Origin of the sequence: Nonlabens sp. SY33080, from assembly GCF_011784885.1 — a bacterium.
Taxonomy (GTDB): domain Bacteria; phylum Bacteroidota; class Bacteroidia; order Flavobacteriales; family Flavobacteriaceae; genus Nonlabens; species Nonlabens tegetincola.
In genome coordinates this window covers 403,700-461,370 of sequence record NZ_CP050461.1, presented here as the reverse complement: position 1 = coordinate 461,370, position 57,671 = coordinate 403,700, and the positions used below count along the sequence as shown (strand labels likewise).

General features: G+C 33.8%; 51 protein-coding genes (2 of these 51 running past the window's edge). 17 read left to right on the top strand and 34 right to left on the bottom strand.

The window, feature by feature from the left end; all coding sequences use genetic code 11:
• The 25 genes from HCN53_RS02055 to HCN53_RS01935 form a co-directional block, all read right to left on the bottom strand.
• Positions 1 to 627, bottom strand: partial view of a GumC family protein gene (locus HCN53_RS02055; protein ID WP_167341857.1) — the start only. 1,767 nt of this gene lie to the left of the window's left edge; only the first 627 of its 2,394 coding nucleotides appear in the window; its start codon is at positions 625 to 627; its stop codon lies beyond the left edge, outside the window.
• An 8-nt stretch (positions 628 to 635) separates the two neighbouring features.
• On the bottom strand, positions 636 to 1,418 hold the full coding sequence (locus HCN53_RS02050) for a polysaccharide biosynthesis/export family protein (protein WP_167341856.1): 783 nt from the start codon (positions 1,416 to 1,418) through the stop codon (positions 636 to 638).
• A 5-nt stretch (positions 1,419 to 1,423) separates the two neighbouring features.
• On the bottom strand, positions 1,424 to 3,361 hold the full coding sequence (locus HCN53_RS02045) for a polysaccharide biosynthesis protein (protein WP_167341855.1): 1,938 nt from the start codon (positions 3,359 to 3,361) through the stop codon (positions 1,424 to 1,426).
• 69 nt (positions 3,362 to 3,430) lie between these two features.
• The gene (locus tag HCN53_RS02040) at positions 3,431 to 6,715 is read right to left on the bottom strand and encodes a T9SS type A sorting domain-containing protein (protein WP_167341854.1); all 3,285 of its coding nucleotides are present in this window, start codon (positions 6,713 to 6,715) and stop codon (positions 3,431 to 3,433) included.
• Positions 6,716 to 7,215: 500 nt separating this feature from the next.
• Positions 7,216 to 8,355, bottom strand: coding sequence for a DegT/DnrJ/EryC1/StrS family aminotransferase (locus HCN53_RS02035; protein WP_167341853.1), 1,140 nt, complete (start codon positions 8,353 to 8,355; stop codon positions 7,216 to 7,218).
• Positions 8,356 to 8,381: 26 nt separating this feature from the next.
• Positions 8,382 to 8,912 (bottom strand): sugar transferase, encoded by a 531-nt coding sequence (locus HCN53_RS02030; RefSeq protein ID WP_167341852.1) that lies wholly within the window; start codon positions 8,910 to 8,912, stop codon positions 8,382 to 8,384.
• Positions 8,902 to 9,555 carry an acetyltransferase gene (locus HCN53_RS02025; RefSeq protein ID WP_167341851.1) on the bottom strand — a complete coding sequence of 218 codons (654 nt, stop codon included), beginning with the start codon at positions 9,553 to 9,555 and terminating at the stop codon, positions 8,902 to 8,904. Before HCN53_RS02025 ends, HCN53_RS02030 begins: the two co-directional genes overlap by 11 nt.
• Position 9,556: 1 nt before the next feature.
• Entirely contained in the window at positions 9,557 to 10,141 is a 585-nt protein-coding gene (locus tag HCN53_RS02020; RefSeq protein WP_167341850.1) for a sugar transferase, read from the bottom strand.
• Between the two features lie 7 nt (positions 10,142 to 10,148).
• Positions 10,149 to 11,285: a glycosyltransferase family 4 protein gene (locus HCN53_RS02015; protein ID WP_167341849.1), complete on the bottom strand. Its 1,137-nt coding sequence runs from the start codon at positions 11,283 to 11,285 to the stop codon at positions 10,149 to 10,151.
• A gap of 5 nt (positions 11,286 to 11,290) precedes the next feature.
• Positions 11,291 to 12,490: a glycosyltransferase gene (locus HCN53_RS02010; RefSeq protein ID WP_167341848.1), complete on the bottom strand. Its 1,200-nt coding sequence runs from the start codon at positions 12,488 to 12,490 to the stop codon at positions 11,291 to 11,293.
• On the bottom strand, positions 12,477 to 13,583 hold the full coding sequence (locus tag HCN53_RS02005; protein ID WP_167341847.1) for a glycosyltransferase family 4 protein: 1,107 nt from the start codon (positions 13,581 to 13,583) through the stop codon (positions 12,477 to 12,479). The genes HCN53_RS02010 and HCN53_RS02005 overlap by 14 nt, the downstream gene beginning before the upstream one ends.
• Positions 13,555 to 14,724, bottom strand: coding sequence for an O-antigen ligase family protein (locus tag HCN53_RS02000; RefSeq protein WP_167341846.1), 1,170 nt, complete (start codon positions 14,722 to 14,724; stop codon positions 13,555 to 13,557). The genes HCN53_RS02005 and HCN53_RS02000 overlap by 29 nt, the downstream gene beginning before the upstream one ends.
• Complete coding sequence (locus HCN53_RS01995; RefSeq protein ID WP_167341845.1) at positions 14,714 to 16,099, bottom strand: hypothetical protein; 1,386 nt, start codon at positions 16,097 to 16,099, stop codon at positions 14,714 to 14,716. Before HCN53_RS01995 ends, HCN53_RS02000 begins: the two co-directional genes overlap by 11 nt.
• 45 nt (positions 16,100 to 16,144) lie before the next feature.
• A complete protein-coding gene (pseI, locus tag HCN53_RS01990) occupies positions 16,145 to 17,191 on the bottom strand; it encodes a pseudaminic acid synthase (RefSeq protein ID WP_167341844.1) in 1,047 nt (348 codons plus the stop codon).
• Positions 17,188 to 18,060 carry a methionyl-tRNA formyltransferase gene (locus HCN53_RS01985; RefSeq protein ID WP_167341843.1) on the bottom strand — a complete coding sequence of 291 codons (873 nt, stop codon included), beginning with the start codon at positions 18,058 to 18,060 and terminating at the stop codon, positions 17,188 to 17,190. Before HCN53_RS01985 ends, pseI begins: the two co-directional genes overlap by 4 nt.
• Positions 18,057 to 18,614 (bottom strand): GNAT family N-acetyltransferase, encoded by a 558-nt coding sequence (locus tag HCN53_RS01980; RefSeq protein ID WP_167341842.1) that lies wholly within the window; start codon positions 18,612 to 18,614, stop codon positions 18,057 to 18,059. Before HCN53_RS01980 ends, HCN53_RS01985 begins: the two co-directional genes overlap by 4 nt.
• Positions 18,601 to 19,287: a pseudaminic acid cytidylyltransferase gene (gene pseF / locus HCN53_RS01975; RefSeq protein WP_167341841.1), complete on the bottom strand. Its 687-nt coding sequence runs from the start codon at positions 19,285 to 19,287 to the stop codon at positions 18,601 to 18,603. The genes HCN53_RS01980 and pseF overlap by 14 nt, the downstream gene beginning before the upstream one ends.
• Positions 19,280 to 20,473: a UDP-4-amino-4,6-dideoxy-N-acetyl-beta-L-altrosamine transaminase gene (gene pseC, locus HCN53_RS01970; RefSeq protein WP_167341840.1), complete on the bottom strand. Its 1,194-nt coding sequence runs from the start codon at positions 20,471 to 20,473 to the stop codon at positions 19,280 to 19,282. The genes pseF and pseC overlap by 8 nt, the downstream gene beginning before the upstream one ends.
• Position 20,474: 1 nt before the next feature.
• Positions 20,475 to 21,503 (bottom strand): UDP-N-acetylglucosamine 4,6-dehydratase (inverting), encoded by a 1,029-nt coding sequence (gene pseB / locus HCN53_RS01965; RefSeq protein WP_105018808.1) that lies wholly within the window; start codon positions 21,501 to 21,503, stop codon positions 20,475 to 20,477.
• Entirely contained in the window at positions 21,503 to 23,029 is a 1,527-nt protein-coding gene (locus HCN53_RS01960; protein WP_167341839.1) for an oligosaccharide flippase family protein, read from the bottom strand. Before HCN53_RS01960 ends, pseB begins: the two co-directional genes overlap by 1 nt.
• Positions 23,030 to 23,086: 57 nt before the next feature.
• Complete coding sequence (locus HCN53_RS01955) at positions 23,087 to 24,361, bottom strand: nucleotide sugar dehydrogenase (protein ID WP_167341838.1); 1,275 nt, start codon at positions 24,359 to 24,361, stop codon at positions 23,087 to 23,089.
• 45 nt (positions 24,362 to 24,406) lie between these two features.
• Positions 24,407 to 25,378, bottom strand: coding sequence for an SDR family oxidoreductase (locus HCN53_RS01950; RefSeq protein ID WP_317168786.1), 972 nt, complete (start codon positions 25,376 to 25,378; stop codon positions 24,407 to 24,409).
• Between the two features lie 50 nt (positions 25,379 to 25,428).
• A complete protein-coding gene (gene rfbA, locus HCN53_RS01945) occupies positions 25,429 to 26,301 on the bottom strand; it encodes a glucose-1-phosphate thymidylyltransferase RfbA (RefSeq protein WP_167341836.1) in 873 nt (290 codons plus the stop codon).
• Positions 26,302 to 27,351, bottom strand: a complete 1,050-nt coding sequence (gene rfbB / locus HCN53_RS01940; RefSeq protein ID WP_167341835.1) for a dTDP-glucose 4,6-dehydratase — start codon at positions 27,349 to 27,351, stop codon at positions 26,302 to 26,304. It abuts the gene before it with no gap.
• Between the two features lie 38 nt (positions 27,352 to 27,389).
• The gene (locus tag HCN53_RS01935) at positions 27,390 to 28,781 is read right to left on the bottom strand and encodes a UDP-glucose 6-dehydrogenase (RefSeq protein ID WP_167341834.1); all 1,392 of its coding nucleotides are present in this window, start codon (positions 28,779 to 28,781) and stop codon (positions 27,390 to 27,392) included.
• A 145-nt stretch (positions 28,782 to 28,926) separates the two neighbouring features.
• On the opposite strand from HCN53_RS01935, the gene HCN53_RS01930 reads away from it, so the two are divergent.
• On the top strand, positions 28,927 to 30,210 hold the full coding sequence (locus HCN53_RS01930; RefSeq protein WP_167341833.1) for an OmpA family protein: 1,284 nt from the start codon (positions 28,927 to 28,929) through the stop codon (positions 30,208 to 30,210).
• A gap of 528 nt (positions 30,211 to 30,738) precedes the next feature.
• On the opposite strand, the gene HCN53_RS01925 is transcribed toward HCN53_RS01930, so the two are convergent.
• The 4 genes from HCN53_RS01925 to lpdA form a co-directional block, all read right to left on the bottom strand.
• Entirely contained in the window at positions 30,739 to 32,814 is a 2,076-nt protein-coding gene (locus HCN53_RS01925; RefSeq protein WP_167341832.1) for a protein-disulfide reductase DsbD family protein, read from the bottom strand.
• On the bottom strand, positions 32,811 to 34,145 hold the full coding sequence (tilS, locus tag HCN53_RS01920) for a tRNA lysidine(34) synthetase TilS (RefSeq protein WP_167341831.1): 1,335 nt from the start codon (positions 34,143 to 34,145) through the stop codon (positions 32,811 to 32,813). The genes HCN53_RS01925 and tilS overlap by 4 nt, the downstream gene beginning before the upstream one ends.
• Before the next feature lie 2 nt (positions 34,146 to 34,147).
• Positions 34,148 to 35,461: an anthranilate synthase component I family protein gene (locus tag HCN53_RS01915; RefSeq protein ID WP_167341830.1), complete on the bottom strand. Its 1,314-nt coding sequence runs from the start codon at positions 35,459 to 35,461 to the stop codon at positions 34,148 to 34,150.
• Positions 35,462 to 35,532: 71 nt separating this feature from the next.
• Entirely contained in the window at positions 35,533 to 36,933 is a 1,401-nt protein-coding gene (gene lpdA / locus HCN53_RS01910; protein WP_167341829.1) for a dihydrolipoyl dehydrogenase, read from the bottom strand.
• Positions 36,934 to 37,134: 201 nt separating this feature from the next.
• Between lpdA and HCN53_RS01905 the strand changes: the two genes are divergently transcribed.
• The 4 genes from HCN53_RS01905 (at position 37,135) to HCN53_RS01890 (ending at position 40,229) form a co-directional block, all read left to right on the top strand.
• Entirely contained in the window at positions 37,135 to 37,629 is a 495-nt protein-coding gene (locus HCN53_RS01905; RefSeq protein ID WP_042278559.1) for an RNA polymerase sigma factor, read from the top strand.
• 3 nt (positions 37,630 to 37,632) lie between these two features.
• A complete protein-coding gene (locus tag HCN53_RS01900; RefSeq protein WP_105018799.1) occupies positions 37,633 to 38,274 on the top strand; it encodes a hypothetical protein in 642 nt (213 codons plus the stop codon).
• A 99-nt stretch (positions 38,275 to 38,373) separates the two neighbouring features.
• Positions 38,374 to 39,480, top strand: coding sequence for an acyloxyacyl hydrolase (locus HCN53_RS01895; protein WP_167341828.1), 1,107 nt, complete (start codon positions 38,374 to 38,376; stop codon positions 39,478 to 39,480).
• Between the two features lie 2 nt (positions 39,481 to 39,482).
• Positions 39,483 to 40,229, top strand: a complete 747-nt coding sequence (locus HCN53_RS01890) for a GIN domain-containing protein (protein WP_167341827.1) — start codon at positions 39,483 to 39,485, stop codon at positions 40,227 to 40,229.
• Between the two features lie 6 nt (positions 40,230 to 40,235).
• On the opposite strand, the gene HCN53_RS01885 is transcribed toward HCN53_RS01890, so the two are convergent.
• On the bottom strand, positions 40,236 to 41,030 hold the full coding sequence (locus tag HCN53_RS01885; protein WP_167341826.1) for a DUF547 domain-containing protein: 795 nt from the start codon (positions 41,028 to 41,030) through the stop codon (positions 40,236 to 40,238).
• Between the two features lie 132 nt (positions 41,031 to 41,162).
• Positions 41,163 to 42,680 carry a DEAD/DEAH box helicase gene (locus HCN53_RS01880; RefSeq protein ID WP_167341825.1) on the bottom strand — a complete coding sequence of 506 codons (1,518 nt, stop codon included), beginning with the start codon at positions 42,678 to 42,680 and terminating at the stop codon, positions 41,163 to 41,165.
• A 160-nt stretch (positions 42,681 to 42,840) separates the two neighbouring features.
• On the opposite strand from HCN53_RS01880, the gene HCN53_RS01875 reads away from it, so the two are divergent.
• Positions 42,841 to 43,461, top strand: a complete 621-nt coding sequence (locus HCN53_RS01875) for a YqaA family protein (protein WP_167341824.1) — start codon at positions 42,841 to 42,843, stop codon at positions 43,459 to 43,461.
• Positions 43,462 to 43,466: 5 nt separating this feature from the next.
• Here HCN53_RS01875 and HCN53_RS01870 read toward each other — a convergent pair whose 3' ends face one another.
• Positions 43,467 to 44,084, bottom strand: a complete 618-nt coding sequence (locus HCN53_RS01870; RefSeq protein ID WP_167341823.1) for a DNA-3-methyladenine glycosylase — start codon at positions 44,082 to 44,084, stop codon at positions 43,467 to 43,469.
• Positions 44,085 to 44,108: 24 nt separating this feature from the next.
• Entirely contained in the window at positions 44,109 to 47,414 is a 3,306-nt protein-coding gene (gene ccsA / locus HCN53_RS01865) for a cytochrome c biogenesis protein CcsA (RefSeq protein WP_167341822.1), read from the bottom strand.
• 111 nt (positions 47,415 to 47,525) lie between these two features.
• On the opposite strand from ccsA, the gene HCN53_RS01860 reads away from it, so the two are divergent.
• The 5 genes from HCN53_RS01860 (at position 47,526) to HCN53_RS01840 (ending at position 51,643) form a co-directional block, all read left to right on the top strand.
• Positions 47,526 to 48,293 (top strand): Rossmann-like and DUF2520 domain-containing protein, encoded by a 768-nt coding sequence (locus HCN53_RS01860; RefSeq protein ID WP_167341821.1) that lies wholly within the window; start codon positions 47,526 to 47,528, stop codon positions 48,291 to 48,293.
• Positions 48,280 to 48,810 carry a KdsC family phosphatase gene (locus HCN53_RS01855; RefSeq protein WP_167341820.1) on the top strand — a complete coding sequence of 177 codons (531 nt, stop codon included), beginning with the start codon at positions 48,280 to 48,282 and terminating at the stop codon, positions 48,808 to 48,810. Before HCN53_RS01860 ends, HCN53_RS01855 begins: the two co-directional genes overlap by 14 nt.
• Before the next feature lie 20 nt (positions 48,811 to 48,830).
• A complete protein-coding gene (locus tag HCN53_RS01850; RefSeq protein WP_167341819.1) occupies positions 48,831 to 49,739 on the top strand; it encodes a geranylgeranylglycerol-phosphate geranylgeranyltransferase in 909 nt (302 codons plus the stop codon).
• 3 nt (positions 49,740 to 49,742) lie between these two features.
• Positions 49,743 to 50,324: a Maf family nucleotide pyrophosphatase gene (locus HCN53_RS01845; protein WP_167341818.1), complete on the top strand. Its 582-nt coding sequence runs from the start codon at positions 49,743 to 49,745 to the stop codon at positions 50,322 to 50,324.
• A 320-nt stretch (positions 50,325 to 50,644) separates the two neighbouring features.
• Positions 50,645 to 51,643: a hypothetical protein gene (locus HCN53_RS01840; RefSeq protein WP_167341817.1), complete on the top strand. Its 999-nt coding sequence runs from the start codon at positions 50,645 to 50,647 to the stop codon at positions 51,641 to 51,643.
• A gap of 101 nt (positions 51,644 to 51,744) precedes the next feature.
• Here the strand turns inward: HCN53_RS01840 and HCN53_RS01835 are convergent, their stop codons facing one another.
• Positions 51,745 to 52,164: a nucleoside-diphosphate kinase gene (locus HCN53_RS01835; RefSeq protein ID WP_060522747.1), complete on the bottom strand. Its 420-nt coding sequence runs from the start codon at positions 52,162 to 52,164 to the stop codon at positions 51,745 to 51,747.
• A 122-nt stretch (positions 52,165 to 52,286) separates the two neighbouring features.
• On the opposite strand from HCN53_RS01835, the gene HCN53_RS01830 reads away from it, so the two are divergent.
• From HCN53_RS01830 to HCN53_RS01805, 6 genes are all read left to right on the top strand, one after another.
• A complete protein-coding gene (locus HCN53_RS01830) occupies positions 52,287 to 53,312 on the top strand; it encodes a DHH family phosphoesterase (RefSeq protein WP_167341816.1) in 1,026 nt (341 codons plus the stop codon).
• Positions 53,281 to 53,862, top strand: a complete 582-nt coding sequence (gene gldI / locus HCN53_RS01825) for a gliding motility-associated peptidyl-prolyl isomerase GldI (RefSeq protein ID WP_167341815.1) — start codon at positions 53,281 to 53,283, stop codon at positions 53,860 to 53,862. Before HCN53_RS01830 ends, gldI begins: the two co-directional genes overlap by 32 nt.
• A 15-nt stretch (positions 53,863 to 53,877) precedes the next feature.
• On the top strand, positions 53,878 to 55,044 hold the full coding sequence (locus tag HCN53_RS01820) for a peptidylprolyl isomerase (RefSeq protein WP_167341814.1): 1,167 nt from the start codon (positions 53,878 to 53,880) through the stop codon (positions 55,042 to 55,044).
• Between the two features lie 314 nt (positions 55,045 to 55,358).
• Positions 55,359 to 56,840 (top strand): S8 family peptidase, encoded by a 1,482-nt coding sequence (locus tag HCN53_RS13140; RefSeq protein WP_167341813.1) that lies wholly within the window; start codon positions 55,359 to 55,361, stop codon positions 56,838 to 56,840.
• A 104-nt stretch (positions 56,841 to 56,944) separates the two neighbouring features.
• On the top strand, positions 56,945 to 57,343 hold the full coding sequence (locus HCN53_RS01810; protein ID WP_105018785.1) for a Rid family detoxifying hydrolase: 399 nt from the start codon (positions 56,945 to 56,947) through the stop codon (positions 57,341 to 57,343).
• Positions 57,344 to 57,347: 4 nt separating this feature from the next.
• Positions 57,348 to 57,671: the 5' end (the start) of a nucleoside phosphorylase gene (locus HCN53_RS01805; RefSeq protein WP_167341812.1), read on the top strand. The gene runs 537 nt beyond the window's last position; only the first 324 of its 861 coding nucleotides appear in the window; its start codon is at positions 57,348 to 57,350; its stop codon lies beyond the right edge, outside the window.

Below are 57,671 nucleotides of genomic sequence, written 5' to 3'. Positions count from 1 at the left end.
AAACTCTAAATTATCTACATTTACATTATCACTTTTATTATGATGAGATTTAGAAATATTTGGTAATAACAATATTTCTATATCTTCAGCTATAGATAGTGGAGATCCAAATTTAATATTTTGCCAAGGATCTTTCTCCGATAATCTAAAATTTATGTTCTCATCATTAGAGTCCTTTAAAAAAATCTTTATTGGTTTTTCAATTTTATAATGTAAACTATCCGTTAGAGGTTTTATTATAATTGGAGATTCTTTGTATACATACGAATCTTTTATGTTGCCTAGGACTTGATAAGTAGTGGCAAGATCTAATTTATTAATAACATCTTCTATCAATCTTTTAGATTTCAAAATTTCCATTTCATTTTCTAAAGAATTGTAAGAAGCTCCAAAAGCATCAATATCTCCTAAAGCCAATTGTTCGGATATTCCACCTCCCATTTGAGTATCTTTTATAATTACAGAAGCATCAGCAGAATATTCGTTTACGGTATATCGTAAATAAATAAATGCAACTACCACACAGAATATTATAGAAAGAAGTATAAATGGACTGGCTTTTAGATAAGGTTTTAATTGATCAGCCAGGTTTATATTTTTTTGACTGGTGTTATGATTTGACTCCATCTTGATTTTTAATTATTGCGTGTAATTAAAATAATTACTGATAATACTAAACTCGCTATACTCACGAAGACACCCGCATATCGAGTATAACCACCTGAACTAGCTTTAGCACCGTTTGGTTGTACAATAACCGTATCATTTTGTTCTAAATAGTAAGCTTCGCTATTTATAAAGGCCGAACTAGTTAAATCAACTTTCAAGGTTTCCTGATTTCCTTCGTTGTCACGAATAATCAAAATTTCATCTCTTTTACCATCGATAGTTAAATCACCAGCATATCCCAGCGCTTGTATAAGCGAAATTCGATTATCCTTAAAATCATAAGTCCCTGGACGATTTACTTCTCCTACTACAGTAAACTTAAAATTCAGTAACCTCACTTCGACATCAGGTTGTTTAAGGTATTTGGAGAGCTTGGAGGTTAATAATTCCGAGACTTCCATTAAGGTTTTACCTTTAACCAAGATTTCCCCTAACTCTGGAAATGTGATTGTTCCATCAGGTTTTACTAAATAACCGTCTAGCATTTGTTGACTGACAATTTGGGTCGTATTTTGATTTATCGCAGGAACAAACTTATTATACTGTTGAGCCGTGGTCATATCATCTGTCGTCACAGTAATACGTAGTAAATCGTCGGGTTTAATCGTTACCTCATAATTGCTATTTTCGACAGGAAGATTTTCGTTAATATCCTGAACATATACAATCTGCTTTCTTGTCGTGCACGAAAAAGAAAGAGCTGAAAGGACAAGTAATAGTATTAAGCTTTTAAGCTTAGCAATTTTCATGTAATTTAATTTTTGTCTAAGGCCTCAAAGATACTGTTATTGCTCTTGAATTCAGGTACAATTTCCTTCAATTTGGAAACAATACTTTCATCATTGCAACCTAAAGTAAGCTTTTTTAAGTCCTTGATATTATTCTGTATGTCGGTATATGGGTATGAGTCCACCGTTGCTACCATGATTTTTTCATGGTGAGTAGGTAAAGTAGTCGATTCATCAGTTAACAATTCTTCGTAGAGTTTTTCACCAGGTCTTAAACCTATTACTTTTATTTCTATATCAACATTCGGTTCAAACCCAGAAAGCCTTATCATACGCTCTGCCAGACTCATAATTTTCACTGGTTTACCCATATCAAACACAAAAATCTCACCTCCTTTACCCATAGTCCCGGCTTGGAGTACCAATTGACAGGCTTCTGGTATAGTCATAAAGAAACGTATAATATCTTTATGAGTAACTGTTACAGGTCCACCTTCTTCAATTTGCTTTTTAAAGAAAGGTATCACCGATCCATTAGAACCAAGTACATTACCGAATCTGGTAGTTATAAAAGTAGTTTTATGATTTTCTTTTTGTAGAGACTGTACGTACATTTCGGCACAACGTTTGCTCGCACCCATCACATTAGTTGGATTAACAGCCTTATCAGTACTTACCATCACAAATTTAGACACTTCATACTTAACTGCTAAATTTGCAAGATGTGTAGTTCCCAAAACGTTTACATTGATAGCTTCCTTAGGATTGTGTTCAATTAATGGAACATGTTTGTAAGCAGCCGCGTGAAAAACAACTGAAATATCATTTTTCTGAAAAATAGACTCTAATCGATGATGCTCTCTAACATCGGCCAAAAGAAAATCGTATTCCTGCTCAGGAAATGCTTTTTTCACCTCTATTTCAACATGATATAGTGGTGACTCAGCCTGATCTAACACCAAAATTTTCTTGGGCTTGTAATTTGAAATTTGTCTGACAATCTCACTTCCAATAGATCCTGCTCCACCAGTAACGAGAATTGTTTTACCTCTTAAATATTCATTAATTTTATCGTCTGATAATCTTATCGGATTACGCTCTAGAAGATCTTCAATTTGTATTTTCTTAATACTTTCATTCACATTAGAGGATCCGTCTAGCTCATCAATTTTAGGAGCATTGAACACTTTAAGTCCTTTGGCTAGTAGATTATCGACAATTTTGTTCTTTTCTTTGCGAGAAATCGTATTATCAGCTATAATAACTCCGCCGATTTTCAAGGGAGCGATATTCTCATATAATTCATCATCGTTTTTAAAAACACTCTTACCTTGAATCTTAATTCGCCCCATCCTTTTAGAGGAGCTTATGAATCCTTTTAAGTTGTACTTTGCATTATCCGATATGGAAATTGCCTCAGCCAAAGCAATTGAATTATCATTTACGCCCCAAATTAGGACATTAATGGACTCCGTATTGATAGTAGAAAAGAGCTTATAGAAACCTTTTACGGTAAATCGAAAAGCAAATAATAAGGTAAAAGTCACCATAAGATCTACCAGTAAAAAAGGAACTAAATAAATCTTTGAATGAAAAGTGAAGTAATACAGATAATTAATTATTAAAAGTAAAAGAATGCTCGAACTACAAGCCACCGCTACTTTAAATAAATCTACAAACGTACTGTGACGAATTAAACCAGAATAGGTACTGAAAATAAAAAAGAACATCAAATAACTTAAACCAATAGTTAAGCCTTGTTGCTCTAGAGTAAGTACATGATAAAAATTAGGAGTGATGCGGTTTATAATGGCAAAACTCAATAAAAAGGAGATAAGAACTATGGTGAGATCTATGGTAAGGATCACCCATCTAGGTAGGTAATTCAAATTTTTAAAACTCAAAGAGCTTTTCTCACCCCACAAAACATTGGCTGATCGTTTTTTAAAGTAATTCCACTTCATGCCGCAAAAATAAAGAAAAAGGTAATCCGTACGGATTACCTTTCCTAATTATTCTTAAATTTTGTAAGATTACTCAACCACAATTTTTTGAGTTGCTAGGGAACCATTGGATTCCAATTGCACGAGATAAACACCCGACTTCAAATTCGTAATTAACAATCCATCATTCATAATCTCGCTACCTTTTTGGATATTAGCAGTTAAAACTCTTCCTCTTAGATCGGTTACACTCCAGGAGTATGATGATGATGGATTTAAACCATTCATTTTTAATACATCACCGTTACTAATAGGATTTGGATACATGGTTACTGCTTTCGCGAAATCGATATCACCTTGTCCTAATGTCACAGTAGTGAACTTGATGGTAAACCTGTTTGTGAAACTAGAGGTAGTAGCAGGATCTTGACTAAACACATACGTATTATCTGAAGCAGTTAATACCTTTTCAGTATTAGTATAAGCATCTTCTAAAACTACTTGTAGATTAGTACCTGTAAGCTGTAGGTCAAGTGAGAGCTCATATTGAGCATTTATTAATCCAGATAAATTCAACGGAATTTCCATCCCATCAAATGGTAAACCATAGGAGTTTATCGAGTAATTTTCATTATTATCTTCAATCCAAATGCTTTCATTAAGATTCATGAACTTGGTCATAGTAGAAGAAGTAGGATTAGAAAATTTAGCAATAGTCCCATCTACGGCGGCGATAGTTGCTCCGTTAGTTATTGGACTCAAATTAACTCTAAAGTAGTCCATACTACTAGATCTATAAACAGCATTAGTTTGGTTACTAGCAATCTTGTGAGACTCTTTAAATGTTATTTGTGGATCAAAAGGAGTTGTACTATCATCACTTACCTCAACAAATACTGCCTGAGTAGGCTGTAAATTTTCATCAACTTGTGAACCTGCTACCGTATTTATTCCCAAACCAAAGTCATAGGATACGTAAGCACCATTAGTTTGAACAGTTGGATCCCAAGCGTAGTAATTAGCTGCATTAATATCAGTTGTTCCACCATCTTGTAAAACCAAATTGAAATCAACCTGTGAAGGATATGGATTTCCTACAAATAAGAACTCTCCGTTAGATAAGGTATTTGAAAAAGATTTTACCACATCTCCTGTTTGTAAACTTCCTTTGGTTATTAATTTAGTGTCCGTTGCGGTTTGAGTGGCCGATGTTAAATCTACAGACCTGTCACCACGAATAAATAATCTTAAAGGGTCACCGGCATTTAAATTTAAATTATTTGTAGCTGCTTCTGCATTCCATGTTTGGGACGGCAAGTTGTCAAAGTTAAAAATCGATGGATTGTTTGTTGGCGACTGATCAAAACCGTTGGAAACCATTCCACCTGTAATTTGTGTTCCTACATTATCCTGATAACCAGCATCTCCTGGATTAAGACCCGATTGTTGCCATTGATCAAAAACCGAAGATGTCATGTTTACTGGTGAAGAAACGAATCTAAATACACGTCTAGCTGGAAAAAATTGCTCCACTATTAAATCACCGTTCAATGAACCATTTGTTACCTCTGCAACATAAGCGCTTGCTCCGTCTGAGCTGGATAAACTTAAGTTATCATTGGTCGATACCACACCATCTACTAGATTAACAAATTCCTTTACGCTACTGCTTGAACTAACAATTACATCTCCCAATACAGTTAAAGAATTAACGTCTCCAAAAAGCCTTGGACTTTCTGATGTTGGGTTGACTACAAGTTGTATATTATCAATAGCTAATTCATCGGAACTACCACTACCACTATCATTTGATTCCCAAGCAATAAGATAGGTTTCACCATCTAAAATAGAAAGACCTGTGATATCGGCTGTTACAAAGTTACGTTCCCACTCTTCTACGGCATCTTGTCCAATTCCCGTTTCTATAAAAGAATCAGTAACTGAAGTAAGATTCGTTTTTGATGGACCGTGAGCAAGTATCAGGCTGTTTGTTCTATTTTCATTATTTAAGAAATATGCATCATAAGCAACAGAAATATTAGTTATGGTTTCGCCTGTATCGTTTCTAAATTTAAAATAGACCGTACCTGGAGTAAAATCTGAACCTGTAGGCTGAATTCCAAGTGCTGTATTTCCTCCTCCTAGATCAAAGGCATACAAACCACCACCACTCACGCCACCTGTAGTTTGACCTCTGGCATAATCACCTGAAGTGTAGTCAGCATCAAAATCTGTATCTCCTTCACTAAATCCGTCAAAGGAGAAAGTATTTGAATCCAATTGACCTGCTGATGGAAGTTGAGCTAAACCGGATCCATCAAAACTACCGTTATTAACATTTGCCACGGTGTTACCAAAATCAATGGTATATCTAACATCTGTATTTGGAACGCCAAAACCTTGAGGTTCTGGATCAAAGACTTGATAAGAAGCTTCGATAGTAGTAGTAATCTCTGGACTAGCATTGTCGTCAGTAGCTACGATTTCAAAAAAAACTTCAGTACCATTAGCTTGAGCTGGAATATCAGCAGTATAAGTATCACCTGACAACACAGTCATGGCGATGGAGTTCCCTAAGCTTCCACTCGAAGTACCCCAATTTAATACAACGCTATCTATTCCATCGTCATCAGTAACATCAGCACTAATGGTAACATTATCACTTGATGTTGGCGTGTTTGGAGAAACGGATACATTAGCTATACCAGGAGCTGGGTTACCTCCGACTGGAGTACCTCTTACAATTATATTATCAACTCCAAATGCCTCGTAATTATTACCTGAATCACATATTATTCTAACATTTAAAATACTTCCCGTCGATCCCAAGGTAGCTTTAACTGTCTGTAGGTTAAAAGTTAAAACCAATCCAGTAGCCGAATCAGTTGTCCCTACACCATTATTAACTTGTAGAACCAGAGGATCGTTTGAACCATTTGAATGACTAAATTCAAGTAAAGGTTGCCACGGACCTCCATCAAAATTATATTCCATAAAAAGCCCATCAACATCGTCCCAGTCATTAGGAACTGCACCAAAATCAGCTAAGATCTCAACATCTGTCGCATTTGAAACTGAAATGGGATCTAGTAACAAAATTCCTGGATTTCCTGAATTAATTACATTGGGAGCACTTCCAACAAAAAGTGAGCTGTTGGTAACGTTCGTATATAACTGTGAACCACTCTCATATATTGATGTATTAGTAGCTACGGCATTGCTAAAATACTGATCACCAGGATCAGCATCTGGCGTTTGATTTGGTGTATTGGTATATCCTGTTTGAGAAACTTCAAAATCTTGAGTGTAGAAGACCGTTTGAGAGTTAGAATACAAACTAGTAAATAACACAACTAATAGTAAAATTCTTTTCATAAGTTGATTAATAGTTAATTAGATCTCAAAAATAGTCTGTTTTTAACTCTTTTTTAAGCTCTGAATATTAAGGTTATATTAAATAAAATGGCTTGGGTTGTTAATAGAAAAAACCGATCAGTTTGTCGGATAATTCGGATAAATTATAAAGAATAAACAACCACTTATCGAATAAGTTTTGAAATCACAAAACGGGACTTCGTATTAGTTACCTGCTTTGATTCCTTAAGTAAAAATTATAAACTATTAGTTTTAAATGAGATAACAATTGTATTAACTAACCAATATATAAATCTGCTTAGAATCAATTTAAAAAAATCAGATTTAGAATAATGTAATAGAATCATCTAGTATTCGAAACATTAAAAATCACTATCCTTTATTAAAATGAAATCACTATCACTATGTATACTGACTTTTTGGATGGTTTGAAACCAATAAAAACAAGACACTACGAAATATTGTAGTATAAGAATTTTTATTTGCAGTAATGAATTTTGTTACTTAAAAACCTTATGAACTACTTCCTCTATTCGACTTCTATCTGAATCGGTTAAGTTAGATCCTGAAGGTAAACACAATCCATTTTCAAATAGCCTTTCACAAACTCCAATTCCATAAAATGGGTATTCCTGATACAAAGGTTGCAGGTGCATAGGTTTCCATAAAGGTCGAGATTCTATATTCTCTACCTCAAACGCAAGTCGTAAATCCTCTCTTGTAATACCACCTGATTTTTTAGGATCAATTAAAATAGCACTTAACCAATGATTACTATAAAAATCAGAATTGGGTTCACTTAAAAGTGTAACCCCAGGTATTTGATTAAATAATTTGCTATAGAATTGATGCATATCCCTACGCAGGGAAATATGCTTGTCCAAAACCTGCATTTGACCACGCCCTATTCCTGCACTTATATTACTCATTCGATAATTATATCCTACTTCACTATGTTGATAATGCGGTGCATTGTCTCTAGCTTGCGTGGCTAGAAAAACTGTTTTTTCCTTTCTTTCTTTAGAAGGTACTACCATCGCACCACCACCACTAGTAGTAATGATTTTGTTCCCATTGAAACTCAAAATCCCATAGTCTCCAAAAGTTCCGCACTTTCTACCCTTATAGGTGCTTCCTAGAGCCTCGGCACTATCCTCAATGACTGTAAGCTGTTTCGCTTTCGCGAAAGCGTGAATCTCATCTATTTTATATGGCATTCCATACAAGTGAACAGAAAGCAAGGCTTTAGGCGTTTTTCCCTTTTTAACCCGATCCTCGTAAGCCTGCTTTAAGGATTCAGGACAAATGTTCCATGTCTCTGGTTCGCTATCCACCATAACAGGTATAGCTCCTAAATACAATATAGGGTTTGTGGTACCACAAAAAGTAAAACTTTGGCAAAGCACCTCGTCTCCTGGTCCTACGCCAGCCTGAATCAAGGCTAAATGTATGGCCGCAGTACCACTACTTAAGGCTGCAACGTGAACATTTTCTCCTTGGTAATTTTTCAAATCTTCTTCAAATCCATTAACATTAGGACCCAATGGTGCTACCCAGTTTGTATCAAAAGCTTCTTTTACAAAGTCTCGTTCAGTTCCTCCCATGTGTGGAGAAGACAACCAAATTTTATCCTGTGACATAGAAATTTATTTGTGGCAAAGATAGCCTAGTTAAAAAGAGATTTTATAGTTAGGATTATGATTTTTAAATCATATAAAAACGAGCGTTTGTCCAAATATTCTAAATTCATTCTTACCTTATCTGGAAATATGACAATATCGTTATATTCGAGCGGATTTACTTGTTGAGAAAGTAATAGCTCTTCATTTCTATATTTTATAGCGGCAAGGCTGGTTAATCCAGGTTTCAAAAGTAACACTTTGCGCTGCTCTCCTTTAAGATTATCGTAGTAGCCAGGGATATCTGGCCTAGGACCCACAAAACTCATTTCACCCTTGAGGATGTTCCATAATTGAGGTAGTTCATCAATTTTATACTTTCTTAACCACTTTCCGATTCGGGTTACTTTTCCATTCTGCATGGTTTTTAACTTGTAAATTAGAAAAGGTTCACCGTGTTTACCAATTCGATACTGAGTAAAAATCAAACTTGATGAAAATATAACTACAAAAAGTAGCGGTGGTAATAAAAGTTGTAATAACAAAAACGATAGTACAACGTCAAAACTACGCTTCATTATGAAATTTAATTGGCTTTGCAGGAATTCCAACTGCAGTACAGTTACTTGGAAGGGATTTGGCTACTACTGCACCTGCTCCTACAATAGTATTTTCACCTATTTCCAGTAAGTTAATAATCTTTGCGCCAGTTCCAACATATACCTTTTTATTGATTACCACTTCACCCGAAATATTAACGGATGGCATGAACGAAGAAAAGCTCTCGATAATAGTATCATGTCCTACTGTGCAAGATAAATTAAGTGTTATAAAATCTTTTAATTTGATATTACATGTAATTATAACACCTGCACATATAATGTTACCTATTCCCAAGGTTATATCATCATTTCCAATAATAGCGTTTGGATCTACTATATTCGGGAAATTTAATGTGTCATTAACTAATAGTCTTGATATAATTTTTTCTTTAACGGTAGGATCACCAATACCTAGCGCGACATCAATATTATTAGTATTATTAATTAACGAATTGAGATCACCTAAATATGGTATCCCATTAATATTTTCGTTTAAAGTTTGATTGTCATCATAAAACCCTAATAACCTGTAGGTTGGTTTTATAAGATTGATTCGATCAATGATAGATTTAACTTCTCTTCCAAAACCTCCAGCACCAATAATTACTATATCCTTCATATTAATTTCCTTTAAATTTTGTAGTCGTCGCCTCTCCTTTGGCAGAGATGCCTTCAGATTTAAATACCTTCCGTATGGTTAAAAACAATATTTTTAAATCTAGCCAAAATGACTGATTATCTACGTACCACACGTCTAATTCTAATTTCTCCTTCCAGCTAATGGCATTTCGTCCATTTACTTGTGCCCAACCTGTAATTCCAGGTTTTACTTCATGCCTACGCGACTGCTCTGCAGAATAAAGGGATAAGTATTCTGGTAACAAAGGTCTAGGACCTACAATGCTCATATCTCCTTTAATTACGTTCAACATCTGTGGTAATTCATCTAAAGAAGTTTTTCTTACAATTTTACCTACTGTAGTTAATCTAACATCGTCTGGATAAAGCTCACCATTCTCGTCTTTTTTATCGTTCATTGTTTTGAACTTGACGATATAGAATATTTTACCGTTTTTCCCTGGTCGCTTTTGTAAAAAGATTGGTTTACCAAAATTGATAGTTAACAGAATGAATATTAATATCATGATTGGACTAAAAACAATCAGAATAACGAGAGAAAATAAAAAATCTAAAACTCTTTTCATTTAATAATCAGTTAAAACAAACCGTATCATATATTCTTTTAGTATTCTCGACCATTTTGGAACTATTAAGGGTTTTAAGAACATGTTTAAATCCATTTTTAACAAATCGTTCTTTAACATCCGGATTCTTTAAAAGGTACGTTAAATTATCATTGATACCCTTGATATCATCATAGTCAGACGTCAAACCAGTAAATCCATGTATAATTAACTCTGGCAATCCTCCTGAGTTGGAGCTTACAGTTGGAATTTCACCAATAAGACTTTCAAAGACTCCGCCAAGATTTTCCATTTTTGATAAATAAATAAAAATATCAAATTTGCCAATTACCCTAAAAACATTTTTATAACCACCGGTAAAAAATATTTTACCTGGACACATTGTGTCAGCCATTTTTTTCAACTTGAGTAAATAATGACTATCATTAACAAAGCTCTCTCCAGCTATTACTAAAACGATATCATCTCTAGTTTTACTCAAAATTGAAAAGCCTTTTATAAGTTGTTCATGAGCTTTGATTCCATTTTTTTGATAAAATTTAGGAGGGTATATATAAGATGCTGTACCTAAAACAATTGTGTTTGAAGGTAAATTAAGGTCTTTATGATAATTGATAGGTTCAGTTTTATCCTTTAAAGCTAAAATTTTATCTATATTAATATAAGCATAATTGAGAAATATCTTTTTTTCATCAACCCCAGATTTTAAGTATTGTTTTTTAATAAATTTTGATGTTGCTATCCAAAAATCTTGTTTATTGGCAGAATATATATCAAAAAATTTAAAAAGTTTATTATCTAAATGAGCAGGGCCAACAACTTGAAAAACTCTCGGTATTTGAAAATCTCGCAAAAATATCCTTGCGTACAATGTCGTTTGAGTAAACCAACTATGAATTAAATCTGGTTCTATCAATCTAATGAATTTCCTTAGCTTAAATCCATTATTCAAAATTCTAGCATTTAGAGAATACTCTAATTCAAAAACTTGATCGCATATTTCCAGATATTCATTAAAGTGCTTTCCCCCTTTAGGTAAAGCTACTACTATTTTGATATTCGGATAAATTCTTTTTTGCTCCTTAAACATTTCTATGGCCCAAGTAGCACCTTTACTAGTTTTAATCAAATGAAAGACAGTCATAATTATTAACTATTTAGCATAGATTTATAAAAACCAATTCTTTTTTCATTTAGCACTTCAGGAATATATTTTTTTGATTTTTCTAAATTAATTTTAGACTGTTTTTCATAAAAGCTAGAATTATTTAATAAAAGTAGAATTTTGGAAGCAGTCATAGGAACATTATTTTTTTCAATCAAAACATTTTGATCTAGTAATTCTGGAATGCCACCCACATTAGTACCTATACAAGGCAAGGCTTGCGACATAGCCTCTATTATCGCTCTAGGTAAACCTTCAGTCTTAGTTGTCGAAACATATAAATCAGCTGTTTTTAAAAAATTTAAAACCTTAGCAGTTTGGACGTTTCCAATAAATTTAACATGTGTATCTATTTCCAGTTTTTTACTCAAGTCTATCATTTGATTTCGATATTTACCATCACCCAACCATATTAAGTTTATATCTGCACCACGCTTGATACAAATTGAAAGACTCTTTAGAAGAATATCTGGTCCTTTATAAAGCTGATCTAAAGAACCGATTGAGATAATGTTATACTTATTCTTTTTTATGATGGATTTACTATTAGTTGCTAAAGGAAAATCCAAGGAAACATTCGAAGCATTAGTTACATAGGCATCTTTATTCGCTGGATATCTTTTTTGTAAAATTTTCTCGGTAACATATAAGACCGATTTAGCATTTTTAACATTGTATTTTAATGTATTGGTGAACCAAATCCTCAATAAAATTCGAAATGGATGTTTTATAGATTCTTTAGCAAAAACCTCCCAAGGATCACCCACTACCTCCATTCCATAAGATACATTCAACTTAATTAAATTTGAACAAGCTATATTACCTATGTTTCCAGGCATTCTACATAAAAAAGATGTAGTATCATCAATGTTACTTAGTATTAATGATCGAATTAATTTTTTTGTTACCCTTTTTACTCTAAAATATTGTTGCATTCCTACATAAGAAGGTAAGGCGTAAATACTAATTTTAGCATTATTTATTCTACTTAAATCATTGCTTTTTACCTTTTCTTTATTTTCAACTCGGCAGACAAGAATAATCTTATCAAAAACTTGAAGATATCTATTTATAATTTTTGCCGAAAAACCAGATTGTCCATAGTAATTCTCGTCCTCCAAATTAAAACAAACTCTAGCCTCTGTAAAAAAAATCAGTTTATTTTCTTTATTACTTTCTATCATAATATACATTTACTAATTTCTCTGCCATATTTACATTTGAAAACTTATGAGAAAAAAGTTTTGCATCTTCAAGTAGTTGATCCGCATCTTTTTCGTGCAATCTTGCAATCAATTCTTCACATTTTTGAGTGGCTATATCAATTGAATTCAATGGAAAGAAATATCGATGATATTTGTCAAATACTGATTCATAATGAGGTTTAATATCAGAGCAACAAATGGCTACTTTCATGTATTGAGCCTCAATATGAACATTACCAAAACCTTCATGTTTACTAGGGAATAACAAAATATGAGCCTTGTTAAATAAAGAGCTTAAATCATTTACATTACCATGAAACCTGACTTTTAAACCTAAAGACTTTAGTTTTATTTCCTCTTGCAATTCTCCATCTCCACATAAATCGAGTGAAACTTTATAACCCTTCTTAACTAAATTTTTAAAAATATCAAGAAGCATTGTGTGATTTTTTTGATGCTTAAAAGAACCTACATGGATTAAGTTAATATTTTTATTCCGAATAGAGGTTTTTTCCAACGAAGCATCTAACATACTAAAATCAACACCATTGTAAATAATTAAGCTTTTACGTTTAATTTTATCTTTATAATTAGAAAAATAACCCAAATTAGCTTTAGAATGTCCGATTATTCTATCGCTGAATAAAACAATCAATTCTTTCTGCAGCAGCAAATAATAATTTCTTATTTTATTTAGAAATATATTTCTTTGCCATGTTTTTTTAAACATTGCACTTTCATTATGAATTGAGACAATTACAAACTTATTTAATAGTCTACCTATTAAACAATAAAGACCTGAGGTATGACCGTTTCGTAGATGAATAACATTAACTTCTGATCTCAAAATCACTTTATAGAAGCTATAAATTCGCATAAAACTCCATCTAGATTTCTTATAATTATGTAATATAGCTCCTCTTTCGACAAACTGATCATCAAGGATTCCACCGTGTGAACATAATATATGACTTTCTACACCGTTTTCATTAAAATGTTCTAAACAACCAAGAAGAGTTTTCTCAATACCTCCAAGATTAAGTTTATCTACTACCGTTAATACTTTTATCATATTTGCTTGTGAAGTTTGAAACTTGCACACTTAGAAGTAAAAATAAATGTGCATAAACGTTATAATACATTTTCTGAAACTGACTAATTAACAGAAGCATGATAACAGTGCAGAATAATATATTCTTTAAATTACTATAATTGTAAACTAAATTTTTAAGGATTTTTTTTAGACTCACCCAGTAAATTATTAAATATACTAAGGCCAAAAAGAAACCATAGCTCAACAATAATTCTACCCAAGTGTTATGTGAATATGTAGCCCTGCCAATATTTTTTAAATAAACTTGCCGGGAATTATTAAGCCCATATCCTATAAAGGGCTCTTCATAAAAAAACTCTAATCCTTTTTCAATTAGAAATGTTCTGTATCCAGAACCTAAAGCCGAACCTTCAACTTCTTCATTCGTTTGAATTTGTTCAATTGTAGCAGTTGTTCTCGAAATAGTATCGGAAAAAATATCATTACTTAACAAAACAGTTACCATTCCTGCCATTAAGGTAGTTAACAAAATAATTTTAACATTTTCAAATATTTTTTTAACTAAAAAGTTTATGAATAAGAACACAAATGCTCCAATTAAAAGAGACAAAATTATTTTTTGGGACTGTGTTAAGAATATTACATAAAGAATTAAAGGTAAAAAGATTAAAGTCCATCGTACTTTAAATTGTAATAATGCAAAAATACTGATGACAGCAAAAAACATCATTGTAGCGACTGGATTAACTCCGCCCCAAAACATTTCACGAATACCACTACTGGTAAAAATCGCGTTAGGAATAGCTAGTAGTGAAATAACCAAAACTGTCATAACAAGAAATTTCTTAATATTTCCTGAATGTTGTATATAATGCCAAAATATAAACATGGTTAAGAAATTGGAAATTACTTTAGTCAAATCGTGAAAAACTAATTCTGAACTATTTGCGTAAACTAATCCTAAGATGGAAAATAAAGTAATAATCCCATATAATTTAACTACTAAGTGAAGCTTAAACCAATTTTTATTATTTAGAAAAAAAACAACTAAACAAATTACAGATATCACTAGATAGTAGTTACCTCCGGTGACATTTATCAGGTTTATAAAGGTATTACCAAAAAGTAGAATTAAAATATTGAAGTCTTTAATATTCATTTTTACATTTTAAACTTTCAATATTTGTGAGAAAATATTTTAAAATTTCATTATGATATTTCAGTCGTACAGAAGATGAATGAATATCTTTATAAAAATCATTATTTCCCATAGAACGGTCCATCGAGTCACGTAGATCCATGATCGCTTCAGCTTTAACATTTTCTTTTAACGCCTTTGTCATTTCGAAAAGACTGAGTTTAATTTCATCCGTTTTAATGTTATATACGTTCTTAAAAAATCTGTAGCTAGCTATACCGAAAGTATAGACAGGTTTACCTCTAAGTAAAGATTCGATTCCCACAGTACCTGTTATGGTAATTACTCCTGTTGCATTATCAATAATATCAAAACTATTAGTATTCAAGGACAAGAATTTGACATTTCTAAGTTTTAAAATACTGTCATAGAAATCTCTATTCCTATATCTTGGATCGTACACTCCAGTAAAAGTGGAAGGATGTTCCTTAACCGCTAAAATATAATTCTCAGGTAAATTCATAGCAACCTCCCGTACTATGAATAATTGTTGGGAATAGCAATATGCTTCTGGAAGTGATGTTCGTTCTGGTTGATAATGAAGAAAAAAAACAAAGTACTTTTCTGATTTTTTAATTTCTTCAGAATTTTGCATATAATATTTGTACAAAAATCGTTTTTTATCAAGTACTAAAAATTTTCGAGGATCTCGTAAAGCTAATTTAAGCTCATGTTTCCAAGACCAAAACTTACCTTTCCGATCCATTAATCTTTTTCGTTCATAACTAGGTATAGCTTTGTCATAAGATCCTTCAATTTTAGCTATAAAACTTTTAAGGTAATTAAGTTGTGATTGATTCTCTGATTTTGTAAAGATTTTAATAGGAATTTGAATATCTAAGTCCTTTACTAAAAAATATCTACCTGGTATAGGTGAGCTTTGAATTATATAAACGGGCAATTTAAGAAAAGTAGCTGTTTGAGCTAGAATCCAAGAATTTATATGATGTGGAGTAGCCTGAAAAAAAAGGACATCTATATGTTGACTTTTTAATAACTCTAAACTATTGTAAACATAATTAGCGATAATGTATGATTTATTAAAAATACTTTCCTTTCTAAAATACTCACGTGTAACCCTTTCTAAAAGAAGCAGTAATCTAGAATCATTAAGTATATATTTCATTAAATCATTATACTCATTATAAAACACTAAATTACTTGGATTCTCACCTAGGTTATCATAAAAATGGAAATTTATCAACTTACTGGAATGCCATTCATTTTTGCGAAAAAGTTCGGTAATCAAATGAAGTTCATGTTTTTCACAAAAATTATCGATAGTTCGTTCTAAACCTGAATATGAAATGATTCCTTTATCTAGTAGTAAATTCATTTAAATATCTAGTTATGTATTCCTCTAGTAATACTAATTAAATGATTAATTATCCGTTAAATATTCAAAACTTAATGGAGTACCTTTTTTTAAATCTATTTTAGAAACTTTTCCTAAAACTTTTTCAAAATATTTAGGATGTAATCCATAGCCAGGCCTGATGGAACGAATATTTTTTGAAGTAAGAATTTCACCTTTTTGAACGTCCTCAACTACAAAAAGGGAACGAGCGAACTTTCTGTTTTTCTCAACTTTTTTTGTAACTGTGTAGTCAATGTTGCCTATTAATTTCTCTGCATTACGAACATCATTAACCATTTGGGTAAATTCGTTTTCATCTAAGGAAAAATCAGCATCAGGTCCTCCGATTGATTTATCTAAAATAAAATGTTTCTCAATAATTTTTGCTCCTAAGGTTACGGCTACCACAGGGGCAAGTGAGCCATAAGTATGATCACTAAAACCTACTTTAACATCAAACTTTTCCCCCATATCTGTAATTGTTTTCAAGTTTGCGATATCTAAAGGGGCTGGATATGAACTTGTACATTTTAATAAAGCTATATCATTATTTCCGACTGATCTACAGGCGTCAACAGCTAATTGAATATCATCTTCGTTAGCAATCCCTGTGGAAATTATGATAGGTTTTCCTTTACTAGCAGTATACTTAATGAGGGGAATATCTTGAATTTCAAAAGAGGCTATTTTATAAGCAGGAACACTCAAATTCTCTAAAAAATCAACCGCCGTAAAATCAAATGGTGACGAGAAACAAATGAGACCACACTCTTTTGCTTTATCAAATAGCTTTTGATGCCACTCCCACGGAGTGTAAGCTTCACTATAAAGCTCATATAAACTTTTGCCGTCCCAAAGAGTATCTCCATTAATTCTAAAATACTCATTATTCACATTAATAGTTAAAGTATCAGGAGTATAAGTTTGTAATTTAATGGCATCGGCTCCAGCACGTTTTGCCGCCTCAATTGTTTGTAAGGCAACCTCTAAATTACCGTTATGATTTGCGGACAGCTCTGCTATTATAAAACAAGAACCGTGATTTGTTATATTAAAATTTCCTATTCTCATGAATTAAAAACTGTTTTAACTTTTATTCTTTGATTAATCATCTCAATTTCTCTAACATCCCTTAACTCTAATGCTCCATTACAGCATTTAACCACAATAGGATCTAAACTCAATATCATGCCATTTGGCATATCATAAGTAAAACCTAAGTTACTAAAACTTACTTTATCAATAACAACTTTATGTCCGTTGAAGTATGTAAAAGCCCCAGGATAAGGCCTTGATTGCGCACGTACCCAATTAAAAATTCTTTCTCTACTCCAATCCCAATTAATTAATCCATCATCAGGTGTTCTTTTTCCAAAAAAAGTTGCGAAGGTTTCATTTTGAGTGATTAGTTGATAATCGTTATTCTCTATTTTGTTTAGCGTCTTTAATAGTAAAGGTAAATAGTTATTTCCATACGCAGCCAGAAGTTCTCCTCCAGTCATTTCAGAATGAATTGGAATTTTTAACTGCTCAATAATTTTACCTTCATCACAACCTTTACTAATTTCATGAATGGTAATACCTGCCACCGTTTCTCCATTAATAATGGACCAAACATGTGGGGTTCTTCCCCTGTATTTAGGTAATAAAGAACCATGAATGTTTATTGCGATTTTAGAAGGTAAAGAAATTAAATCTTCTTCGATCAAAAACAAGTAGTTAATTGATAATAAAACATTCACACGAATATCACCAATCACTCTTATCGCTTTTCCATTTCTTGGATTGCCTTTGTAATTTTTAATACCATTTGATTCAGCAAATTCTATAATACTGTTTGAATTTGAGTCGGTACAAATAAATTCAATTTGATGAATTTTGGTAAGCCCTTTAACTACTTCAAAACCTAAATTACCACTAGCTAATACACCAATTTTCATTTAGAATCAATTTTTGAATGAATTACTACATCTAAGTATCTATTATTAAAATAGCAATGCTCCTTGAGTATTGCGTCAAGATAATAATCATTTTTCTTTAACACCTTATATAAATGAGGTCTTAAATCAAACGCGTAAACATAAAGCTTATGAATTTTAAGTTCTTGAAAAGCTAATTTTTCAATTAGGTCTAAATAAATAGTCCAATACTTTTCAAAATAAATATCTTCTGATTTTGTATCCATAATAAAAGATATTTCTGCATTTTTATCAATCCAGTTGATATGTACTAAACCACCATAACCAACACAAACGTTATTTTTTAAAAATGAAAATAGAAATTGAGATGGCATTTCCTGATCAAATAATTTAGAAACCACATTTTCAAAATAATCGTCCTGATCTCTTTTAGTTAATGGCTTATTTTGTCTTAAATGATATATTTGTTCATTACGCCATCGCATAATATCATAACGATCTTCTATACGAATAGGAACTATTCTATACTTATCAGTTGAAAAAACTTGCGTGGTCAAAGCTTTATAAGAGTTCATATTTAATTTCAGCTAGTTTCCAATCTATTTCATTATCTATATCTTGACCTTCGGTTTCCTTTATTATTACGCTTCCACAGTTTTGAGTTATTAACGTTTTTGCTTCTAAACATCGAATCACATTAAACCAGTAGTATTGACCAGCATCATGAAATGTCGGCTCTAAATCCTGACTCCTTGTGTTTTGATGTTCTTTATTAAAGAACTCGATCTTACCAGATTCCGAAAGCTTTAATGCTCTTTGAATGGGGAATCCAAATTTTATTATTGGAAATACGGTATCAAAATCGTTTTTAACCAAAGTATCTAATGCCTCACTCAATCGCTTGGATGTGACAAAAGGTGCTGTGGGATAAATACAACAAGCATATTTAAATTCCTTTTTGTACCTAAGCTTGTATTCCTCTATGACCTCTTTTAGAACATCAAATGTTGTAGCATGATCGTTTGAGTTCTCTTCAGACCTATAGAAAGGTACAGTGGCTCCGTATTTCATGGCAATCTCAGCAATTTCCTCATCATCAGTGGAAACCATAACCTCATCAAATAATTTTGAATTTAATGCTGCGTCGATTGAATAGGCTATAATTGGTTTTCCTAAAAATGATTTTATATTTTTTCTAGGAATTCTTTTACTACCACCACGAGCCGGTATAATACAAAGTTTAGACATTGTAAAAATTATCTATTGTATCCAAAACAAATTGTTGTTCCTCATTTGTTAGAGTAGGAAACATCGGTAAGCTAATACATTTAGAATAGTAACTCTCCGCATGAGGTAAATCACCTTCTTTCCAGCCAAACTCTCTATAATAAGGCATTAAATGACAAGGTATATAATGAATTTGAGCAAAAATTCCATTTTGCCTTAAATAGTTATATAACCCTAATCTATCGTCAACCTCTATAACGTAAAGGTGATAAGCATGTCCTTCAATAAAACCTGATTGACCATGGATAAACGATTTATTGATAAAAGCCTCATTATAGGTTTTTGCGATTTTAATTCTTCTTTGTATTCCTTGATCAGCTCTTTTTAATTGACTACTTCCTAGCGCAGCTTGAAAATCAGTAATTCTATAATTATATCCTAAATCCTGCATTTCCATATACCATCCTGGGTATTCTTGTGTTTCCGCTTTTGCGGAAGCGAACTCCTTACTATTAATATATAAAGAATCGTCTTTTACAATACCGTGTGTTCTTAGACTGAGTAATTTTTTATATAACCTTTCATCATTAGTTGTTATCATTCCTCCTTCTCCACACGCAATATGTTTAACTGGATGAAATGAAAAGATTGCTAGGTCTGCAAATTGTCCGTTACCACAATGTTGTTTATTTCCAGAACTATCTATAAAATAACCTCCTGGAGAATGACAACTATCTTCAATAATCCAAAGACCATACTCATCGGCTAAAGCTCTGAATGCTTCTAAATCGACAGCTCTACCAGCAAAATCTACTGGAATGATACCTTTATACGTACCTTTAGGAGATGCTTCTAATAACTCACGAACTTTGTTTATATCAAGTAAATAGGTTTGGGGATCGATATCTGCAAAAACTACTTCACCACCGCAATATCGTATACAGTTTGCACTAGCGGCAAATGTAATAGGAGTAGTAATTACCTTGTCACCTGGGGAAACCCCTAATGCAAGAGCATTTAAATGAAGTGCTGCCGTACCGTTAGATACCGCCACAGCAAATCTAGCCCCAACGTAATTAGCAAATTCTTCTTCAAATTTATTTATCCTAGGACCTTGAGTCAAATAGTCTGCTTGTAAAGCTTCTACTACAGCATCAATATCTGATTGCTGAATATTTTGTCTACCATATGGAATACTTACTGACATATTACACTGAGAAATTAGGATCTACATGCTTTTTAACTAACGCTCTCAAGCTTTCAATTGACTCCCATTCTGTATTAGTACCAGAATCATAGGCAAATCCATCTTCAACATCAACTCCATTAAATGCCTTTTTATACTCCTCTTTGGTATATCTTGAATAGGGAGAAGGTTGTGGTAAAATAGCATAATATTTACCAATATCAACGGTATTGAATGAATCAGATGCTGTAATCATTTCTTCATGAAGTTTCTCACCAGGTCTTACACCGACTTCTTTTTGTTCCAAGTTTGGAGCAATCGCAGTTGCAACATCAGGAATTCGATAAGACGGTATTTTAGGAACAAATACTTCTCCACCCCATGCGTTTTCAATAGCATAGAAAACCATTTCACATCCATCCTCAAGCGAAATGTTAAACCTTGTCATCCTGTTATCTGTAATTGGTAGAAAAGACTCTCCGTCATTCTTCTTCTTTAAAAAGAATGGCATAACAGAACCGTTAGATCCCATAACATTACCATAACGGACCACAGAAAATTTAATATCTCTATTTCCTTTGATGTTGTTTGCAGCAATAAACAACTTATCTGAAGCCAATTTTGTCGCTCCATATAGATTAATAGGTGCTGCTGCTTTATCGGTAGAAAGTGCTACTACATTTTGAACATTTGATTCTAGAGCTGCGTCAATTACGTTTTCTGCACCGTTAATATTTGTTTTAACACATTCCATGGGATTATATTCTGCAAGATGTACGTGTTTCATTGCAGCAGCATGGATAACAATATCTATTCCTTCAAATGCTTTTTTAAGTCTATTTTTATCTCTTACATCTCCAATAAAATATCTAATTTGAGGATACTCCGACTCACTAAATTCTTGAGCCATTTGAAAGTGTTTTTGTTCATCTCTCGATAAAATCACTAAACGTTTTACTTTTGGACATCGTTCCAAAATAAGTTTAGTAAACATTTTACCAAAGGATCCTGTTCCACCTGTTATTAAAATTGATTTATTGTCTAAATTCATTATTTTTTATTTAACATTTTAATAGACCTTCTTAAAATTTTTCTTTCGCTAGAATCAAACCCTAAATACCAAGTTAATACACCTAATAATAAGGCAGTAAAAATAACAAGCACAACCAATTGTAACCAATTATTAATAAATATCCATTTAGTTGAGTAAAACGATATCGTTAAAAAAAGATATCCAACTAAGGCTAATCTAGAATAAAAAACTTTAAAAATTTTAAAGTCAGCACCCGTTTCTACTTTAACAAGATATGTGAGAGATAGTGCTAAAAAAATTATTCCAATTGATATTGCTATTAAAAGACCTAAAGTTTTGAATTGAGGTACTAATATGAATGAAAGTACAATACTTATAATTGAGGAAATGAAAGTTACTATAATCTTTCTTTTCAATTTGAGAGTTGAATTAATTATTCCTGAATCTACTTGATACATCATAGTAAAAATAGATATAATAATAATTAAAAGAGATTCTATTTGTCCAGAAAATAGACTCTCTTTAGTCCATAATTGTATAAATGATTGATTATATAAACAAACTATATTTCCTGTGATAATAATTAAAAACCATTGTACGTTTAGCAATTGTTCTCTAGCTTCCAGTAATTTATCGTATGAATTCTCACCTATAAATTTAGCAATACCTACTGTCGTGGCAGTTGAAACAGTTCTTACTAATCCGGAAGAAGCAATCATTAAATATTTTGTGATTGCATAAACTGCAACATATTCAGGTCCCGCAAGGTAACCTAGCAATATCATATCAATAGACTGACTTAACAAATCAGCTATTTTCAAGAACATATACCAACCACTTAATTTAATAAAAGAAAAAATTCGATTACGACTTACTCTTACAAATTCAAACCAAGGAATATATTTTTTAACAATTATCCAAAATGAAAAACCAATTAAAACAGCAGCAAATACTTGTACAATTGCGAGGCCTATAATACCATAATCCATATACAAGATTACAGCACTCGAGATACCTGCTAAAATTATTATAGCAGCTCTAACGCCAATTCTTTTGTAGGATAGATTCATTCCATGAAGAGTGGATTCGAACAGAAAAAAAAATTGAGTAACAACAAAGGATAAAACCAAAAAGGCTGAAGCGATTCTTACGGTCAAATAAAACTCATAATCAACACCCGATAAAATTGGAGAGAACCAAATAACGAATACTCCTAAACAAAGATAAACTGGAATAAAAAATAAATTAGAGTAAAGTGCTGAGGAAACTACTTTTTTAAGTTCAAGTTCACTACTTACACTTCTATCACGAGATAATATAAACTTTAATGAAGTAGCAGCTCTTATATCAGCAGTGGCCATATATGAATTAAGTTGACTTATAACTTGCCAAGCTCCAAAGTAAATTGGACCTAGCAAACTTATCATTAAAGGATTTAGAAAAAAACTAACACCTAGTTTAGCGGCAAAATCTACAATACCTGTAAGACTGTTTAAAACAGCACTCTTCCGCAAATTTTCAGGCCTTAAAGTGGATGGATGCATCGAAACATAATATTTTTTACTTTGTAGTAGTATTATTTGCTTTAAATATTGAAATAACTACAATCTCTTATCACTAAACTCTAAAACTCCCTTTACATCATATAACACACTATTACTATTTTTAAAATAGTTTAAATTCATTTTTTTGAATTCATCATGAGCAACTCCTAAAATTACGGCATCAAACTTTGAGTTTGGCATTTCATCGGTACTATTTAACTTATATTCATGCTTCACCTCATCTGGATTAGCCCATGGATCGTAGGTTGTGACATTAACTCCATAATCCTCTAACGCAGCTATTACATCTACTATTTTAGTATTCCTTACGTCTGGACAATTTTCTTTAAATGTGATTCCTAACATTAAGACTTGAGCTCCATTGACGTTTATTCCTTTCTGAATCATTGCTTTGACAACTTGTGAAGCTACATACTCACCCATTGAATCGTTAAGTCGTCTACCAGCCAGTATAATCTCTGGATGATAGCCTACTTCTTGAGCTTTTTGTGCTAAATAATAAGGATCTACCCCTATACAATGACCACCTACTAAACCTGGCTTGAACGGTAAGAAATTCCATTTAGTGCCAGCTGCTTCAAGAACTGCATGTGTGTCAATTTCTAACAGATTAAAAATTTTAGCTAGTTCATTGACAAAGGCAATATTGATATCTCTTTGTGAATTCTCGATGACTTTAGCCGCCTCAGCAACTTTAATAGTTGGTGCAAGATGAGTACCTGCGGTAATAACTGATTTATAAAGTTCATCAATTTCCTGACCAATTTCTGGAGTACTTCCTGAAGTAACTTTCAAAATTTTATCAACGGTATGTAACTTATCTCCTGGATTAATGCGTTCGGGTGAATAGCCCGCATAAAAGTCAGTATTAAACCTAAGACCACTAACTTGTTCCAGTACTGGTATACACTCTTCTTCAGTCGCTCCTGGGTAAACCGTAGATTCATAGATAACAATATCTCCTTTTTTAAGTACCTGCCCAACCGTTTCACTAGCTTTTTGGAGAGGTATTAATACTGGTCGATTATTTTTATCAACTGGTGTAGGAACAGTGATAATGTATATTTGAGCGTCCGCTATATCTTCTAATTGAGTAGTACAATACAATCCATAAGAATCATTTGACTCATTTTTAAGCACTTTCTGAAGTGTTTCTTCATCTACTTCAAGTGTATTATCTCTACCCTTATTAAGCTCATCTACCCTAGCTTGATTAATATCAAAGCCAACCACATCGTATTGGGTGGCAAAGAGCCTAGCTAAAGGAAGTCCTACATAACCCAAACCAATAACACAAATTTTTTTATTCATTCCTCATTTGTTTTGATCGCTTTCGCGAAAGCGTAGATTAACTAATTATAAATTATTCCAATACCATTCTACAGCCTCTTTGAGACCTCGATCAATATTAAACTTAGGCTCATACCCAAGGAGTCGTTTAGCTTTTTCAATAGAAGCCAGTGAATGAGGGATATCACCTGCACGATTAGGACCGTGCTTAATTACCACATCTTGAATATCAGAATCAAATTTACTTAAGTGCTTTTTCAAATACTCAATTAGTTCAAGTAATGTAGTTCGATCACCGTAGGCCACATTAAATACCTGATTTTCACTTTCTGGCGAATCAACCAACATCGCCTTTACGTTAGCTTGAATCACATTATCGATGTAAGTAAAATCACGACTGTATGTACCGTCACCGTTTATAATAGGTGATTCTTTCTTCATTAGGCTAGAAGTAAATTTTGGAATCACAGCTGCATAGGCTCCGTTTGGGTCTTGTTTACGTCCAAAAACATTAAAGTACCTAAGACCTATGGTGTTTAGCCCATAGGTTTTGTAGAACACATCCGCATACAGCTCATTAACAAATTTTGTAATAGCGTACGGAGATAAAGGACGACCTATTTTGTCTTCCACCTTTGGCAACGATTCAGAGTCTCCATAGGTAGAACTACTAGCCGCATATACCATTTTCTTTACTCCTGCATCTTTACATGCTACTAGCATATTCAGAAAACCGCTTACATTAACATCGTTTGAAGTGATCGGGTCTTTTATTGATCTAGGAACACTACCCAAAGCAGCTTGATGCAATACATAATTGCAACCAGCTACAGCACGATGACAAGTATCTAAATCCCTAATATCCCCTTCTATAAAAGTGAAATTAGGATGTTGAATAAAAGGCTCGATATTATGACGATGACCATTAGAAAAATTATCTAGCCCTGTAACGTTATAATTATTATTCAATAAGAACTCGCAAAGATTGCAACCTATAAAACCAGCAGCACCTGTAACTAAAACTTTGATTGATTTCACATTATAAATTTGAATCTGCAAAAGTACGAAAATAACTCACTGTTTACGAGTTAGGAGAAGGTTATCCTTTTTAAATATTCAAAATAAGAACCTTTGAAGGTTCTTATTCGTTCTGCAACTTTGTTTTTATCAACCCAACCCATTTTAATTGCAATTTCTTCTAAACATGAAATTTTTAATCCAGCCCTATTCTCTATGGCTTTTACAAATTCCGTTGCCTCAGAAAGTGCCTCGTGAGTACCTGTGTCCAACCAGGCAAAACCTCTACTCAAAATTTCTAAGCTCAATTCCCTTTTTTCTAAAAAATATTGATTCAAACTAGTGATTTCCAACTCTCCTCGAGCACTAGGCTTCAATCTTTTAGCTACATCAATAACAGAATTTGGATAGAAATACAAACCAACTACAGCAAAATTACTTTTAGGTTGTTTAGGTTTTTCTTCAATGCTGATTAATTGACCTTCTTTATCAAAAGAGGCAACTCCATAACGTTCTGGGTCTTTAACATAATTACCAAACACCACTGCTCGCTTTTCATTGGTTACAGTACGTACAGCACTTTGAAGTACTTGAGAGAATCCTGCTCCATAAAAGATATTATCTCCCAACACCATAGCTACATCATCATCTCCTATGAAATCCTCACCTATTATGAAAGCCTGTGCCAAACCATCAGGTGATGGTTGCTCTTTATATTGTAGACGTATCCCGTAATCTGAACCATCGCCTAAAAGTTCTTTAAAATTTGGTAAATCATGCGGAGTTGAAATAATTAAAATCTCTCTTATACCTGCCAGCATGAGTACAGATAAAGGGTAATAAATCATAGGTTTGTCATAAACAGGTAGCAATTGCTTACTCACTGCTATGGTTAAAGGATGCAATCTAGTTCCTGAGCCACCTGCTAATACAATACCTTTCATTTATTTATACTGTTGGTTATAATATTCTTTGTAAGCACCAGAAGTTACCCGTTGTAACCATAAAGGATTCTCTAGGTACCATGAGATTGTTTCTTTTAAACCTTGTTCAAATGTTACTGATGGCATCCATCCTAATTCGTTTGACATTTTGGACGCATCAATGGCATATCTAAAATCATGTCCTGGTCTATCGTTTACAAAAGTAATTAAAGACCTACTCGTTCCTACATCATTATGCAGCATCACATCCATTTCATCACACAATAACTGTACAAGATCAATATTTTTCCATTCATTATGACCGCCGATGTTATAGGTCTCTCCTAATTGCCCTTGCTCCATTATAGCTTTAATTGCCATTGCATGATCTTTAACATACAACCAATCCCGTGTGTAATTACCATCTCCATAAACAGGTAATGGCTTTCCATGTTTAATATTATTAATAAACAACGGTATTAATTTCTCAGGAAATTGATAAGGTCCATAGTTATTTGAACAGTTACTTATAACAATAGGCAAACCATAAGTTTCATGATAAGCGCGTACAAAATGATCACTACTAGCTTTACTGGCCGAGTAAGGCGAGTTAGGACTGTAAGGTGATTCTTCAGTAAAAAGACCTTTCTCACCTAAAGCCCCATAAACCTCATCAGTACTTATATGATAAAACAACTTATTGGTAAAATCCTTATTCCAAGTTGACCTACAAACTTCTAAAAGATTAAGAGTACCTAAAACATTAGTACGAGCAAAGGCTAATGGATCGCTTATAGATCGATCAACATGAGATTCTGCAGCTAGATGTATAACCACATCAATTTGATGATTTTTAAATACAGTTTCTACAGCCTGAGCATCATTGATATTTACCCGATAGAATGTATAATTCTCTTTATGCTCTATAGTTTTAAGGTTCTCTAAATTTCCTGCATAGGTAAGGGCATCAAGATTAATAATGTGAGCATCTGGATACTCGGTAACAAATAAGCGCACCACTTCCGAACCTATAAATCCAGCTCCTCCTGTTATAACAATTGTCCTTCTCATTGATGTTGTAATTACGCTTTCGCGAAAGCGAAATACTTCTAACCTTTACCTATAGTATACATTTTGAATCCTATATCTTCCATTTTATAATGATCCAAAATCATACGACCATCGAATAGGAACGCAGGTTTCAACATTTTGTTATAAATAGATTTCCAATCGTAATCTTTAAACTCATCCCACTCTGTCATAATAGCAATCGCATGAGCCTGATCGAAACTCTCCATAGGATCGTTAACAACAGTAACTCCTTTTCTATTTTCTTCGCTACTTCGAGTATTTAAATAATCTAAATCGGCATAAATCTGTTCAGCAGTTACTTTAGGATCGTAAACCACAATTTCTGCCTGTTCATTAAGTAGGTCATCTGCTACATATATACTTGCAGATTCTCGGGTGTCATTCGTATCTTTTTTAAATGCCCAACCAAGCATTGCTATTTTCTTGCCAGAAACAGTATTATAAAGTGTTTTAACAATATTAGATGCAAATCGCCTTTTTTGATGATCATTCATTATGATTACTTGCTCCCAATAGTCAGCTACCTCTTGCAAACCGTAAGACCTAGAAATGTATACAAGATTTAAAATGTCCTTTTGAAAACAACTACCTCCAAAACCAACGGACGCTTTCAAAAACTTAGATCCTATCCTAGAATCAGTTCCTATAGCTCTCGCTACCTCATTGACATCAGCTTCAGTTTTTTCACAAAGCTCACTAAGTGCATTTATACTACTAACTCGTTGTGCGAGAAATGCATTGGCAGTAAGTTTAGAAAGCTCTGAAGACCAAACGTTGGTCGTCAAAATTCTATCAGAAGGCACCCAATTAGCATAAACATCTACTAAAGCCTTTTGAGCCATACGTCCTTCCTCAGTTTGTTCACCACCAATAAGTACTCGGTCAGGATTTAACAAATCTTGAACAGCGGTTCCTTCTGCAAGAAATTCTGGATTGGATAAAATTTGAAACTTTACATCCTTGGAAGTATTGTCAAGAATATTTTTGAGTGCTTCGGCTGTACGAACCGGTAGTGTACTTTTTTCAACTATAATTTTATCATTCTCAGCAACATCTGCAATCTGTCTAGCACATAATTCAATGTATTTTAAATCGGCCGCCATTCCTTTTCCTACTCCATAGGTTTTTGTAGGAGTATTTACAGAAATAAAGATCATATCAGCTTCCTTGATCGCTTGATCGACTTCTGTCGAGAAAAATAGATTTCTTCCTCTAGCTTGTTGCACTAGGTCAGATAGACCTGGTTCATAAATAGGTATTTTGGAAACATCAGAATCGTTCCAAGCTTCAATTCTTTTGTTATTAACATCAACTACATTAACCTTAATATGAGGACATTTAGCAGCTATAACAGTCATTGTAGGGCCACCGACATATCCTGCTCCTATACAACAGATGTTTTTAATCATGTTCATTACATTTAATGCGGCAAAGGTAACTATTCATCACTAAAACGTTTAATTAAATTTTAAGACTAAAAAGTAAGAAAAGATTAGCCTATCTCTTAAAAACAAGTATCTTTGTCGCTTAATAGAAAGCAAAAAAACAAACTTCATGAAAAAAAGTATTTTTTTGGCAATGGCTTTAGTAGCTAGTATAGCCGTTGCCCAAAATGACGAAATGGAATCAGATGTTAAAGTTAACGACTTTAATAAGTGGTCGATCGATGTAGGTGCTGGTGTAACAAAACCTGTAAGACCTTTATCATCAGGAGCCTTTACTAACACACCATCCTTATGGCAGGCAGATTTAGGGATTCGTTACATGGTTAATAATAAATTTGGTTTTAATCTTGATTTAGGATATAATAGCTTCAATGCAGATGAAGAAAGCCGTGATTTTGAAAGCAGGTATGTAAGAGCAACACTTGAAGGTGTGCTTAACGCAGGACATATTATTGGATTGAATCAATTAGACGACCGATTAGGTCTTCTAGTTCACGGTGGTATGGGTGTATCTACTCTAAAACCAGTTGAACCTATTGAATTAGATGAAGAATACATGCTTAATTTCCAACTTGGTGTTACTCCTCAAGTTAGATTATCAAATCGAGTGGCTTTATTCGGAGATTTATCTATACTAGGTCATGTTAGACAAGACTATACTTTTGACGGTCTAGGAAGAACAGGAACTAGAGGATTTAATGGATTTGTAGTGAATGCTTCTGCAGGTTTAAATATTTACCTAGGTAGTAATGATATTCATGCAGACTGGGCTCCGGATATGTATGATGAGAAAATTGCTGAAATGGCAGCAGCTGTTGATAAAATGGCTCGCGAGCAAGCAGATGATGATCAAGATGGTGTTCCTAACTATTTAGACCGTGATAATACTACTGAAAGTGGTGTGAGAGTTGATAGTAAAGGTCGCGCAATCGACATGAACAAAAACGGTATCCCAGATGATATGGAAAGTTCTTTAGCTAATACTTATGTAAATAAGACCGATGCTGAAAACATGATGAATCAAGCTGGAGCTGCTGACTCTGATCTAGTTAAAAAATTAATCAACGAAGGTTACGTAAATGTATATTTCCAGTTTAACAGCACTAAGCCTACTACTTATAGTTTAGGAGCTCTTAACACTATCGTACAGTATATGAAGGATCACCCTTCTGCAACTGCTACTTTGACTGGATATGCTGATGAAATCGGAAGCCCAGAATACAACAAACAATTGTCTGAGCGTCGTGCTAAGATGGTAAATGATGTAATGGTTGCAGCTGGTATTGATGCTTCAAGGTTAACTGTTAACGGTGATGGTGAAGATGCATCAGTAGATAAAAATAGCGCACAAGCTAGACAAATGGTAAGAAGAGTTACTTTTAGAGTAAACTAATCTAACTGTTCTTTCTGTTAATATAAAGCTGCCCAATCGGGCAGCTTTTTTTATTCCTCTATTTTATGAATATCGAATGTGGATATATTTCTGAACATATTCTAAGAAAAAAGATACATTACATCAACACTTAAACTAAGCTGAAAAGTCTTTTAACAACCCACATGATAAGTAAATTAAGAATTCATCTAATACAGGTACTTAAGCTTTTGAGATTATAAGCGATCTCAAGACAGACATAAGAAGTATAGCTAGTATCCTAAATAGTCCAATTATTTAGGATACTAGCTATACTTCTATTCTTTTTCAAAAAGAAACTCTTCTATATACATCATTAATACCATAGTTCACACTTCCCAAACTCGATTACATTCTGACCAAATCATCGATAAAGAATAAGGTCTTTAAATCTATAAAAAGAATAGGAAGAATATAAAACAGTTAAGTAGATTGAGATAAGCTAGCAATAAAAAAACCCGTTTGAAGCTTCAAACGGGTTATGTACTTTATTGTAAGGAATCGACTAAATTATTGGATACCTTCTTTTAACCAATCTCTATATTCATTTATGTCTGGCGTATAACCTACTGGATCAGGCATTCCTTTTTGAGTTCCATCTGCATTAAGTTTCACATAATAAGGCTGTGCTGCATTCTTAAATTGTTTCTTTTGTAACTCGTACCACTTATCTCCTATCGTTCTTACTTTTCCTCCTAAGACTTCACTTTCATATTGCTCTTCTTTGGGTAGTTTGTTTTGATCATCTACGTATAAAGAAATCATCACAAAGTCATTCTTTAATATGGGCAATATTCTAGAATCTGACCAAACACGTTCTTCCATTTTACGGCAATTCACACAAGCATAACCAGTGAAATCTACTAACACGGGTTTATTGACTTGTTTAGCATAAGCCAATCCTTCATCATAATCATCAAAAGTTATGATGTCGTGTACACCTAAATGAGCATGTTCAGGAATTTCTGTCACTTCAGTAAGTTTTTTGTAACCTACTCCATAAGGTGACTCCGCATAATTTAATGGTGGTGGAAAACCTGATATAATTTTTAATGGTGCGCCCCACATACCAGGAATCATGTATATAGTAAAGGATAAAACAACCACACCCAACAAGGCTCTACCTACTGAAATAGTTGACTCTGGTCCATCGTGTGGCATTTTAATTCTACCAAATAGATACAAGGCTAGTGAACCAAATATGGCTATCCAAAAGGCTAGGAACACCTCACGTGGTAACAGCATGAATTGATATACTAAATCTGCGTTGGATAAAAATTTGAATGCTAACGCTAACTCTAAAAAACCCAAAACAACTTTAACTGTATTCAACCATCCTCCCGATTTTGGTAACGAATTCATCCAGCCAGGAAAGATGGCAAACAAAGTAAAAGGAAGTGCAAGCGCAGTCGAGAATCCTAGCATACCAACAATAGGTGCTACTCCACCTTTACTGGCTGCTTCAACGATCAATGATCCAACAATAGGTCCTGTACAAGAAAATGAAATAATAGCTAAAGCCAAAGCCATAAAAAATATACCTATAAATCCACCCTTATTGGATTTTTCGTCGACTTTATTTGCCCAAGATTGTGGTAAGGTAATTTCAAACGCTCCAAGGAACGAAGCGGCAAAAATTATAAGAATGATGAAAAAACCTAAATTGACATAAGCATTAGTAGACATGGCATTCAGGATACGGTCACCAAAAATAGCCACCACTACACTACCTAACAACACATAGATTAATATGATAAAAAAGCCATATAGAATAGCGTTTGAGATTCCTTTAGCTCGATTACTACTTTGTTTAGTAAAGAAACTCACCGTAAGCGGTATCATTGGAAATACACAAGGTGTTAATAAGGCTGCAAAACCGGCTAAAAAGGAAACCAAGAAAATACCCCATAAACTCTTTTCTTCCGTGTCATTTTCAATTTTATCATTTTGTTTATTACTCGTATCACTTTTAGATGCTTGTACATCAGATTCTGATTTAGATTCTAAGTCATGACTTTCCATTAGTGGAATGGAACTAGGTTCAGGTCCTTGCGAAAGTAAAGGTTCCTTTTCTTCATCATAATAAATATCAATGATATCAGTGGCGTCATCAGGAACTACAACATCAGGATTGAGTTTATACACGTATGAAAAAGAAGTTGGTCTTAAACACTTTTCATCATCACATACCTGATAACCTATTTCTCCAACGATGTATTCTAGAGATTCATCTAGTATTTTCACCCGTTGTTCAAAACTACCTTTATCAGAAAATTGATACACATTGAAATCCCAAACGGAAGAAAACTCTGCAAAAGATCCTTCCTCCTTATTTACACCGATAAGTTCAATTTTATCTTCAACTCCGTAATAACTAAATGTAGTTGGAATAGGTCCTCTACCCTTTTCACCTGTTTGAGAATATAAATGCCATCCAGGTTCTAGAATTACTTGAGTTTTAAAAACATATTCGTTTTCAGCTATTTTTTCAACGGTTGTATTCCAATTGGTAGGATCTTGGTCACCAAACTGTGCAAAAGCATAAAAGCTCAAAAAGCACAATAAAATGCTTAGGTAGTTTCTCATGAATGAAAAGTTATTTTTAATAGTTTTTTAGTAGATGATGTAACTGGAAAATGAATGCTGTTTCTATACCCTATCACCCATAATAAATGACCAAGATAACGCAATACTGGAACATTGGGCTTTTCAAAGGTAGAAACCTTATAATTTGTAAGTATATCACTTACTAATTGACTTTTTCCCTTCATACCGAATGGTTGTAATTTATCTCCTGCTTTCCAATTTGTTATTTTTAGAGGAGCGACTATTAATTCAGCATCAAGAAACAAATCATTCTTGCTTGCTTCATTTTTTACAAGCTCTAATGGATTATTTACCGATCGTATTTCAAGTTCAAAAGTTCCTATCTCAGTTTCCACTTTAGAATTTTCTATAGGCATACTTACATCAAATTCAAGCTTTTTCGGTACGGGAATTAACTTAAAATATTCTCTATCTCGCCATAATTGATAAGCACCTAATTCTAATCTCTTACCACTTGGTGAATTCATAAATTGCATTAATTCATCGTAGTTAACGGCTGTAAATTGATTGACAACTTCATATAAATACAAACCAGCTTGATGGTAAGATGTTAATGCTTTGATCGAGAAATGTATTTCATCCTGAACCTGTGTGATTACGCTTTCGCGAAAGAGTGATACCGCATCATCTTGTAATTGTTTACTAGCTTTTAAATTAACCAACACTTTAGGAAGATTTTCCCTTAATTGTGGTAAAGCTTTATACAATTGAGGAAGCACGAGGTTACGTAATTGGTTGCGTAAATAGTTATTTTGATTATTGCTTGCGTCCTCTCTATACTCTACCTGATTATATGTTGCATAGTTTTCAATTCTCTCTCTAGAGAAAATCAATAATGGTCTTCGGATTTTATTATTGCGGTCAGGTATACCTGTAAGACCATTTAATCCTGCACCACGATTAAGATGCATAAAGAATGTTTCAATTTGATCATCTAAATGGTGAGCAGTGAGAATGTAATCATAATTAAATTCCCTGCACATAGCATAGAAATATTCGTATCTTAATTTTCTAGCAGCTTCTTGAACAGCCATGTTGTGCTGCTTCATAAACTCTTGAGTATTGAAGCTAGTTGTGTGACAAACAACGCCTAGTTCTTGCGCTTTATTAACAACAAGCTCTTGATCTTTATCACTTTCATTTTCTCTAAGAAGGAAGTTACAATGAGTCACAGCATAGTTCAAACCAGACCGATGAATTAAATCCCACAATACCATACTATCACAACCGCCGCTTACTGCAATTAATAGGGATGCATTTAAAAGTTCTGGAAATTCAGTTTGAATATGTTGTTTAAAATCTTGTAACATACCTATCGTGATTCAAAGCCTTGTAAAGCTAAAACATTCTTCATAGCTCTGGCCTTAAGCATACATTCTTGATATTCTTTTTCAGGTTGTGCTGCAACGGTTAAGGCACTACCTACTGAAAAAGACAGGTATTTTAAATTTGAGTTATACAATATAGATCTGATAACCACATTGAAATCAAAATCATCATTTGGAGTAAAATACCCTACTGAACCGCTGTATAAACCGCGTTTAAAGCTTTCTTGCTCTTCTATAATTTTCATGGCACTTATTTTAGGAGCGCCTGTCATACTGCCCATAGGAAAGGAATTTTCAATCGCATCAACAGCACTTATTTCTTCCCTAAGTTCACATGTAATAGTACTTATCATTTGATGTACTTGTTTAAAGGTATAAACGCCAAAAAGTTCTTCTACTTGCACGCTTCCTTTTTGCGCTACTCTTGATAAATCATTGCGCACCAGATCAACGATCATGACATTTTCAGATCGTTCTTTAGGATCGTTTTGTAATTTTTCTTTTAAAGATTCATCCACCACAAAATGTCCAGATCTTGCAGCTGTTCCTTTAATCGGTTGTGATATGATCTTATTTCCTTTTTTTTGTAAATATCTTTCTGGACTAGCTGATATTAGTGAGAACTCATTACTTCTTACATAAGCTGCAAATGGAGGTTCACTTATTTTATTCAAATCATCGTAAGCCTTTATACTATCAAAACAGGCATCATGAGCAAAAAATTCTGTGCAAAAGTTTGCTTCATAAATATCACCTCGCTTAATATGGTTTAAAAATCGATGGGCCTTTTTTATGTATGTATCTTCTTCATCTCGAGCTTCAATAAACTGAGATTTAACTACTGTTGCGTGATGAGTTATTGGATGCTGAACTATATGATTAATTAAGTCTGTAACAACTCTTGAATCGTTTACATAGGCATGTAATTCTACCTTTCCCTTTTTACAACTAAATACATATTGAGGTACTACAAATTGCATTACCGGTATTTGCATCCCATCTACATTGAATGACTCAAGTTCTTCTACCTCATTTTTTAAGTCGTAGGTCAACCATCCAAAACACCAATCTGGGAATTCTTCTCTAAAGGATCTCAAACTATTAAAAGCTTCACCTGATTGGGGAATTAACTTTTCTAGAGCACCTACTGCCACTAACCAATCATAATTAGTATATTGATCCTGATGATGGTTACTGTCTAATAAAAAGAAAAAAGATTCCTTTTTAAAAAAATGTATTAAGGCAGTTTTAAATGCCGCAGCATCCTTTTGGATAGAATATGTTTGTCGTTTGTTCACTTACTAATTTAGAAACAAAAAGTGCGAGTAAATTAAAACTCGCACTTTATAAATTCATTACTTATACAATATTATACATGTAGAGCACGATCATCAGTTGCAGCAAGAGCCGCTTCTTTAACAGCCTCGGCATAGGTAGGATGTGCGTGTGACATTCTAGCAATATCTTCGGCGCTAGCTCTAAATTCCATTGCTGTTACAGCTTCTGAAATTAGGTCGGCTACTCGAGCACCTATCATGTGTACACCTAGAACCTCGTCGGTTGCTTTATCGGCAATAATTTTTATTAATCCATCAATGTCACCACTTGCTCTAGATCGCCCTAAAGCTCTCATAGGGAATTGACCAACTTTGTAATTTGCCCCAGATTCCTTAAGTTGTTCTTCCGTTTTACCTACACTTGCTACTTCTGGCCAAGTGTAAATTACATTAGGAATAAGGTTGTAATTAATATGTGGCTTTTGACCTGCAATTGTTTCGGCTACAAATACACCTTCTTCTTCTGCCTTGTGAGCTAGCATAGCGCCACGTACTACATCTCCTATCGCATAAATGTTTGAGACATTAGTTTGTAAATGTTCATTTACCTCTATTTGACCACGCTCATTAACCTTTACACCTGCAGCGGTAGCATTTAATTTATCTGTATAAGGGCGACGACCTACACTTACTAAAACGTAATCACCAGTAAAGCTTACTTCTTCTCCCTTTTTATTTTTTGCCGTTACCGTTACTTCATCACCATTGCGTTCCACTTTATTAACCGCATGAGATAACTGGAATTTTACTCCTTGCTTTTTAAGAACCTTGGTAAGCTCTTTAGATAAAACCTTATCCATTCCAGGAGTAATGCGATCCATGTATTCAATCACAGTAACATCGGCTCCTAGACGACGATAAACCTGACCTAGCTCTAGTCCTATAACGCCACCACCAATTACGATCATGTGTTTAGGTATTTCTTTAAGCGATAATGCTTCGGTAGATGTAATGATACGCTCCTTATCTAGTTCTATAAATGGCAGTGTTGCAGGTTTTGAACCTGTTGCAATTATAGTTTTTGCTGCCTCGATAGTTTGTGTTTCTTCACCTTCTATTTTAATATGAGTAGCATCGACAAATGAACCCATTCCAGTAAAAACATCGATGTTGTTCTTTTTCATAAGAAATGCTACACCATCACAAGTTTGATCAACTACTTTTTGTTTACGAGCGATCATTTTTTCAAAATTGATCTTAATATCTCCTGGGATATCGATACCGTGCTCTTCAAAATGTCTCATCGCATCATCATAATGATGAGAAGAATCTAAAAGTGCTTTTGATGGAATACATCCCACATTCAAACAGGTTCCACCCAATGTATTGTATTTTTCTATAATGGCAGTTTTCATACCTAGTTGTGCACATCGAATTGCTGCAACATATCCACCAGGTCCCGAGCCTATAACGGCTACATCGTATTTACTCATAAAAGAGGTCTTTATTTCATATTTATAATGAATAACAAAGATAAGAAATAGGCTTTTTTTTTCATACATTATGGACTGTTATATGATAGAATGTGATTATACGCTTTCGCGAAAGCGTACTCACTACCTACTTTTTTAAATTTATCATTTGTGTTGTAACAAAAAGTGAACCTAAACTACTTATAAGCATAATCTGATTTTGTGAAACCAGACCAAGAAAAACAATTTGTAGAGCTACTTGATAAACACCAGAATATCGTGCACAAAATATGCCGATTATATACCAATGATCAAGATGCACATAATGATTTGTTTCAAGAAGTTACGATACAACTGTGGAAAGCCTATCCCAAATTTAGAGGTGATAGCAAGTTTTCAACCTGGATGTATCGTGTAGCACTGAATACGGCAATTACATTGTATCGTAAAAACAAACGTAGAGTTAAAACTCAAGAATACGATAGCGTACAATTTAAAATTGAAGACCGTAAAGAGGAAGATGATTCAAACGAACAACTTACGTTATTGTACAGTGCTATTAAACAACTTAATGATATAGATAAAGCTCTTGTTTTTTTATATCTGGAGGATAAAAATTATAAGGAGATCTCATACACTTTGGGTATAAGCGAGGTAAATGCCCGAGTAAAGATGAATCGAATAAAAACAAAACTTGCTAAACTTGTAAATCCATAAACTATGGATCAATTAGATATTTTAAAAGAAAACTGGAAGCAACAGGAAAAAGGTTTACCTAAATTTTCTACAACTGCACTGAGCAGTATGCTTCACAAGAAAAGTAGTAACATCGTAAAATGGTTACTCTACATTGCGTTAATTGAATTTGCACTACTCACCTTGGTAAGTTTTCTTCCCTTTATGACTGATGCTAGAGATGAGGCTATTGAAATCACAGGCGAGAGTTTTCATTATGGAACGTATGTATTTAGCTACATCGCGCTTATAATTTTTGTGTATTTATTTTACCGTAACTACCGTCGCATATCAGCAGTTCAACCAGTAAAGGAATTGTTGCGTAACATTATCATTACCCGTAAAACAATGAGGGCTTATATCTGGTTTAACCTAGCCTTTGTCTTTGTATACGGTGTGATTTTTAGTATCCTAATGTTAGAAAATGACCCTAGAATTTACAATATGGTGCATGCTCCTTCAAACGCAGGACATGAATTAAAAATTAAATTGATGTTTTTAGGGTTTACCTTCATTTACTTATTGGTAATGTGTCTTGTGATTTACGGGATTTACAGCTTGGTTTATGGAATTTTACTCAAAAGATTGAAAAGAAACTATAAGGAATTGAGTAAAATTGAAATGTAATTAATTGGAGTCTATTAAAATAGAGCTAATAAATTATTCCTTGGGTTGGGTGTTTTTCTAAGTTGTTTCTTACTTTTGAGAGAACCCTAAAACCAACCTTTGACGAAATATAAATACTTTTTTTATACACTTCTTTTTTATAGTTGTTTCCATGCTCATTCCCAGGATAATGAAATTAAATCCTTTTCATTAGACTTCAATCCATTTTATGGTACCATTTTAGAACATAATCCTGATATAGCTCATTTAATCACTGATCATCCTACAGGTTTTATCGTAAGTTATAACAAGAAAACATACGGTTACAACCAATGGGAAAGACGATTCAACTATCCTGACTGGGGTTTTTCTCTATCCTATCAAGATATGAAAAACCAATATTTAGGAGAAAATATTGGCCTATACGGGCATTTTAATTTCTACTTTTTGAAACGAAGTTTGACTTTGAGAATTGGTCAAGGTATCGCCTATACTAGTAGTCCCTATGATCGCAATACTAATTATATAAACAACGCTTACGGCACTAGTTTACTGAGCTCGACTTACCTAAAATTTGGATATGTAAAAGAAAATCTAGTTAAAGGATTAGGTATTCACGCTGGTTTTACCATCATTCATTATTCTAATGCAAACATTAAAGCTCCTAATAATAGTACAAACACCTTTGCACTAACGGCAGGTTTAAGCTATCAATTTAACCATGACCAATTCCCAGATTATATTCCTAATACTGAAAGTAAAAAATACACAGAACCTTTTAAATACAATTTCGTATTTAGGAGTGGTATTAATGAAAGTGATATTAATGGAAGTGGTCAATTCCCATTTTATGTTTTTACTGGTTTTATAGATAAAAAAATTAATCGTAAAAGCACGTTGTTAGCAGGATCAGAATTATTTGTTTCCTATTTTTTAAAGGAATTTATCAAACATCAATCTATTGCGTTTCCTGAGAATAATATAAGCGCCGATACTGATTTTAAGAGAGTTGGTGTTTTTATAGGTCACGAATTACGTTTTAATAAAATTGCTTTTATCACACACTTAGGCTACTATGTTTACTGGCCGGTAGAATTTGAAAATCGAGTTTATAATAGATTAGGACTTAAAAGATATTTTGGCGATAAATTTTTTGGAGTGGTAAATGTGCATTCACATGGCGCCAAAGCTGAAGCTGTTGAATTTGGAATTGGTATAAGATTATAACTATGAAAAAAGCATTCTTTTTCCTTTTTGTCGTGATTCTTTTCTCTTGTGATTCAGAGAATGTTAATGATTGTGTGCAAACATCGGGTGACCTAGTACAAATTGATTATGATATTACAGGTTTCAATAAAATTATAGTCTACGACCGTAGCCAGCTTATTGTATCACAAGGACCTTATGAAGTAATCCTAGAAACCGGTGAAAATCTTGTAAATGATATTGATATTACAGTAGCCGATGCTACCCTATCCATTAAAAACAACAATAGTTGTAACCTGGTACGGGAATATGGAGTAACTAAAGTATATGTAACCTTACCTGATCTTCAAGTTTTAAGAAACAGTTCTGGCCTTGCTGTGAAAAGTTCAGGCACTCTTAATTTGAACGAACTTACCTTGCTGTGTGAGGATACCGAAGAAGAAGATGCTTTTCATATTAGCGGCGACTTTGATCTCGATATTAATGTAGATAAGCTTTCTATAGAAACAAATGGTCTGAGTAATTTCTTTTTAAATGGGACTGTGAATGAACTCGATCTAAAATTCCTTTTAGGAGACTCGAGATTTGAAGGTAGAAACCTAGAGGTGCAAACAGCTCAGGTCTACCATAGAGGTACTAACGATATTTTTCTTCAAGCAAAACAACAAGTGACAGGCTCCTTGCTGAGTACAGGAAATTTAATTCTAACCGAAGAGCCACCTGTTGTAAACGTAGAAGAATTGTATACTGGTCGTGTAATTATTGAGTAATATTCGTTAATTGACACCTACTTCATTAAGTCTCCAATCATATTCTAAATAATTAATCTCGGTAGTCGGTTGAATTTTAACTCTAGAATATTGATTAATGTATTCGTCTATAGAATTAGCTTGTTTTAAAAAATCCTTCTTATACCATTTAAATATTTCAGAGATTCTTACTCTATCACTTGTTATCTCGTTTTTATCAGAGTTAATGAACTCCGTTGTTGCCTGCTCCATTAAAGAATCCACGTTCTTTGCTGTATAAGCTTCTCTCATTAACTTGGGGCAAGAATAAGATGCACAGTTGATGGCAAAATGAATTCTAGGCTCATTCATTTTCTGCAGGATTCCCTTTTCTACATCGGCTAGAGACAGTTTTTCATCACCTATTTGAATAAATTTTTTCAAAAACGGAGATATGGTAGCTTCTACATCTTTAATACTTTTAATAGGGTAATTTTTTACAATCAGGTGTACCGTACTCGCATTATAAAGATTTATGAAATACGCTAGTTGTTCTTCGTAACTCCATTTTTCAGAAGGTTCATTTTCTGATAGGTATATTAAATACTCGGACAATAAAGCACTATCTTTTTGAAATCCTTTATAATCCACCAGTCCTTCTTCACGAACATGTTTTTTTAGTAAATCATCCCATTGTTGGTGATTTATCTCGTTAACTAGTGGTACTGAACTATTACTTGTTCTAGCTTGTTTTTTAAAATTAATTCCTCGTGATGAAACACATGAAATCATTAAACAAGAAAAAATAGCTATTGCAACAAGATTGTATATTTTCATTTTCATAATGGGTAAATTACAACCTATAGAGGTGCATTGTTCCTAATTATTCCATAAAAATACTTACCTATCTAGTGGTGCTTGTGGATAGTACGCTTTCGCGAAAGCGTAATTCACAACCTAATTACCTATACTATTTTAAGCCTCTATACCGGCAAAGGCTTGTTGGATTCCCATGCGTAAACGACGGTAGTAATCCTCTTCTAACCATTCCTTGTAATTGTTGGTATTATTGATAATACAGTAAGCATAACGTTTTACTCTATCCTTAATATCATCCTTTAACAACCTAGCTAAAATACGTGCGTCGAATACATCTTCACTATTTTCTACGCACCATTGTACGTGTTGAGCTATAGATTCGTCTAGTACCTCTTTGGACTTACGTCCTTCTTTTGTGATTCGTTTATAAGCTCCTTTTATATCAAAGGTAAAGTCTGTTGTATTAGGAAATTCGGCTCTTACATCATCTGGCATTTTATATACAAAATTGCGCTCTATTTCCTCATCAGACACTATGTTTTCAACGTAGAAGTCTGGTGTTCTGAAAATTTGTTGCCAGTCGATAGGCTCATTCCATAATCCAAATCTGGCGACGTTGTTTCCTAAGTCGATGATGTGAAATTCCTTTTTGTTCTCAAATATTCTAGATCCACGACCTATCATTTGAAAATATAGAGTAAGAGATTTTGTAGCACGATTAAGAACAATACATTCTACAGAAGGTTCATCAAATCCTGTAGTTAATATACTCACTGAAGTAAGGACGGCATCTGGTTTTTCTTTAAACCATTTTAATATCTCTCGTCGCTCCTCTTTAGTATTAGTATTATCTAAATGCCTGATCTCAACACCAGCTCTTCTAAAAGTATCTTCAACTTCTAGACTAGTACGTATACCATTATTAAAGATAAGTGTTTTCTTTCCTTTACAAATTTCATTATACGAGGTTAACAACTTATCCTGCATGGTTGCATTAGTATAAAGAGCCTCACTGGATTTAACCGTATAATCTCCATTCATACCAATAGTTAATCCACTCAATCCGACATCATATGTATGAGTAACAGCTTGTGCTAAAAAGCCTTTTTCTACTAGCGTTGAAATACTATCACCTACAATAAGCTCTTTGTAATTATCCTTCATTGGCAATTTGAAGTTAGAGCTTAAAGGAGTTGCCGTAACACCTAGCATAAAACAATGTTCAAAGTACTTAAACAACTTACGGAAACTATTGTAATGCGCCTCGTCAATGATGACCAACCCAATATCTTCAAGGAGAAGTTTATCATCTTGAATTCTGTTATTTAAGGTCTCTACCATCGCTACGAAGCAATCGTAGTCTTTTTGATCATTAAGATCCTTGACTTTTGAGTTGATCACTTTATTTCTTACGCCAAAACCTTTCAACATCTTGCTTGTTTGCTTACACAATTCTATACGGTGTGTAAGGATCACAACTTTCTTATTTTTTTGCTCTAGATATCGACGTACGATTTCAGAAAAGACCACCGTTTTACCACCACCAGTTGGTAGCTGATAAACCATGTTATAGTCATCTGGTTTATTGTTTATTCTATCAAAAATAGCCGCTAAATCACGTTCTTGATAATCGTAAAGGGATTTAATTTCAGTGCTATTTTCTGGGGAATTCATACAATGCTATTTTTTTTTGAGATTTGCAAAAATAGGGCATTTAAAAGGTTTATCTAGCTTGATGATGATGGAATTTTAGTTTCTTTTTAATTCAGTCTTCTTTAACAATTAATAGAATAAGACACCGTATTTTTGTAGGCTTATTTTCCTGCCATCAAAAATGGAACAAGTGCTAGATAAAAAGAAAAAAAAATTTGAACCAAAACGTGCTCACCGGTACTATAAAATCACTGGATTTTACGAGTTTGTGATTGATAGTATTAAAAAATCAATGCCACCAGTGATCGCTATTGTAATTATCTTGCTGCTGGTTCACTTTTTTGTAATGGAAATTCCTGTAGCATTGAAATATGCTGTAGAAAATTTACCTGATTATGGAGTTCTTGCTTTTTTTTATGCCTCTGAAACTATTCTTGGATTAGTTCCGCCAGAATTATTCATAGCTTGGGCTGGTGAAACTAGCTCACCTGTATTAAACTTGTTTTTGCTAGCTCTTTTTTCTTATTTGGGTGGAATGACTTCTTATTTTATAGGAAGACGTGCTCTTAAAATTCCATCTGTACATCAATATTTAGAAGTGAAAATGGCTAAACAGTTACTAATGGCGCGTAAATGGGGTGGAATTTTAATTGGTGTAGGCGCTCTTCTACCGCTTCCTTTTTCTATGGCTAGCTTGGTTGCTGGAATGCTTAAATACCCATTCAAGAATTGGATACTCATTGGATTGCTGCGATTTTTGAGGTTTGCACTGTACGGTGCTGCGATATTCTCAATAGTCTAATAGAATCATTCTTGACACGGCGCATCAGCTTTTAATTTTTTACTTACATAGGGATTATCGGCCGCGTAAAATCGCCAAGGCAATTGTGCGTCCTCACCGGCATAGTCTATACCTATTCTAACACTTTGTATTACAGGAAGCGCTTTGGTTTTATCAAGTATGTAAATTTGAGAACCTTGAAGATCCTCACCGTAATGAGACTTTGATATTCCGAGAGCTTTTGAAACATTACCAGGTCCACTTGTTAAGCTAGCTTCTACTTTGCTTTTATTTCTTCTTTTAAGCATGTGGTCTAGACCAGAAGTAGGTTGTATGGCTCTTATTAAAATGGCGTCGGCGTTATGTTTTTTATTCGTAATAATATTGAACAGGTGATGAATACCATAACATAGGTAAACATAGGCAACGCCACCTGTTTCATACATTACTTTGGTTCTTTCAGTGAATCTACCCAAATGTGCATGGCAAGCCTTATCATCGTAGCCTCTATAAGCTTCGGTTTCAGTTATAATTCCCGAAGTTTTTAAGCCATCAATTTCAGTAACTAATTCGGTCCCTATTAGGTACCTCGCGAGTGCTACCACATCATCTTGTTGATAAAATGCAGCATTTAGTTTTTTCATGATAATAATTGAGGTGCAAATGGGTTATTCCATTTCACGTTGTTTACGCTTGAAATGCTTCATTTCTTTCCACCTTGCTAAAAATCCAATAGCTAAAACAACAGCCAGTGTGGTAACTATAAATTTATAAGATAAGATTTGATCACCGCTAGCATAACTATGAAGACCTGATAAATAGAAGTTAACACCAAAGTATGTAAACAATATGGAACCAAAGGCCAATACCGACCACAAGTTATAAGTCCATCTTCCTTTGAGACCAGGAATGAGTCTTAAGTGTAAAACAAAGGCATAAATAAAAATAGAAATTAAAGCCCAGGTTTCTTTAGGATCCCAACCCCAGTATCTACCCCAACTTTCATTTGCCCACATACCTCCTAAAAAGTTACCTATTGTAAGCATAATTATACCTATAGTCAAAACTACTTCGTTAAGGTAGGTAAGCTCTTTAATATTTAAATCAATACGTTTTTTATTCTTTTCAGTAGTTACAATCATTAGAATCAAGGCTATCAATCCTAGTATCATACCCAAAGCAAATGGACCATAACTACCTACAATCACAGCAACGTGTATCATTAACCAATACGAGTCTAATACAGGTTGTAAATTGGAAATAGATGGATCTAACCAATTTAACTGAGCTACCCAAAGAATTATAGCAACTACAAAAGCTGCTCCTGCAACAATTAACTGGCTTTTTCGGCTTAATAACAATCCCATACCCATTGTAGCCCATGCTACATAAATCAATGATTCATAAGCATCGGACCATGGAGCATGACCACTTAAATACCATCTAACTACTAATCCAGCTGTGTGAGCAAGAAATAATCCAATAATAACTATATGATGAAAATTTATACTCCATCTGATTTGTTTCATTGGTTTTAATATCTCTGCCACCAATAGAAGCAACATTAATAATCCAAACCAACCATACCACTTGTACAGATTTTTGAAAATATCGTGTTTATTGTAAAAAATCTCAGCGTCAATCTTATCCTGACTTGGCAACAAATCACCACCAAATTGCTTTTGAAATTCAAACATCCCATTGAGAGCAGCATTTGCTGCTAGATAATTCCCTGTTTGTTTACCTTGATTAAGCAATGTCAAATATGCCGGAATGAAATTTTTTGCAAACTCCTTTTCTGGTTCTGCTTGATAGTTAGCCTTTTCAGTTTCGATTGGGGAATACCATTTGTTATTCTCTGTATTTTGTCCTGGAAAAATTTTAAGGATATTTCCTGAAAGTGTTTCGTTTAAAATCCCGGTCGAAAAATTGAGATCTAATATGTTATTCTGCTGCGCAGTCTTTATATCAGCCGCATTTGCCTCATCAACTAACCTGCTTAATTTATAACTTCCAAAGGTATCATCTGGTCGTCTGAAGAAATCTGTTCCACTAGCAAACTTTCTACTACGATCAATTCCTAATAAGTCACGAATAGAATCGTTACCTCTTTTTAATTTAATAATAGGTACTTCAAACCACAATTGTCCCAGTTGCATCATACTCAAAAGAGTTTGCTCTGGTGTCAATTTAACAATGCTGTCTCCTACTTCAGCCTCGTAGTATTCCTTTTCTGATAGTCTTCTTAAAATTTCACTTGATAAAGTAGAGATTGGTTTCATTCTACCATCATCTTGAGCTACCAATCTACCAAACATTTCTGCTTGCTTCTCTGGAACCATATTAGCAACTATGATACTGTCTAATTTTTGTTTTGGTATCACAGGCATCTTTACTTCTTCGATAGGCGGTGCCTCTTGCGTAATTACTGAGGCTAATGAATCCGAAGCTACCGAATTTGTTTCATGATCATGACCGGCATGATTATCTTGTGCTATAGCACCAGAGATAGAAAACAAAATAACAACGATAGTAGTAGCCATTTTGGCCTTACGTTTTACTACTCTATTCACCAATCTACCTAACTCTGCAAAGCGAGTATGTTTTGAAAACAATAATCCTAATAAACCAATATATAAAAGGTAATACCCCAAATAAGTGATATTTGTTCCCCACCAATCATGGTTAACACTTAAATGTGTTCCTAATTCGTCTGGATCAAAGCCTGCTTGGAAAAACCTATATCCTTCTTTATCTAATACGTTATTCATATAGATATGTTCTTTTACTGCACCAGATTCATCATTTACTGTAACATAAGATTCAAAGGAAGAATATCCGTTTTCAGTTCCTGGGTACTTATTTGCCACAAAATCATCCAGAGTTACACTAAAAGGTAATTCAAGTTGCTTTGAGCCATACTTGAGGTACACATTTTTATCGCCTAATTGAATATTTTCATAATCTGATATCATACCTTTTCCTCCTAGCAATTCCATTTTCTTACTTTCAATACCATCCGATACAGTTACAAACAAGCCGTAGGCTTTTGCTTTAGTAGGTGGACTTGCTTGAACAATTCCTGGTCTACCTTCAGTAATTCCATTAGGTATCACAAATTGCAAACCAGCTGTTGTATATAAAGATCTTAATTGTAATGGTTGAATACTATCTTGAATAACAGTTCCTTTCATTTGGTCTGCCATTCTTAAAAATTCACCTTCATAAGGAGTTTGAATTGTATAACCATTCCAGTTTTCAGTGATGTTTATAATTTTCTCTTTAGCAGCAATTTCGGGATCTATATTAACACCAAAAAGTACACCGTGTATACTACTTTTCTCACCATCCTTGATTAGATGATCGTGACGAGAACCACTACCTGCTTCCACTACAGTTAAGTATCTATCACCAGTACCTTCTTCAACTGGCACCAGTCCTTCAACAGCATCGTATAGTAAACTATCGATAGTCACCGTAACTTTATCATTAAAGTATTCAAACGAGGTTTCTATATCATAATCATAAGGTGATATGAGGACCTTTTCATCTACAGTACGTTGGATATCTTGACCATCTGGACTTTTTCCTTGGATAATGGCACTGAAGTAAGTACTCTCGCTGAAAAAGAATTTTTCGGTTTCTCCTTCACGAATCAACAACATACCTTCATAAGAAATATATCTGGTAATTCCCGCTCCTATTATAATGAGTACCCAAGAGATATGAAGTAATAACACAGCCCACTTTTTCCATTGTAGTAATTGATAGCGTTTAATATTATAAATAAAGTTTGCCATCAACCACAACATTATCAATGAAAACCACCAAGTATTATAGATCCAAATCTTTGATGTAGGTGTATCGTAACTGTTTTCAATAAAGGTTCCAAAAGCCATCGCAGCTGCAAATCCTATCATAAGAACTGCCATAGTACGGGTACTGAAGAAAAAAGCTATCAATTTGTCTTTCATAGTCAATTTTTAAGGGTAAAATCAGGAATATTTTACCGGCCGCAAAGATACTTCACAAAAGCCGACCTGCCATAGTTTGTGAGTCGATGAAGAGTGCTTATTTTTACGCTTATGATACGTGTTTTTGTAATAGGAACTGGAAACTTAGGATTGCACTTGTGTAAAGCACTTGAGCAAAACGCTTTAAACACTCAAAAACAAACAGTTAAACTTGTAGGTTATTACAATCGTACTGGAAAAATAGAACCTCAATTAACTTCTAAGTTATATACAGATTTATATACAATACCTGAGTGTGATATCCTATTTATTGCTACCCCAGATGATACTATAAAAAATGTGTCACTTATGCTTAGTAGTCACGCTACCATTGCACACACTTCAGGCAGTGTCTCTATGAATGTACTCAAGAAGCATAGTAACTATGGGGTTTTTTATATGCCGCAAAGTTTTTCTAAACAAAGGGATGTTGATTTCAATGAAATACCCATTTGCCTGGAATACAACAATGATGAAAGTAAGGAAATACTAGAAACGGTGGCTAGCACGCTTTCGCGAAAGCGTAATTACTTAAATTCTGACCAACGTAAATATTTACATGTAGCAGCTGTATACACTAACAACTTTGTAAACCATTGCTATGCTAAGGCAGAAGAAATTATGAATAAATATGATATTCCCATTGACCTACTCAACGCGTTGCGTCAAGAAACTTATTTAAAAACAATTGATCAACCGGCAAAAGATTTACAAACTGGACCTGCTAAACGTGGAGATAAAGAAACAGTTGAAACCCATTTAAAATTACTGGCAGAAAAAGATCATAAAATGTATCTAGCCATTACAGAATCTATTAAAAAAATGTATGAAGAATTATAAAGAATTATTGAACGATGTAACAACCTTTATCCTAGATGTTGATGGTGTGCTTACGGACGGAAGATTGCTAATTTCTGAAAGTGGTGAGTTATTAAGAACCATGAATGCAAGAGACGGATATGCTATTAAAACTGCCCTCAATAATGGTTATAAGGTTTGTATTATTACTGGTGGTCGCAATGATGGTGTTAAATCCAGATTAATGGGATTAGGCGTTGAAGATGTTTTTCTAAACGCCAGTGATAAAACGGTGCAAATGCGAGAATATGTTGCAAAACATAATTTAACACCAGAAGAGATACTTTATATGGGTGATGACATGCCAGATCTGCCAGCACTTGAATACTCAGGCGTGGCTACTTGTCCACAAGATGCCATTCAAGAAGTTAAATCAATTTGCAACTACATATCACATCGTAACGGCGGTGACAGCTGTGTGCGTGATGTTATTGAACAAGTAATGAAGGTTCAAGGAAAATGGAATGCTACACAAGCTGTTCAAGCTGTATCTTCATAATATCATAGTTATAAGCTATTTTGAAATATTACTTTCTACTTACCAGACCTCTTAATGTAGTCATTACAATATTATGTCAATGTATTATTATTTATGGTGTTATCGATACGATGGTGACTGGTACCGCTCTTGATTTAACAAATGCTTTTCTTTTAATTGTTTCAACTGCGATGCTAGTTGCTGGTGGTAACGTAATCAATGATATTATGGATGTGCCTACCGACAAGATTAATAAACCGAATAAAATAATTGTCCAAAAACATATCACTGAAAAAAATGCCTTTTCATTTTATGTAATTCTCACGGTTATAGCAGTGATAAGCGGTTTTATACTTGCCAATAGAATTGGTAAACCTGTACTAGCTTCTATATTCATCATTATTGCATTTCTATTATACTCGTATGCCAATCAGGTAAAAAAAATGGTGCTGGTTGGTAATATTCTAATATCCTTTATGGTAGGATTAGTTGTTGTGATAACAGGGATTTTTGATCTGTTTCCGGTAATAAATGAAGAGAATCGTGCATTATTTGTTGCGATCATGCAGCAATTAGTATGGATAGCAAGTATAGCTTTTGTGCTAAATTTAATTAGGGAAATGATTAAAGATTGTGTGGATGTGAGTGGCGATAAAGTTGCTGGTCGCAATAGTTTACCCATTCTTTTAGGAAGATCTAGGGCTTGTAAAATTGTCGCTTCAATTAGCTTACTTGTGGTTTTAGGATTAGGAACCTCGGTAGTTACTGTTTTTATAAATCAAGAGTACATGATTTACTTGATCGTTTTTGGTCTTATGGGACCACTTATGTATGTATCAATTAGATTGTGGTCAACAACAGTCAATAAAGAGTTGACTACACTAAGCACTATCATGAAAATAGTTTTAGTAATCGGTATAATAGCTGTATATCTTAATTACAATTTGTAAAAAATGCTCAAAGAAAAATACCTAGAGACCAATATCATTCTTGCCTCTCAATCACCTAGAAGACAAGAGCTACTTAAAGGACTAGATCTTGATTTTGTCATACAAACTAGACCTGTGGAAGAGATCTACGACAAAGCTTTGAAAGAGGAACAAATCACAAATTTCCTCGCGCAATTAAAGGCTTCGGCGTTTAACGGAATTTTACAGGAAAAGGATCTACTGATCACGAGTGATACTATTGTATGGTTAGACAACCAAGCATTAGGTAAACCTAAAACTACAGAACATGCCATTGAAATGCTCACTGCCATGAGTGGAAAGAAACACAAGGTTTTTACTTCAGTATGTTTTACGAGTACTCAAAGACAAGATACTATCTACGACTGCACTAGTGTTTATTTTAAAAAATTAAGTAAAGAAGAAATTGAATACTATGTTCATAGTTACAAACCTTACGATCGGGCTGGATCTTATGGAATTCAAGATTGGATAGGATACACAGGGATTGAAAAGTTAGAAGGTTGTTATTATAATGTCATGGGACTACCATTACCTAAAGTGTATGAATATTTGAAAAACAGATAATGAATAGAGTAGTGTTAACTATATCTTTTCTTTTAGCACTTATCTTCGGGAGTTTATTCTATGGAGCAGACATTAATTTTCAATTAGAGCGTTTTGTCTTTGAAAATTGGGTAATTGAAGTACTGTTCTTCCTTATTATTTTAATTGTAAGTGAGTTGATTAGATATTATTATGATAACTATTTTTCTAAAAAGAAAGATTCTTAAAAAGGTTAGACATTCAATTAGTAGTATCTAGATTATTCACAAAACGCAAATAAAGATTTACGTTTTTTGTAAAATATACAAATAGGATTTAGTTCTAAGATGTACTTTTAAACCATGCAAGAACAACTATTTAGAAAAATCAAGCAGTTAATTCCTGAACACAAAAATCTCATGGATGAAATATCAGGTATTCTTGATATTAATTATGATGCAGCATACAGACGTGTTAATGGAATGAGCAAATTAAGCCTGAATGAGGCTATTATACTGGCAAAACATTATCGTCTATCGCTAAATAAACTATTTGAGGTCGGTGAACAAAATAGTATTCTTACGCAAGTTTCTCCTCACATTGCTACCATTGAAGATCTAGAAAGCTACTTTAAGGTTTCCTTATCTAATATTCAGGAGCTTGTAAAACTCAAAAGCGCTAGTATTACCTATTCTGCCAAGGATATTCCTTTATTTTACACATTAAAAGATTCCTATATCACAAAGTACAAGTGTTATGTATGGTTGAAATTTTTGAACGAGAATGGTTCTATGGCAAAGTTGACCTTTACAGAATTTCTAGATCGTTGTCCTAGTAGTTTATTTAAGGCTGCCCATGAGTTAGGCAGCACCTACGATTATATAAATATTACAGAATTTTGGAATGATAATACTATAAATGGCTCTCTACAGCAAATATTGTATTATTTTGAAACTGGTAGACTAGACGAAAAACATGCCTTATTAATATGCAAGGATTTACACGGTATTATTGACCATGTTGAAAAGCAATGTATTTCTCAAGCCATCGATAATAACGACTCTACCGCAAGTTATCAATTATATACCAGCGATTTACTTACCATGAGTAATACGATTATGGTTCAAACCAAAAATGAACGCGTATTCTTTACACCTTTTACCGTTCTTACCTATCTCAAGGTAGAACACAAACCTACCTGTGACCGACTAGCTAATTTCTTTGAACAACAAATGAAAAGTTCAAAACTACTGGTACATTCTGGAGAAAAAGATAGAGCACAATTCTTTGAGCGCATGCGCATTAAGATTAATCGTGTAGCCGCACTTATAACTGCCCAAAAAGAGGAACCGCTATTTTAAAATAAGTTGGTTGGTAATTACGCTTTCGCGAAAGCGTACTCTTAAAAACAAAAAAATCCACTTTTTACAAAGTGGATTTTATTATATGTGTTCAATGTTAATTAAAACATCTCACGACCTGAGAAATGGAAAGCGCTTTCAATAGCAGCATTCTCATCACTATCAGATCCATGTACAGCGTTTTCACCTACACTTTTAGCAAACATTTTTCTGATGGTTCCATCTGCAGCTTCAGCAGGATTAGTAGCCCCAATTAACGTACGGAAATCAGCAACAGCATTATCCTTTTCAAGAACAGCAGCCACGATAGGACCGCGCGTCATAAATTCAACAAGCTCTCCAAAGAATGGACGCTCACTGTGGATTGCATAAAACTCCTCAGCATCTGCTTTAGTCATTTGAGTAAGTTTCATAGCTACGATTCTAAAACCGCTTGCTGTTATTTTTTCAAGTATAGCGCCTATATGCCCATCTTCTACGGCATCTGGCTTAATCATGGTAAATGTTCTATTTGTTGCCATTTTTGCTTTTTTAAATGCGCTGCAAAAGTAGTGCATTTTTAAACGTATACCCTAATAATTGATACAAAAACTAATGTGACCGTCATTTACGCTCATCTAGCAACACTGTTTATATTTGCGCTATGAACGAGCAACAAATCACAACGCTTAAAAAAGAGTTATCACATCCCAAAAAGATTGTCATAGTACCTCATAAAGGACCTGATGGCGACGCAATAGGTTCGATAACCTCGCTATATGAATACTTGGTACAATTGAATCATCAAGTCCATATGATTTCACCCAATGACTTTCCAGATTTTCTAAAATGGATGGCACATACAGAACAGATCATTAATTATGAAAAAGATTCTAAACTTGCCGATTCCATAATAATGGAAGCCGATCTCATTTTTAGCTTGGATCATAATGCCCTACACCGAACTGGTGAAATGCAAACAATTCTTGAAGAATCAACAGCTAGCTTTGTCATGATTGATCATCACCAGCAACCTGATCCATATGCTACCTATATGTATAGCGATACTGGCATGAGCAGTACCTGCCAGATGATGTATCACTTTTTTGAAATGATGGATCATGTAGAGTTTATAACGCCATCAATGGCTGCTAGTATGTATACAGGCATTTTGACTGACACAGGAAGTTTTAAGTATAGATCGACAACATCAACTACACTTAGAGTAGCGGCAGCACTCGTTGATAAAGGTGCCGATGCTGAATCTATTAATCGCAATATTTATGATGCAAACTCGGTAAGCAGGCTTAAATTATTAGGTGTTGCACTCAATAACATGACCGTTTTGAGTAATTATCGTGCAGCCTTTATTACTCTTACTCAACAGGAACTAGATGACAATGGATTTAAGAAAGGTGATACTGAAGGATTTGTAAACTATGCATTAAGTTTAAAGGATGTAGTTTTTGCTCAAATATTTATACAAAAAGCTGATGAAGGTATTATAAAAACTTCATTGCGTTCCAAGGGAAATTTTGATGTTAATACGCTTGCGCGAAAACACTGGAATGGCGGTGGACATTTAAATGCCGCTGGAGGAAAATCAGATCTAGATATGAAGGCTACAGTCGATAAATTAATTAGTATCTTGCCACAATATGAAGAAGAACTGGTACATACTGCTATTTAGTTTAATTAGTCTAACATTAAGCAGCTGTTTCAACGAGACGATACCTCGTAAAGCAAAAACAAAATCAAGCAGTTCTTATTTAAAATCTTCGATTGAAAGAAATAAAGAACTAGCAGAGCAAGAAGAAATGCTTATTGAAAAGGCCATTAAAAACAATGCCGATTCAATGTTGCGCTCTCAAAATGGTTTTTACTACCGCTTGTTTAAGAAAAGTGAAAACAATGCTCCTACACCTAAATTCGGTGATAAGGTCACTTTTGAGTATAATGTCTTGGCTCTTAATGGCGATACCATCTACTCTACTCAAGAATTATCACCAATCACTAAATCTCTGGAACAAGAGTATGGTGTTTTTACGGGAATGAGAGAAGCTTTAAAATTAATGCAAAAAGGAGATTCTATGATTGCTTATTTCCCATCTTACACAGCCTATGGTTATTATGGTGATGATAATAAAATAGGAACAAATATTCCTTTTAAAAGTCATATCAAACTTATTGACGTAAACGATTCCAACAACAAAATTGAATTTCAAATACCCAACAATTAAATAATTAAACAGTAAATGAAAAAATTAAAAGTAGTATTAGTTGCTTTATCATTAATATTAATGGCAGCATCGTGTGATGATGATTATCCAGAAGTAGAAGATGGAATATATGCAGAAATAAACACCACTAAAGGTACCATGTTTGCAAAGCTTTATCATGACGCTACTCCTGCAACAGTAGCAAACTTTGTCGCTCTTGCCGAAGGTGATCATCCGGCAGTAATAGACTCACTTAAAGGTAAACCATTTTACAACGGTCTAATCTTTCATAGAGTTATTGAAAACTTCATGATCCAAGGAGGTGATCCTACCGGAACTGGAAGTGGTAGCGTAGGATATAAATTTGATCAGGAAATTGTAGATACACTTAAACATGATGCCAAAGGAATTATGTCAATGGCAAATGCAGGACCTAATACTAATGGAAGTCAATTTTTCATCATGCACAAACCTACTCCTAGTTTAGATGGTAACTACAACGTATTTGGAAAGGTTATTAAAGGATTAGAAGTAGTAGATTCTATTGCTACCACTCCAACTGGGTTCCGTGACAAACCGAATACCGATATGGTAATCAACTCTGTTAAAATCATAAGAAAAGGTAAAGAGGCTAAAAAATTTGATGCTTCAAAAATTATTGCCGATTATATCCAAACTTCAAAAGACAAAGAGCAGGAACGTATGGAGGAAGCTCGTAAAGAGCAAGAAAAAATAGCAGAACTTGCTAAAAACGCTCCTAAATTGATTGAAGAAAAAGAAAAAGAATTTACAGCTCTTAAAAAGAAGGCAAAAAAATTACCTAATAGCGACGTAAAAGTTTATGTGGTTAAAGAAGGTAATGGAACAAAACCTGAAGTAGGAACACCTGTTTTAATTCCATATTCAGGCTTTCTAACAAACGGAAGAATGTTTGACAGTAGTGATAAAGAGTATGCCTTAAAGTTTAATGCTTACAATCTAGGTAAAGATCGTGGTGGTTTTTACAAGCCTATTCAAATGGCATTTGATCCTCAAAAAATGCAATTGGTTTCTGGTTTTAGAAATGCAATAGCTAGTATGAGTTACGGAGAAAAAATTGTAGCGTTCATTCCTTCAGAATTGGCTTATGGTGATCAAGCCCGTGGTCCAATTCCTGCTAATTCAGATTTGATTTTCGAATTAGAGCTGCTGCCAGTCGAATAATAATAGAAAATTATCAACAATTAAAAGCCACCTTTCCAGGTGGCTTTTTTTATACCGTTTAATTAACAAAATGTAAAACTAACCTTCTAACAATAACCACAATACTTTAAAGCGAACAAGAGGTACGTTCAAGGATTATCTAACATAAAGAGATCGAAATGTTAATTTTTTAACATATGTGAGTTGTTGATTGTTTTTATAGACAATTATGAACATTTTAACAATTATTAAATAACTACATCTAATTATTTGAAAAGCAAGCGTGATTTATAGATAAAACCTTCCTATTTTTAATCACCCTTAAAATTTTAACCATGAAAAAACTCTTAACCGCTGCGATAGCTGTATTTATTCTCTACTCTTGTAGTGATGATTTAACCGAAGGCAATAATAGCGACAGCTCACAACAAAAGGAATTGCTTTCTCCTGAACAAATCAACAAATACGTAGATCAACAACTTCAAGAAACAGGTGATGTAGATTGGACAAACGCTCCTGCCCAAATTCTATGGAGTGCAGCTGTGAATGGAGACATGATGCTTAATATAGGGTATGGAACCGATGATGATTACTTTGCTGAAACCAAAAGCAATGAAATTAACGACCTTAAAAATCAAATCCTAGAAATAGTTGCAGACAAAGAATCCTTAACTGAAAAGGAAGTACTTATTGATGATCACGATTTTTTCTATCAATTGGAAGTATCGGTTACTAGAATTGAAACCATTCAAGCGCTTCAAAATTTACAAGGCATTAGATATATAGATCCTATAGGTTACTCCTATGAAATGGCAGGAGAACAAAAATCGAATAGCGGATGCAACCAAAGTCCTGACAACATCAATACCGCTGATTATACAAACATAAGTCCAGGAGCAAGAATGCCATGGAATTTCAATATTCACAACATTGACGATGCTTGGAACTACAGCACAGGATCTGGTGTAACCCTGGCTGTAATTGACACAGGTCTTACTCCAAATAACTATCTAATGAACGCTGGGTTTAATGATGGAGCTTCGACTGGTAGAAATGTACAACGATACGGTAACTTCATAGACTCTTCTTGGTGGTGGAGTAATAATGTTGATGGGCCAAATGATCGTTGTGGACATGGATCTCAAATGGCTAGCGTTGCTGCTGCTCCTAGAAATAATGATAAGTTACCAGTAGGAGTGGCTTATAATTCTAATCTTGTAGTTTACCGCAGTACAGAAGACGTAGTACTTAATGACTACCACGAGCGCAAAGGTGTAAGTGAGGCGTTACGAACTCTAGGTAACCGTAGTGATGTTAAAATCATATCTATGAGTATAGGTTATGTTTGGAGTATCGGTAACATTAAAGATGCTGTACGATATGCTAATAGTCGTGGGAAATTAATTTTTGCTGCAGGTGGAACTTCAACATCTTTTACCAATTGGTATGGGGTAATTTTTCCTGCTTCTATGAGTGAGACAGTTGCAGTAACTGGTATAAAAGATAATGGCTACAACCGTTGTGATGTATGCCATAGTGGTTCTAAAATTGATTTTACCGTAACCATGCAGCGTGCTAGTAATAGCAATAGAACTGTTCCTGTTTTAGGCTTTAATACAGGTCAACAAAAATACGTAGGCGGTTCAAGTGTAGCGACAGCTACTACAGCAGGAATTGCAGCACTAGTTTGGAGTAAAAACCCATCATGGACAAAAACTCAAGTGCTTAACAAACTCAAACAAAGTGCTCACTTCTACCCTAACCGCAATTCTAGTTATGGTTACGGTAATATTGACGCCTTACAAGCCGTTCAATAGAATCCCTCTTAGAATTAATAAATGAAAACGACTGCTTAAAAGCGGTCGTTTTTTTTATTATCAGACTGTTGATAGTATCTTTACGTCAATTCTAATAACCTGCTATGAAAAGAATTATTTATACTAAAAATGCCCCTGCACCAATTGGTCCATACAACCAAGCTATACACTATGTAAACGCTTTTGAAAACACTTTATATACCAGTGGTCAAATTGCGATGGATCCAGAAAGCGGCGAACTTAAAATAGATGATCTAAAAGAAGAAACACATCTTGTAATGAAACATCTAGAAAGCTTATTAGAGCAGGCAGATATGAATTTTGAAGATGTTATTAAAGCAACTATTTTTTTGAGTGATATGAAAAATTTTGCTACTGTAAACGAAGTGTACGGATCGTATTTTGATGATAAAACAGCTCCTGCCAGAGAAACAGTAGAAGTAGCTAACCTTCCTAAATACGTAAACGTAGAAATTTCATTTATCGCAAAGAAAATGCCTTAATCCCATGTTAGAATCCTCAGAACTTATTCTAAATGATGATGGTAGTATTTACCACCTCAATTTATTGCCAGAACAACTAGCTTCTACCATAATTACTGTTGGTGATCCAGAACGTGTAAGTGAAGTTTCCAAACATTTTGATGTAATAGACACTAGAGTAGCAAAACGAGAATTTCATACTCATACAGGTTTATACCGCAACAAACGCATAAGCGTTATAAGTACAGGAATTGGAACGGATAACATAGACATCGTTTTTAATGAATTGGATGCCTTAGTGAATGTTGATTTTAAAACGCGTAAAATAAAAGAGAAACTTACTTCCTTG

What these genes read in the sequence shown, in the direction of transcription:
- HCN53_RS13140 (WP_167341813.1), top strand. Translation starts at nt 55,359, where the DNA reads ATGAAAAAACTCTTAACCGCTGCGATAGCTGTATTTATTCTCTACTCT.
- pseF (WP_167341841.1), bottom strand. Translation starts at nt 19,287, where the DNA reads ATGTCTAAACTTTGTATTATACCGGCTCGTGGTGGTAGTAAAAGAATT.
- HCN53_RS01860 (WP_167341821.1), top strand. Translation starts at nt 47,526, where the DNA reads ATGATACGTGTTTTTGTAATAGGAACTGGAAACTTAGGATTGCACTTG.
- HCN53_RS02035 (WP_167341853.1), bottom strand. Translation starts at nt 8,355, where the DNA reads ATGTCACAGGATAAAATTTGGTTGTCTTCTCCACACATGGGAGGAACT.
- lpdA (WP_167341829.1), bottom strand. Translation starts at nt 36,933, where the DNA reads ATGAGTAAATACGATGTAGCCGTTATAGGCTCGGGACCTGGTGGATAT.
- HCN53_RS02050 (WP_167341856.1), bottom strand. Translation starts at nt 1,418, where the DNA reads ATGAAAATTGCTAAGCTTAAAAGCTTAATACTATTACTTGTCCTTTCA.
- HCN53_RS01810 (WP_105018785.1), top strand. Translation starts at nt 56,945, where the DNA reads ATGAAAAGAATTATTTATACTAAAAATGCCCCTGCACCAATTGGTCCA.
- HCN53_RS01900 (WP_105018799.1), top strand. Translation starts at nt 37,633, where the DNA reads ATGGATCAATTAGATATTTTAAAAGAAAACTGGAAGCAACAGGAAAAA.
- HCN53_RS01855 (WP_167341820.1), top strand. Translation starts at nt 48,280, where the DNA reads ATGAAGAATTATAAAGAATTATTGAACGATGTAACAACCTTTATCCTA.
- HCN53_RS02005 (WP_167341847.1), bottom strand. Translation starts at nt 13,583, where the DNA reads ATGATAAAAGTATTAACGGTAGTAGATAAACTTAATCTTGGAGGTATT.
- HCN53_RS01935 (WP_167341834.1), bottom strand. Translation starts at nt 28,781, where the DNA reads ATGATTAAAAACATCTGTTGTATAGGAGCAGGATATGTCGGTGGCCCT.
- HCN53_RS01955 (WP_167341838.1), bottom strand. Translation starts at nt 24,361, where the DNA reads ATGAATAAAAAAATTTGTGTTATTGGTTTGGGTTATGTAGGACTTCCT.
- HCN53_RS01960 (WP_167341839.1), bottom strand. Translation starts at nt 23,029, where the DNA reads ATGCATCCATCCACTTTAAGGCCTGAAAATTTGCGGAAGAGTGCTGTT.
- HCN53_RS01885 (WP_167341826.1), bottom strand. Translation starts at nt 41,030, where the DNA reads ATGAAAATGAAAATATACAATCTTGTTGCAATAGCTATTTTTTCTTGT.
- HCN53_RS01995 (WP_167341845.1), bottom strand. Translation starts at nt 16,099, where the DNA reads ATGAATTTACTACTAGATAAAGGAATCATTTCATATTCAGGTTTAGAA.
- rfbB (WP_167341835.1), bottom strand. Translation starts at nt 27,351, where the DNA reads ATGAGAAGGACAATTGTTATAACAGGAGGAGCTGGATTTATAGGTTCG.
- pseB (WP_105018808.1), bottom strand. Translation starts at nt 21,503, where the DNA reads ATGAATTTAGACAATAAATCAATTTTAATAACAGGTGGAACAGGATCC.
- HCN53_RS02040 (WP_167341854.1), bottom strand. Translation starts at nt 6,715, where the DNA reads ATGAAAAGAATTTTACTATTAGTTGTGTTATTTACTAGTTTGTATTCT.
- rfbA (WP_167341836.1), bottom strand. Translation starts at nt 26,301, where the DNA reads ATGAAAGGTATTGTATTAGCAGGTGGCTCAGGAACTAGATTGCATCCT.
- HCN53_RS02015 (WP_167341849.1), bottom strand. Translation starts at nt 11,285, where the DNA reads ATGACTGTCTTTCATTTGATTAAAACTAGTAAAGGTGCTACTTGGGCC.
- HCN53_RS01880 (WP_167341825.1), bottom strand. Translation starts at nt 42,680, where the DNA reads ATGAATTCCCCAGAAAATAGCACTGAAATTAAATCCCTTTACGATTAT.
- HCN53_RS02030 (WP_167341852.1), bottom strand. Translation starts at nt 8,912, where the DNA reads ATGAAGCGTAGTTTTGACGTTGTACTATCGTTTTTGTTATTACAACTT.
- HCN53_RS01875 (WP_167341824.1), top strand. Translation starts at nt 42,841, where the DNA reads ATGGAACAAGTGCTAGATAAAAAGAAAAAAAAATTTGAACCAAAACGT.
- HCN53_RS01985 (WP_167341843.1), bottom strand. Translation starts at nt 18,060, where the DNA reads ATGAAAATTGGTGTATTAGCTAGTGGTAATTTAGGTTTTGAAGTAGTT.
- HCN53_RS02010 (WP_167341848.1), bottom strand. Translation starts at nt 12,490, where the DNA reads ATGATAGAAAGTAATAAAGAAAATAAACTGATTTTTTTTACAGAGGCT.
- tilS (WP_167341831.1), bottom strand. Translation starts at nt 34,145, where the DNA reads ATGTTACAAGATTTTAAACAACATATTCAAACTGAATTTCCAGAACTT.
- HCN53_RS02020 (WP_167341850.1), bottom strand. Translation starts at nt 10,141, where the DNA reads ATGAAAAGAGTTTTAGATTTTTTATTTTCTCTCGTTATTCTGATTGTT.
- HCN53_RS01840 (WP_167341817.1), top strand. Translation starts at nt 50,645, where the DNA reads ATGCAAGAACAACTATTTAGAAAAATCAAGCAGTTAATTCCTGAACAC.
- HCN53_RS01890 (WP_167341827.1), top strand. Translation starts at nt 39,483, where the DNA reads ATGAAAAAAGCATTCTTTTTCCTTTTTGTCGTGATTCTTTTCTCTTGT.
- gldI (WP_167341815.1), top strand. Translation starts at nt 53,281, where the DNA reads ATGAAGAAGAACTGGTACATACTGCTATTTAGTTTAATTAGTCTAACA.
- HCN53_RS02025 (WP_167341851.1), bottom strand. Translation starts at nt 9,555, where the DNA reads ATGAAGGATATAGTAATTATTGGTGCTGGAGGTTTTGGAAGAGAAGTT.
- HCN53_RS02000 (WP_167341846.1), bottom strand. Translation starts at nt 14,724, where the DNA reads ATGAATATTAAAGACTTCAATATTTTAATTCTACTTTTTGGTAATACC.
- HCN53_RS01870 (WP_167341823.1), bottom strand. Translation starts at nt 44,084, where the DNA reads ATGAAAAAACTAAATGCTGCATTTTATCAACAAGATGATGTGGTAGCA.
- HCN53_RS01820 (WP_167341814.1), top strand. Translation starts at nt 53,878, where the DNA reads ATGAAAAAATTAAAAGTAGTATTAGTTGCTTTATCATTAATATTAATG.
- HCN53_RS01835 (WP_060522747.1), bottom strand. Translation starts at nt 52,164, where the DNA reads ATGGCAACAAATAGAACATTTACCATGATTAAGCCAGATGCCGTAGAA.
- HCN53_RS01930 (WP_167341833.1), top strand. Translation starts at nt 28,927, where the DNA reads ATGAAAAAAAGTATTTTTTTGGCAATGGCTTTAGTAGCTAGTATAGCC.
- HCN53_RS02045 (WP_167341855.1), bottom strand. Translation starts at nt 3,361, where the DNA reads ATGAAGTGGAATTACTTTAAAAAACGATCAGCCAATGTTTTGTGGGGT.
- HCN53_RS01830 (WP_167341816.1), top strand. Translation starts at nt 52,287, where the DNA reads ATGAACGAGCAACAAATCACAACGCTTAAAAAAGAGTTATCACATCCC.
- HCN53_RS01925 (WP_167341832.1), bottom strand. Translation starts at nt 32,814, where the DNA reads ATGAGAAACTACCTAAGCATTTTATTGTGCTTTTTGAGCTTTTATGCT.
- pseC (WP_167341840.1), bottom strand. Translation starts at nt 20,473, where the DNA reads ATGTCAGTAAGTATTCCATATGGTAGACAAAATATTCAGCAATCAGAT.
- ccsA (WP_167341822.1), bottom strand. Translation starts at nt 47,414, where the DNA reads ATGAAAGACAAATTGATAGCTTTTTTCTTCAGTACCCGTACTATGGCA.
- HCN53_RS01980 (WP_167341842.1), bottom strand. Translation starts at nt 18,614, where the DNA reads ATGAACTCTTATAAAGCTTTGACCACGCAAGTTTTTTCAACTGATAAG.
- HCN53_RS01845 (WP_167341818.1), top strand. Translation starts at nt 49,743, where the DNA reads ATGCTCAAAGAAAAATACCTAGAGACCAATATCATTCTTGCCTCTCAA.
- pseI (WP_167341844.1), bottom strand. Translation starts at nt 17,191, where the DNA reads ATGAGAATAGGAAATTTTAATATAACAAATCACGGTTCTTGTTTTATA.